This is a genomic window from Zhongshania aquimaris (assembly GCF_019312595.1).
In the GTDB taxonomy this organism is placed as follows: Bacteria; Pseudomonadota; Gammaproteobacteria; order Pseudomonadales; family Spongiibacteraceae; genus Spongiibacter; species Spongiibacter aquimaris.
The window spans coordinates 1,668,268-1,725,707 of sequence record NZ_JAHWDQ010000001.1; the positions used below are offsets into that span (position 1 = coordinate 1,668,268).

Below are 57,440 nucleotides of genomic sequence, written 5' to 3' on the forward strand. Positions count from 1 at the left end.
GGTCGAGATAGCGTCAAGATTACTGAAGCAAACGTGTGTGTATGTTTTGTATTGGCGAGAACGCAGCCCGCGACTATCCGATGGTGGCATCGATCCTGCTTAGGAGTGTATGCGTGGCAATTAAAGCACTGCTCCCGACGCCGCTAAGCGGTATTTCTAACTAGTTAGCTTTACCCAAGGCCAACTGGTTTGACCAAAACAACGTAATGAACCTATTAAAATGAATTTGCCCTTATGAACCCCCAGCAACGGGTATTCCGCATTCGCCGCAAATACAATCGCTGGGTAGCGAATGAAACACTGGAAGACTACGCGCTGCGCTTTACTGCCAAAAGTGCTCGGCGCTGGTCTTTGGCGCGGGTATCGAATACGGCGCTGGGCGCCATTTCGTTTCTCGCCCTCGAGGCGATTGGCGGCGCAATCACTCTGAGCTATGGGTTCAGCAACACCGTGGCGGCCGTAATCGCGGTTGGTATTATTATCTTTCTGACCGGCATTCCCATTTGCTATCACGCGGCGCGGCGCGGGGTAGACATAGATTTGCTCACCCGCGGAGCGGGCTTTGGCTATATTGGCTCTACCATTACTTCGCTCATTTACGCGTCGTTTACGTTTATTTTCTTCGCGCTGGAAGCCGCCATCATGGCGCTGGCCTTGGAACTTACATTAGATATACCGCTTAAATATGGTTACTTTATAAGCGCTATTGTTGTCATTCCGCTAGTTACCCACGGCATTACTCTTATCAGTCGTTTTCAGGTTTGGACCCAGCCACTGTGGGTGATACTGCAAGTACTGCCACTCGTATGTATCGTTTTTCAGTCTGAGGACGCCTTTCAAAATTGGGTGGCCTTTACGCCACCAGATGGTGACCCCAATTTTAATATTCTCGCCTTCGGTGCCGCCTCTGCGGTAATTTTTTCACTCATCGCGCAAATTGGAGAGCAGGTCGATTTTTTGCGCTTTTTACCCCATCAAGAAAAACCCAATAAGCGCTGGTGGCTCGCGCTGATAGCGTCGGGCCCGGGCTGGATTATAAGCGGCTCAATTAAAATTTTGATCGGATCGTTTTTAGCGGTACTCGCGCTAAGCCACGGCATATCCTTTAGCGAAGCCTCAGACCCCAATCGCATGTACCTAACCGCTTTTAGCTACCTAAGCAGCTCACCCCAGCTCACACTTTTTTTAGTCGGCGTTTTTGTTATTTTGTCGCAGCTTAAGATTAATGTCACAAACGCATATGCTGGCTCGATTGCCTGGTCTAATTTCTTCTCCCGCCTGACTCACAACCACCCCGGCCGAGTGGTGTGGCTGGTATTTAATGTCGCCATCGCGCTCATGTTAATGGAGCTTGGCATTTACCGCGTTCTAGAGGAAATTCTCACCGCCTACTCTATTATTGCTTTGGCGTGGGTTGGGTCACTTGTCGCCGATCTCGTAATTAATCGCCCACTCGGCCTGCGACCCACGGCGATGGAATTCAAACGCGCCCACCTCTACGACATCAACCCTGTCGGCGTAGGATCTATGATTATCTCTTCAACCTTAGGGTTTCTAGCCCACCTGGGGCAATTTGGAGAAACCGCACAGGCACTCGCGTCTTTTATTGCACTAGGCAGTACCTTCATCTGTGCTCCACTTATTTGCTGGCTCACAAAGGGCAAGTTCTATATCGCCAGAGAACCGGTACTGGCCAGCAGCAAAATTTCGCTGCGCTGCTGTATTTGTTACCATCATTTTGAAAGTGAAGACATGAGCCACTGCCCAGCGTACGCTGGCGCAATCTGCTCACTGTGCTGCTCGCTGGACAGTCGCTGCCATGATATGTGCAAAACAGACTCACGCATGGCAGAGCAACTAACTAGTGCATTGAGCTTTCTTATACCCAATGCATGGATTCGCTCACTCAATACTCGCACTGGCCACTTTATCGGTCTCTTTACCTTAATTAGCTTTATGATCGCCAGCGTATTAGCGCTGGTTTATGTACAAATCACCATCGATGAGGGCATGGAGCGAAGTTTAGCCGCTAGTGCGCTGAGTAATGTCTTTTTTATTCTGCTCATTGTGTCGGGAATTCTCGCGTGGATGTTTGCCTTAGTACACGATAGTAGGCGTGTTGCGCAGGAAGAGTCCCAGCGTCAAACCGAATTACTAGTTACTGAAATAGAAGCCCACAAACAAACCGATATGCAATTACAGCAAGCCAAGGAAATTGCAGAGTCTGCCAACCAAGCAAAAACCCGCTATCTCACCGGTATTAGTCATGAGCTGCGCTCACCGCTAAACGCCATATTGGGCTATGCACAATTATTAGAAAAAGATCCGAACATTCCCGAAAATAGACTTGATGCACTTAAAGTTATTAGACGCAGCAGCGAACATTTAGCTGACTTGATAGAAGGCTTACTCGACATTTCCCGCATCGAAGCGGGCCGACTCGAACTGTCAACGTCAGACGTGAACCTGGGCAATTTGCTAGATCAAATTATTAGTATGTTTCAAGTTCAGGCCCAGGCCAAAGGTATTGGCTTTAGCTTTGACCGCCTAACACCACTGCCCGAAACCGTCAAAACAGATGAAAAACGCCTGCGCCAGATTCTGATAAACCTTATTTCCAATGCCATCAAATATACGCCGGAAGGACGTGTTAATTTCACAGTGAGCTATCGCAACCAAGTCGCCGAGTTCCTGATAAACGATACCGGTATCGGCATTGCCGCCGACGATATAGAACGCGTCTTTAAGCCCTTTGAACGCGTTCGCAAACCCGGCTCACCACATATTGCCGGCACCGGTTTAGGACTCACAATTACTCGCCTGCTAACCGACATTATGGGTGGCGACATTGCCATACACAGCCAGGTCGGCGTGGGTAGTGAAGTTAAGGTGTCGCTTATGCTGAGCAGCACCGACCGCCTCGCTGTTTCCACACCCAACGAACGAAAAATCATCGGCTACGAGGGCGAAGAGCAGACCCTATTTATTGTCGACGACGAACCTACTCATCGCAGCCTGCTTAGCGACATGCTCAAGCCGCTGGGCTTTAACGTTATATCAGCACCTGACGGCAATACCTGTCTGGATATGCTGCGCTACTGCGATCCCCTACCAAAGATATTCCTATTAGATATCGCCATGCCAGGCATGAGTGGATGGGAGCTCGCTGCCGCTATTCGCGAGCGTATTCATCACGCCACGATTATTATGATCTCGGCAAACGCTGCCGAAGTGACACCAGAAAGTAGCGGCGTGCCACCCCACGATGCCTATTTATTCAAACCGATTCGAATTACGCAGGTACTCGATTACATCGCCAAACACGCCGGTATAGTCTGGCAGTACGAGTCCGAGGAACACCGAGCCGCATCGATTTCTGCTGCGGGTCAGCTAGTTAGTCTGAACGCACCACTCTCCGACGAACACCGCCGAGAACTTATTCAGCTAGCAAAAATAGGCTATGCCAAAGGCATCAAGCACTGCCTGGAAAATATTTCCAAACAAGGCAACGCCGATCCTACCACGCTAAACACCTTACAAGAGCTTGCCGCTGGATTTCAGTTTACTGCTCTAATTAACGCATTGGAAAACAGCACGTCATGAATACACCTCGCGGAAAAAAAGATGTCGTACTTATTGTTGACGACTCACCCGACACCCTGAGCATGCTTAACGACACCCTTGATCAAGCCGGCATTACCGTATTGGTTGCATTAGAAGGTGCTCAAGCACTCACCATAGCGGCCAATATTACGCCAGACGTTATTCTGATGGACGCCTTGATGCCGAATATGGACGGCTTTGAAGCCTGCCGGAGATTAAAAGAAAATCGGGATTTAGCTCATATCCCCGTGATTTTTATGACCGGACTTAGCGATACCGAAAGTATTGTTAAGGGCTTTGCCGCCGGCGGTGTCGACTACATTACCAAGCCGGTCAAGGGCGATGAGCTAATCGCCAGAATGCGCGCGCATTTGAACAACGCCCGCTTAACCTTAAGCGCAAGAGTAGCTTTAGATAGCGCCGGACAATTTCTATTTTCCGCCGCCTCCGATGGCAGCCTCTTATGGGCAACACCGCAAGCCTATCACCTACTTGAAGAGGCCGGTTTAGACAGCGACTGGCTAAACGAAAATCTACCGACACAATTACGTCAATTGCTGGCTCCGCATTTTAATAAAGAAAAAGGGCTATTGATTAAAGCGACAGATAAACCACTGGAAATACGCTATATAAGCCAAACCGGTAACGACGAATACCTGCTGCAACTCATTGATTTAGAGCGACCATCCGACGTTGATCGGCTGCGCTCCGCTCTGCCTATAACTGACCGCGAATCAGAGGTTTTACTGTGGATTGCCCACGGTAAAACCAATAGAGAAATCGGCACCATTCTGAGCATGAGCCCGCGGACTGCAAATAAACATTTAGAGCAAATTTTCCGCAAGCTGAACGTTGAAAACCGAACGGCGGCGGCGGTTATTGCACTGAAGCACTTGCAGACGTAAGGCTTAACATATCGGGCAACGATTCTCCTGCTAAGACGAAATAAAATCAGGCCACTGACCGCCCACGTAATCAATAAACGCAGCACTTAAACCCTCAGCCAGCAAATAGTCTCTGCTAACCGGTACGCGATTGGGGACAAATTCACTATTCGCGCTAAGCAGAGACGGATAATTGTGATGCAGCATTGCCGCCCTACCCATCAGCACAAAATCTAAACCGGCATCTAAACCAAATTTGATATCTGCTGGAGTATAAACTTTACCGGCCGCACCCAGGCGTATATCACCACGGTCTAGTTCGGTAAAATAAGACAGCAAACTACGACCCCGGAACGATTCATCGGCAGGCTCTTTATAAATATCCCATGCCGAAATATCGAGAAAATCAATTTCTTTCTTTTCAAATAACGTCTTTGCTGTTGCTACCGCTTCAGCTAATTCAATACCATGACGCTCGGGCGTTAAGCGAACACCAAGTAAAAATCCTGCACCGCAGCGCTTGCGAATGCCAGTGATTATATCGAACAGTACCTTTGAGCGATTTTGCAAAGAGCCGCCATACTCGTCGGTACGCTGATTAAATTCGGAACTTAAAAATTGGCAAATAATATAATTATGTGCGGCGTGTAATTCGACACCATCGAAGCCCGCGCTCTTTGCGCGCTCCGCACCCTGTATAAAATCTTCAATTAGACGTTTCACCTCACCGTGGCTTAAGCCTCTCGCCGCGAACTTTGCAGATGGCGTCGGCGCCACAGGTGCCAAGCCCGTCAATTCGCGCGGAGATCGCAAGCCCGCATGATGCAGCTGCACAACGGCAAGACTGCCATGCGATTTTATTTTCTTAGCCAATTCTTTTAGTCCAGGTAATTGGCTGTCACTAAAAATTCCCAACTGCCCCGGAAAGCCCTGACCATCTTTATTAATATGGGCGGCGGCTGTCATGGTTAATCCAAAGCCGCCCTTGGCACGCATTTCTAACCAGTTAATTTCATCATCCGACAGAGAGCCGTCGGCAAAACTTTGGGAGTTCGTGAGTGGTGATAAGAAAAATCTATTTGGCATCTCCTTACCACAGGGAAATCTCAGCGCTTGAAACATCGTGCTCATAAAAACCTACTCCATGCCAAAACGGCATTATATATTTTTAACATTTTAAAAATTAAAGATGCCACTCACTGTTCTCACGAACGACTACTCGCAAGCCGTCTAGCGCAGAGTACAAATCGGGACACGATTCCGTAGAGCGATAAACTAAATAGACCGGATGAGTAAACTCTGGGGAATCCGCTACTCGCTCTAGTTCGCCACTTCGTAAATGCGGCTCTACAACCCGCGTTCTAAAATAGCCATTCCCGCCACTGTGCAACATCACGCGCAACGCTAGCGGCCCCAAGTTAAAGGTAAGTGCCGCCTGCCTTGGCTGGGGAAGAACGGCGTCGTATTGCGCCTTAAACTCAGGACCCCAATCCACAAATAGATTGGGCGTGTTTTTTGTTGGTACTTGCACATGAACCAATTTTTCTTCTAACAACTGCTCAACCATAAATCCCGAAAAGTAATTTGGCCTATGCACAATCACCGCGTCGAGAAAGCCCTTTTCTAATTTAGTCAGCAGTGTTTTTGCATCCGATACGTCTGTATTAATCGCGATGCTAGGGCAGTACTCTTGCAGCCACGCCACCCAGTTAGTCAGCACTGGATTCCACAAACTTGTTTCAGCGCCTATGCGCAAACGCGATTCGCGACCACGTGGCAATTTCATTTCGGCCTTGGCGCACTCCCAGGTTTGCACCAAGGTCGTTGCATAGGCAACAAAGCGCTCGCCCTCGATTGTTAAACGCGCACCACTTCGATTGCGAACAAATAACTGGCAGGCCACTATTTCTTCTAGCGACTGCAACCTGGCAGTCACCGTTGTCTGACTTACATGCAGCCGCTCAGCTGCACCGCAAAAACTTCCCACACTCATCACCTCTAAAAAGGTGCGAGCTAACTCAATGTCCATCTGGCTCTCCATCGGTCAGGCTAGCTACGAACACGCACTAATTCCGATTTTCTGATATTAAGGATCATATATATTCATTATACGAATTTAAAGCAAGTCTTTACTATTGGCGCCCCAATATGAGGCTCACCATGGTGCATGTGCACAATAATCGCCCTAAAGCTGTAAAAATCGGATGCGCAATTTTATAAATGAGGTCGGCCAAATCATCGGCATTGAGCAAAACACCACCAGCCAGCTCGAAAAGCTGCTGTCTGGCTTAGGCGGTTTTTTCGGCATTGCACTGTGTTACCTAATCTCTAATATCTATCTAACAGGGCCAGCAACACTCTTCATCGTCGCCTCTGCAGGAGCTTCGGCAGTGCTTATATTCGCCGTTCCCAACGGCGCACTGTCGCAACCATGGCCCGTCATCGGCGGCCACCTTATATCCGCCAGCATTGGTGTGTACTGCCAGCAACATCTTGGCAACCCCCATTTTGCAGCCGCAGCCGCGGTAGGTTTAGCCATATTTGCCATGTACCATCTGCGCTGCCTGCACCCGCCGGGTGGCGCCACAGCACTTTTTGCAGTGGCGGGCGGCAATCACGTTATCGACTTAGGGTATAGCTATGTGGTATTCCCGGTGCTGCTAAATATCATCGCTCTGGTGAGCTGTGGCATATTATTTAATGCGCTATTTCAATGGCGTCGCTATCCCAGCCACTTATTTCGCCGCCATCAAACACCATCGACCACTGGCGCTAAGCCCTCGTTTCGACATATTAGTCCCGATATTGCGCAGGAGGATTTCGCCGCCGCGCTGCATCAAATGAATTCGTTTATTGATATCACGCCCGACGATTTAAGCGATTTATTTGAACTCGCATCGCGAAGCGCTCGGCGGCGGGCGCGAACACCTTTAAAAATTGAAGCCGGTCTTTATTACAGCAACGCTGAACGAGGAAGTGATTGGGCAGTAAGAAAAGTGCTGGCAATTGAAGGTCGGCGCATACAATTTCGCACCGCGGCCGGGAGTGACGACAGCACTGACAAAGCACACTATTGTTCACGACGCGCATTTAGACAATGGGCTCGCTGCAAAGTGATTATGTCTAGCGGTTTATGGGTGCCTTGTGGATCATCAAATGAGGGAAGTTAGTCTTCTGACCGAAAATGAAGCCAGACATCGCGGACATCAAATACCAAGGATATGCTGTTACAGGCGGCGAGCATGATCAGATACGCTTGGTAGCTACCCTCTGCGATGGGAATTTCTCTGATGACAAAATACAGCAATGGCATCCATAATATGTGCGCCAAACCCAACACTCGCTGATACCCAACCATACTGAACATCAACATCATCGCGGTCGCAGATATTAAAAATGTGGCAAATATAATCTTCGCGACATACTCGTCCCAAAACAGCAGGCTCGCTATATTTACTGCCAATAGCATGGCAACCCAAATGACCACCCACTTAGGCTGACGCGACAATTCAACAAAAAATAGTAGTGGATTCGTCATGATCTCGATTCTCATTGTTATTATTTAATGCGCTACACCAGTCAAAAAGACCAAGCCACACTCCGCTTGTTACAACGCCGCGCGCTTAAATCACAAACGAATGATGTTTATGGAGAGCGTATTGTTCTACTACTCAGTCTTTGAAAACAACAAATCCCACACCCCGTGACCTAAGCGCTCACCGCGTTTTTCAAATTTAGTAATGGGACGATACTCTGGTCGCGGCGAATATTCACGAGCACCCGCCATATTGCGATAGCCTTCGGCCTCAGCCATGACGTCCATCATATGCTCAGCGTAATTCTCCCAATCAGTCGCCAAGTGCAGCACGCCGCCGATGGTAAGCTTATTGCGCAAGGTCTGAACAAACTGCGGCTGAATTAGGCGGCGCTTGTGATGGCGAGCTTTGTGCCACGGGTCAGGAAAATAGATCTGAACGCGGCTTAAGCTATTGTCAGGTATACACTGCGCCAATACTTCCACCGCATCGTCTTCGTAAGTACGCACATTCGTCAGACCGGCCTCTTGCACCAGGTACATCAGGCGTCCCACACCGGGGGTGTGAACCTCTACGCCGATAAAATCATTTTCGGGGGCATTGGCAGCCATTTCAGCTAGGGAGTCTCCCATACCAAAACCAATCTCTAGCACCACCGGCGCTACGCGCCCAAATGTGTGCTCAAAACTTTGCATACCGCTACTGCGCTGCAGGCCTAATTCAGCCAGATTGATTTCATAGGCGCGGCGCTGGCCGTCAGTCATTCTACCGGTGCGAAGAACAAAACTCTTAATCTTGCGTCGGATGGGTGCGGCATTCTCAGTCATTACATTGCTTTCCACGCTGAATAGGCCAAACACGCCCAAGCCACTAAAAACATTAAGCCTCCGATTGGGGTAATTGCACCCAACCAGCGTGTGCCGGTTAATGCCAAGGCGTATAAGCTGCCGCTGAATACCAGCACGCCCACAAAGAACAGCACAGCCGATATTTTTAATGACGTATGCTGAACACCGATGTGCATTAGCACCCCAACAATTAATAGTGCGAAGCAGTGATAGAAATGGTACTGAACGGCGGTTTGATAAACCGCCATCATGTCCGCAGACAAACTCGCCTTTAATCCGTGGGCGCCAAAGGCACCCAAGCCAACCGCAAGAAATCCAAGAATCGCCGCTAGCAAAAGTGTTAGGGATGCCATATGTCTGCCCAGATTATCCATTAATGGCCGCTATTGTACGGATCTCCGCGGTCTTAAAAAAGCCGGCTGTCGAAGTGCACGGGAATTAAAGGCTTAAAAATGCAAAAGCCCCGCAGTGCGGGGCTTTAATTGCAACTTAAACAGAGTATTTAGAGCTAAGCTTCCATGGCTACGCGCAGCTTTTTCATCGCCGCTTGCTCTAGCTGGCGAATACGCTCAGCTGACACCCCATAGCGATCTGCCAAATCGTGCAAGGTCGCCTTATTGTCAGTTAACCAGCGGCTCTGCAGAATATCGCGGCTGCGCTCGTCGAGATCAGACAATGCCAAAGACAGGCTCTGGTGGTTGCTCTCTTCCAGATTGTCAGACTCCAGTAGTAAAGCAGGGTCTGCACTGTGATCTTCAAGATAGTGAACCGGTGCAACTGGACCGCGCTCGTCGTCAGTGTCAGCATCAAAACCCACATCAACGGAGCTCAAACGCCCTTCCATTCTACGTACTTCCGCTACATCGACGCCTAGATCCGCAGCAACAGAGTGCACTTCATCATTGCTCAACCAAGACAGCTCTTTCTTTGCGCTGCGTAAATTAAAGAACAATTTGCGCTGTGCCTTGGTGGTAGCGATTTTCACAATGCGCCAGTTGCGCAAAACGTACTCGTGAATCTCAGCTTTAATCCAGTGGACAGCAAATGACACCAAGCGGACGCCTTTTTCGGGGTCAAAACGCTTAACGGCCTTCATTAAACCGACATTGCCTTCTTGGATTAGGTCAGCTTGCGCCAAACCATAGCCTTTATAACTCTTGGCAATATGCACCACGAAGCGCAGGTGCGACATAACTAACTGGCGCGCAGCATCTACACTATCGTGGTAAAAAAGATCTTCCGCCAGCTCACGCTCACGCTCTGCGCTAAGCACAGGGATGCTGCCAACTGACTGAATATATGCAGAGAGATCACCACCCGGTACAAGCTGTTGTATCGGCTGTAAATGACTACTCATTGCACATCCTCCTAGAATTTGTTGATGAATCGCAGTTTTACACCGCTGCTTATTAGAGTACCAAACGCAGTAAAGTTCAAGTACCCAGCCCAAATGGCGCTAGCGCGGCTCAATTGCACGCAGTTCTCGCCCCACCACCAGCCACGCACCCAGCAGGCCTAACAGCGACGCAAATAACCACAGTAATATAGTATCTATAAAGCCTAAACCCAATAGGTGGAAGTCACTCTGGTAAGAAAGCGACAAATCGGCAATCGGCCCGCGCAGCCACAACAGCCCGCTTTGCACTAAAAGCCACGCCATCAATCCACCGCCTAAGCCATACCACAGGCCCGTATACAAAAAGGGCCTACGCACAAAGGCATTGGTGCCACCGACCAGCTTAACCACTAGAATTTCGTCGCGCCGCCCCTCAATCGCCAATTTAATGGTGTTGCCAATGATAAGGAGCACACCCACTGCCAGCATCGCAGCCAGCGCCAAGGTTAAACGTCGACCTAGCTCTGTGATGCGATTGAGGCGCTGCAGCCACTCCATATCGAGTTTAGCGAGGTCGACCTCAGCCAGCTGACTAAGCTCGGCCTGCAAGACCGTGACGGCATCGGCAGACACATTGGCTTCCCGCGGGGTTACTACGATCAAACCCGGTAGCGGATTGGTGTCGAGCTGATCGAGTACATCACCAAAGCCCGAGCTGGCGCGAAACTCATCCAAGGCACTGGCGGGAGAGACATATTCTGCCGAAAGCACTGCCTCGCGCTCCGCGATATTACGCCGCAAACCTTCGCCTTGCTCAGCGCTGACAGAGGGCTTTAAAAACAAAGAAATACGGGCAGCGCCTTCCCAGCCATCACTCACCGCATCAATATTATTCAACCCTATATACAAGCCCGCTGGTAATGCGAGGGCAATGGCAATTACCAGGGTCGTCATCAATGAGGTCGCAGGTCGCGCTACCAAGCGCCGCAGACTATCCAGCGCCACTTGCTGGTGATGGCTGCGGTAGCCCGCAAAGCGATCACCGATACTGGTTTTGTGCTTGCGCGCGCCCTTAACGTCCTTTTTACCCGGTGGCGCTGTTAGCTTGCCCAAACGACGCTTGTTCATTTTGTTCTGCTTATTCGGGGACATCACTATCTCCCCCTGCCGTCACCAACTGCCCATTGCGCAAGGTCAGTAGCCGATATGGCATGCGTGCTATCAGCCCCAAATCATGGGTGGCAATGAGCACCGTTACGCCGACCTGCTTGAACTGCTCAAACAAGTGCATAATTTCTGCTGACAATTGCGGATCGAGGTTACCAGTCGGTTCATCAGCAAGTAATAAGGCGGGCTTGTTCACCACAGCGCGGGCAATACCCACTCGCTGCTGCTCACCGCCAGAAAGCGTAATAGGGTTTTTGCGCTCTTTGTCCAGCAAGCCCACTTTATCTAAAGCTGCCCGAACACGGCGGCCTACATCGCGATGCCCATAACCGGCAATAATCAGCGGCAGGGCGACGTTGTCGTATACCGAGCGATCAAACAATAATTGGTGATTCTGAAATACCACCCCCACCTCGCGTCGCACCTCTGGAATACGACGCGCCGGCAAGCGTGATAAATTGCGGCCACCGACAATCACCTGACCCGAGCTCGCGCGCTCCATGACCATAATCAGCTTTAGCAAGGTGCTTTTACCGGCGCCACTGTGGCCGGTTAAAAACCGCATTTCGCCACGGGGAATATGAAAGCTCAGGTTAGTGAGCGCTTCATAACCGCCTTCGTAACGCTTGCAAACCTGATCAAATTCAATCATTGCTTTTGCTGCCACCCAAATAAGGCACCGACAAACTCATTAGCGCGGAAGGGCCGTAAATCTAAAATACCTTCGCCAACGCCGATGAAACGAATTGGAATTCCAAGCTGTTTGCTAATCGCAAAAACGATACCGCCCTTGGCCGTGCCATCCAGCTTGGTTAAGGTTAAACCGGTGACCCCAACCGCCTGCTGAAAATGCTTAGCCTGCGACAGTGCGTTTTGACCGGTACCGGCATCCAGTACCAACATCACTTCATGAGGCGCATCGGGGTCAAGCTTTTTAAGCACCCGAACGACCTTCTTCAATTCTTCCATCAGATTGTCTTTGTTGTGCAGGCGGCCGGCGGTGTCGGCAATTAAAATATCAACATCTCTTGCCTGTGCAGCCTGCAAGGCGTCAAACAATACCGATGCGCTATCCGCCCCAGTGTGCTGTGCAATCACAGGGACCTCATTGCGCTCGCCCCACACTTGAAGCTGCTCCACCGCTGCGGCACGAAAGGTATCGCCCGCCGCCAACATAACCGAGCGGCCGCCGGCCTGAAACTGCTTGGCCAACTTGCCGATGGTTGTGGTTTTACCCACGCCGTTAACACCCACCATCAAGATCACATAGGGCTTATCACTAATGGGGATGACTAGCTCTTCCTCAGCCGAGGCGAGCATAGCGCTCAACTCTTCTTGCAAAGCCACATACAGGGCTTCTGGATCATTCAATTCTTTGCGCGACACTCGGCTAGTCAGGCTAGCAATAATTTGCTGAGTTGCATCGACGCCAACATCCGCCATCAGCAAATGGGTTTCGATTTCTTCCAGCAGCTCATCATCAATTTCCTTGCGACCGAGAAACAAATTGGCCATGCCTTCGCCTAGCTGCGCGCCGGTCTTACTGAGGCCTTCGCGGAAGCGAACCAGCAAGGACGCCTGCTCTTCTGGCGACAATTCAAGGTGCTGCCACGGGGCGATCTCGGCATCGTCGATAAAGCCTTCAGCCGCCGCCAGTGCCGCCTGATCCTCTTCCGAGCCAATGAATGACTCTTTAAAACGGGCAAATAAGCCCTTCTTTTTTTGTTCCGATTCTAGTTCAGAGGGCGTGGCGTTATCTGTCATGCGGGTATTTAAATTCCGAGGTAAGGTTTACAGCAAAAATAAAAGCCTTATCCTACCATTTCTCTGAGTAACTGGCACCGGAATACCCATGCGCAAACCGCAAGGCCATCACAGTAAACAAGCACAAGGCATGCTGAGAATCATTGGCGGGCAGTGGCGCAGCAGAAAACTGCACTTTCAAGCGGCGGAAGGACTTCGCCCGACCAGTGATCGAATTCGCGAAACGCTCTTCAATTGGCTAGGCCCTCATCTCCACGGCGCAAACTGCCTCGACCTATTCGCTGGCTCCGGCGCACTAGGACTAGAGGCCCTGTCCCGCTACGCGGCCCACTGCGATTTTGTCGAAACCGACACCATCACTTGCCGGCAAATACATGAACACCTCGGCACCCTAAAATGCACGACAGCGTCCGTACACTGCCAAACCGCAGAGGCCTATCTTGCCAACACAGCGCTAAATCACCGTGTTATCTTTTTGGATCCACCATTTCATAAAGATTTACTGGCCCCGACCATCGCGGCCCTCGGGCGCAAAACTTTGCCAAATGACACCCTTATTTACATTGAGACCGCCACCGACGAGTCACTCCCCGCACTGCCGAGCAACTGGCGCATCGACAAAGACAAACAAGCTGGAAATGTGAGCTACCGCTTAATTTCTGTCCATGACTAAAGGCAATCTGGGCATAAACGCAGCGCGACAACACCATTAATAAAATTGAACGCCCGCAGGTTTTTCACTGCACGCAATTTTAAAACGTGGCCGATTGACCATTATGAACTGCGAATACGCCTAAACAGGTTCTCAAGAAAAATCACGAGTGCAAAAATCGGCAAGGTTCCCGGAATATAAAAGCCATAAACCACAAAAGCTTCTAGGCCCGTTTCTGGAACAATTAGGCGCCTGGCAATAAATAGCGCGTTGATAATCGGCCCAATAATATTGGCATAGCAACCCAACACCAAAAGCCAACGGGCCACCGTCATAGACCTCGCACCATGCTCAAACTTTAGCCATACACCGGCGATTGCAAGGACTAGCAAGCCGTTGAGAATGCCTTCCATATGCGCAAATCGCCAGGCGCCATATGCGCCGGAGCCAACGTCCGTCGTGGCCGCCGCATAGGAAAATCCTATACCCGATAGCAAGCCGAGAAATAAAATAACAATCCCGTGAAATGCCAGCCGCGTTTGCTGCGCACTTTGTTCGCAAGATTCAAGCATCGTCTTTCCTTTATTTTTATTATTTCTTTAATTTTCGCAGCAAATGAAAACCGGAATATCGCGATCAGTGCGAGCTTGGTATTCATCAAAATCAGGGTAGAGGCTTAATAGATGCGGCCACAATTCTCGTTTTTCGTCGTCGCTTGCCTGGCTGGCAACATACGAGCGCTGGTCACCACCAACCATAATGTCGATCTCTGGATTAGCCGCAATATTAAAATACCACTGCGGGTGCTTTTCCATCCCTCCCTGCGACGCCACCAACAACTTTTTGTCACCCCAGGGCAGATGTATGAGAGCAATCTCTCGCCGCTCACCACTCTTACGCCCAATCATCCCGACAATACAGATTGGGTAGCCACCCGGAAAATTCTTTAATAAGCGCCCATTGCTCTTTTTATAAACCCAGACATTGAATCGCGTGTAATGCTTCATCACCCGCTGAATAAGCCGCTGCCATTTCAGGGGAATCTCGTCGACGTCTTCGCGTCGGGTTTTCACGTAATCGAGTTTGCCAGACATATTATTATTCTCACTAGTAACAACTAAGTGATAGTACCGGAGTTCCGTGGCGTAGAGAGTCATCCATCTGGAGGGGAAGGCAAAAACCTGCCACAGCGCCAGACTCGACGCTGAGGCAACTTAAAACGCCGCATACCAATCTAACCGATCCAATTTGGCTTGCGGCGTAAATCTAGTGTGTGCGGGTATTCGCCTGGCGACTCTTCCGGCGGTGGCGCCATAGGCCGAGGTGGTTCAGGGAAAAACTCACGCACAGCATCAATATCCGGCCTTGGCGTATAGGGCCCCGGCGTATGCTGCACTGTACTGAAACGATTCCCCCTGCGAGACTCTGCCTCAAAGGCATTCACAGGGAAGGTTTCGTATGTTCGACCACCGGGATGTGAAACATGATAGCTACACCCGCCCACCGAGCGACCTGTCCAAGTGTCTATCAAATCAAATACCAGCGGTGTATGCACACCAATAGTTGGGTGCAGTGCCGACGGTGGCGCCCAGGCGCGATAGCGAACACCGGCAACGTACTCGCCGTGTCGCCCAGTGTTAGCCAAGGGCACGCGACGACCATTACAGGCCAGCACGTAGCGGCTATCTGTTAAACCCGTTAGCTTTACTTGCAAGCGCTCAACCGACGAATCCACATAGCGCGCTGTACCAAAGCTACCGATTTCCTCACCCAACACATTCCAAGGCTCCACCGCCCAACGCAGCTCGATTTCAATCTCGTCGAGTTTGACACGACCGTAGTGCGGAAAACGGAACTCTTCAAAAGGCAGCAGCCAATCCGCTTTAAAAGGATATCCTGCCCGCTCTAGATCGGCGACGACGTCCTTCATGTCCTGCCACAAATAGTGTGGCAACATAAATTTATCATGCAGAGCCGTGCCCCAGCGAACCAGCGGCTTCTTATAGGGTTCGTTCCAGAATCGGGCAACCAAGGTGCGGATCAAAAGTGCTTGAACCAATGACATTCGACTGTGAGGTGGCATTTCAAAACCACGAAACTCAAGTAAACCTAAACGCCCAGTCGCACTGCCCGGCGCATATAATTTATCAATACAAAATTCGGCACGATGGGTGTTACCAGTGATATCAATAAGCAAATTGCGCATCAACCTATCCACCAACCAAGGCTGATCTGCCAGACCATCGGGCATTTGCTGGAAGGCAATTTCCATCTCGTACATCATTTCGTCTCGACCTTCATCGGCACGCGGCGCCTGGCTGGTCGGACCGATAAAGGCACTGGAAAAGATATACGATAAGCTTGGATGATGCTGCCAAAACGTCACTAAGCTGCGCAGTAAATCAGGTCTCCGCAGAATCGGGCTATCACTCGGCGTTACTCCCCCCAAAGTAATATGGTTGCCACCACCGGTACCGGTATGACGGCCATCGAGCATGAATTTTTCCGCCGCGAGACGAGACTCCCGCGCCGCCGAATACAGTTCGGTGGTGTTGTCCACCAACTCCCTCCAGCTAGAGGTAGGATGCACGTTCACCTCAATAACCCCAGGATCCGGCGTGACAAGCAGCTTTTGTATCCGCGGATCACGGGGAGGCTCATAGCCCTCCAGAATGATGGGCACATTTTGTTCTTTAGCCGTTTCTTCAATCGCGGCCACTAACTCAACATAGTGCTCAAGACTATGTAGTGGCGGCATGAATATATGTATCTTTCCGCCTCTGGCCTCGATACACATCGCGGTGCGGATCAAAGGTTGAGCGTACTTTAACTTTTCTGCCACTGCTTTAGAGGCACTTTGCAAGCGCTGTGGCGTCGGGCTTCGGCTCTCATTGGGGAAGTGAATCTCTTGCCGCGCCTGCAACGGTCCACGCTCTTCAAATGGATCTCGATCCGGCTGCACTTCAGGTTCTTCTAGCTCAGGTAAATCTCCAAGCGGTAAACGTAAACCCATTGGCGAGTCACCCGGCGACAAAATAAGTCGCTCACGCTTTACGTTCCAAATGCTACTTGCCCACTCGCCAGCTACCGGCTCCCAAGCCAGCGGCAAAATATAACCTGTAGGATCTTTAAAACCTTGCTCTAATAAGCGAGCCAAGCGGCGACGGCCTAAATCGTCACTGATCTTGGCGGCGAGAATATCAATATTCTTGGGTATTTTTTGTTCCTGCAAAAGATAATGCAAAGCGTCTTCATAAGCCGGCTGCACGTAATCCAAGGCCAAACTTAATTTGTCAACCAAGCCCAGTGCAAACTGCTCAGACGTCGCCACATTGTGGCCATAATCCTTGTCTACCCGCGCCAAAAGTTCAGGGTTAGTCCACAGCGGCTCATCGTCTTTGCGCCAGAATAATCCGAGGGCCCAGCGCGGCACCTCTTCACCCGGATACCACTTCCCCTGCCCATAATGTAACAAGCCTTGCGGTGCGAAGTGATTGCGCAATTTTAAGAGCAAGGTTTTTGCCAGGCTTAGCTTTTCAGCACCGAGGGCATCAATATTCCACTGCGCTGACTCCATATCATCGATGGAGACAAAGGTGGGCTCACCACCCATCGTCAGGCGCACATCGTTTGCTACCAGGTCTTTATCTACCTGTTCACCAAGCAGCAAAATATCCGCCCACTGATCATCGCTGTATGGCTTAGTGACCCTCGGATCTTCATGCACGCGTTCAACGACGTTGGAGTAGTCAAACTCAACTTCACACTCGTCGGTGAAACCTTCAATTGGTGCAGCAGATACGGGATCAGGAGTACAAGCCAAGGGGATATGTCCCTCGCTGGCAAACAAGCCCGACGTTGGATCAAGACCTATCCAACCGGCGCCTGGAATATATACTTCGCACCACGCATGCAAATCGGTGAAGTCTTCCTCCGGACCACTAGGCCCATCGAGCGACTTTTCATCCGACGTTAGTTGCACTAAATACCCGGAGGCAAAGCGAGCAGCGATACCCAAATGCCTGAATAACTGTACTGCCAACCAAGCTGAATCTCGGCAGGAACCTTTCGCAAGCTCGAGTGTTTCCTCTGGCTCTTGCACACCGGGCTCAAAACGCAGGCAATATTCAATTTTCTTTTCGAGAACCTGATTCACCTCAACCAAAAAATCATTAACTGGGCGCTTTGTGGTCGAAATTGATTTCAATAGTTTATTGAATAACTTCCCCTGTTTTTCTTTAGCCAGGTACGGGGCTAACTCTTTTTTAAGTTGCTTTTTATAGTAAAACGGAAATTTTTCAGCGTATTCTTCAACAAAAAAATCAAATGGGTTTATAACCGTCATGTCGGCGAGGACTTCAACTTCGACAGAAAATTTATCTGTTTTTTCAGGAAACACCAACCGCGCGAGGTAATTGCCAAACGCATCTTGCTGCCAATTCAAGAAGTGTGTCTCGGGTACGATTTTCATACTATAGCTATGAATTGGCGTTCTGCTATGGGGGGCAGGACGCAAGCGTATTACATGCGGCGAAAGATTTACTAGACGATCAAAGCTGTAGTAGGTCTTGTGATGAATGGCCACTCGAATTGTCATTACTTCTCCTGCGGAAGCCGCATTTACGTCAACATCCGTTTATATTTCAAATACCATGTAAAAATTTCGAAGCCCACCTCCCGTAACGGAATATAGGGCAAGTTGGCATCATTCAAGTGTAAATGGCTTATTTTACAGACTCGCTACGTGTTACTTATGTAGAAGCCAAGCCCCAAATTTCAGCAATTCAATTTGAGAAATAAGCAGTTACTTCGTTGATAACTTACCTAGCATACATCGCGCCAACTAGGTCGTAAGGTGCTATAGAGAGCAATATACAGCAAGGTCGAGGTCGCGAAACCAGCACGCTCCGACCACATAAGCACAGTATGGCTTTTACTGTGAAAAATATACGTCTAACTTAATCGTAAAACTGGCTTCGGCATTCCATCCGTCTACTTTAGGAAAGAACACCTCAGGGCTAGCGGTAACGAATACCCAGTCTTCGTGTAGCTTATAACTATAACTACTTCCAAAAAAATACGCGGTCATTTGGGTTCGGAATTCCGTCGAAAAAACTGAGCCAACCCTATACTCCAAGGCCGACTTATCCGAAAGCCCCTGATTTAAAGATAGTACATGGACATTTTCAAAATAGTCATTCTGATCCTCAAACTCGAGCACTGTAAAATACCGCAAACCAAATCGCTCATTTATAGGTCTTATTACTTCAAATTCGCTGGTTTCACCCCAGCCTCGGTCGCTAAAGTACCAGACCTCCTGGGTGAACTCAGGGAGCCATTCCCCCCACGCCTCCATTGGGCGCCTTAGCCTATATCTGCCAAACGTCACCAACGGTGCGCGCAGCTTAATACCTACTCGCGCTGATCGCTTCCACTTATTCCATTCATCGTCAGGTGTTATCTCGATACCTGACACCGACTCTTTTCGACGAAATCGCTCGCCTGTTGAATTACTTCTCACCCGCTCTTCTAAAGAGTTTTCGGTGTATTCGTCACTACTGAAAAAGACTTTTGCCTTGCGCTGAGTATTAGGAAGATCAAATTTAGCCTTCACCCTGACATCTGTCTGCATCTCTCCGTGCTCTTCCCACGTTTCTCGCAGCTGGAGTTTCACATAGCTTTCGTTTTTATATTCCGGAGGGGAGTTTTCTTTACTGAAGTAGTAGTCAACACCCTCAGCAAAATCAATCCAGCGTTCAGACCAATTATCCCTAGTCGTTTCCGCTCGATTGAAGGTACGGCTAAAAAACCCAGCTTCAGGGTCATCCAAGTCCAGAGCGTCTTCAGCATGCAGCCCAGCAGCCAACGACAGCCCCAAGGTGGCCCACAACAATTTTTTAAACTTAGCCTTCTGATGACGCATACAACTTATTGCTCTGACAAAGAAAGGTGCTGTATTAAAACTATAGGAAGTGAAAACAGATTCGTCTATCTATCGAGCATAAAAAAGGCACCCTAAGGTGCCTTTTCGACGTACGCTGATGCTAAATTAGCCATCTTTTAGAGCTTCTTGGCGCTCAAGCTCTTTCGCCATGAACTCCATCCACTGCTTTGCGTAAGTCGCAGACTTTTCACTTTTTGCTGCTTCCTTAAACGCCTTACGAGCTCCTTCATATTCTTGAAGGTTAAAGCGAGCCATTCCAAGCACAAGGTACGCATTGTCAGGCCGTTTAATATCACCTTTTCTAAAAGCGTTCTCTATGGCTTTTTCAGCCTTATCGAACTCATCGTTATCAAGGTAGATATTACCCAAGCGCGACCACAACTCGCCCTTATCCGATTTCTCGGCGGCCTTTGCCATCTCTGGAATAGCCTTCTTCAATTCTTGCGCTTGGCGCCATGCATTACCAAGTAACTCAAGATTTTTAGAAGTCGCAGGGATGTCACCTTTCTTAATACCCTTATCAAGCACTTTAGCTGCTTTATATGGCACTTCCTGAGACAGGAAGAGATAGGCCATATTAATTAGCTCTTTATCATTTTCCAGAACACCTTCGGTGTAAGCGGTCTCCATTGCTGCAGTCGCTTTTTCGTCCATTTTCAGCTCGTTGTACATTGCAGACAACTGCAGCCAGTAGGCTTTTTTCTGGTAATGCTTGAGCGTTTCTTCAAGAATCGCCGTTACGCGCTTGATATCATTCTTTTCATAATATAAGTAGCGCTGTAAACCCCACCACTGCTCTTTAGGTATCTTTCCGCGGCTAGTGTAGTCATTGATAGCAACTTCAATGTACTTTAAGGCGCGGTCAAGATCTTTGAGCTGGTAGTAACCCTGAGATAAAAGCGCATACGCGCCAGCACCCGGATCTTCACCTAGAGCCTGCTTTGCCTTAAACCACTCTAACAGAGTGCTTACACCGCCCTTGTAATCCTCTTTAACAAAGTAAAGCTGAGCGATGGTGTATTTTGTATTTAGCTCCATCGCTTCCGGAATATCCGGCTGCTTTACCACGTTACGATATGCATCAAGCGCCAAATCATACTTTTCCTGAGTAAAGTAGATAAACGCATACATATTGTAGAGGTTAGCAAGCTCATAGCTATTCAGCGAGTTCCGCCCTTCTGTATCACGAAGGTCGTTGAGTAGCTTGACGGCTTCGTTATATTTTTTCGCGTCTGCCGCTTCTTGCGCTGCATTTAATTTTTCATAAATTTTAGCGCGGATAGCTGGCGTTCTACGTGTGCTCCGCTTGGGTTTATCTTTACTCTCAGCAGCGTGAGCAATGCCCACACTCTGTCCGCCAAGCATTGGCTGTAAGGATGAACTTACAATTGGCATGGCAAACACGGTAGCTACACCGAGAGCGATAGAACAACCCAGCTTGACCAACACTGGACGCAGCGATTTAGTGCTCGAGTGATAATCAGACATCATTTTTCCAACTCATAAGTGAACCGGTTTTGTATGCCCGGCACCTCGATAGGCTCGCCGTCGGACACACGCGGTTTGTACTTAAACTTCTCTGCGGCTTTCTCAGAAGCACGCTCGAAATAGCCCGCAGGCTGGCAATCAACCGCAACGATATCCCGAGTTGTACCAGCCTTTGTCACAGTGTATTCAACTGTGCAATAACCTGTCACACCACGACTTTGCGCGCGTCGCGGATAAATCGGAGCAACTTTTACGATCGGCAAATACTCACCATCGGAGGCAGAAAGTCCGCCGGCAGTATTAGTCAAATCAACAGATTGAGAAGGCGTCATATTGACAACATCCAAATTCGGATTGATGTCTTCCATCTCAGGTTGCTCCATATCCGGTGGCGGCTCGTCAGGCTCCTTCGGCTTATCGGGCTTGTTGTCTTTCATTGTTTCAATTTTGGTGTCAGGCATTTGTATATCGGCTAGCTTTGTACGCGGCTTTTCGTCCAGCGTTTTATCAGCCATCTCGATAAGGTACGGCATGAGGATGAACAGCGATGCCGTCACCACAAATGCCAATGCAGCACCTATAAGTAGTCGAATATTCATATTGATCAGCTGTCTTCAGTGGCCAATGAAACATCGTATACACCTGCCGACCGGCTGGCGTCGATAACCGCAGTAACCGTTTCAGTATTCGAGGCTTTATCAGCCTGAATAACTACGGCACCTTTAGGATTTTCTGCGTGCATACGCTCAACTACTGAGCGAACTGCGCGCTTATCAACCCGGCGCTTATCAATCCATATTTCATTGGTTGCTGTTACAGCAATCAGAATATTTACATTCTCTTTCTTAGTTGATGTTGACGCGTCAGGGCGGTTCACCTCGACACCAGCTTCCTTAATAAAGGACGCCGTTACAATAAAGAAGATCAACATGATAAACACAACGTCGAGCATCGGCGTCAAGTCTATTTCAGAGGGATTGTCCTCTGTTCCGCCTCTTTTATTCCTTCTCATGTTAGCTCTCTTAATGATCTGTTGTCAGATGGTCTTTCAAAAGTTCGCTTTCACGGTCCGCAATACTCTTTACATAAGTATTGATAAAGACACCAGACAAAGCGGCAACCATACCCGCCATAGTCGGGATTGTTGCTTTTGAAACACCGCCAGCCATCGACTTCGCATCGCCGCCACCGGTTACCGCCATGATGTTAAACACTTCAATCATACCGGTAACTGTACCCAGCAATCCCAACAATGGGCATAGAGCCACCATTGTTTGGATCATTGGCAAACTCGCGTTAATTTTAAGTGATACTTGAGATACCAACTTCTCGCGAATTTGCTTGGCATTCCAGGATTTGCGCTCTGCACGCTTCTCCCAAGTGCCAATAGCACCATTGACGTCTTTCGACAGGCTAAATTTGTAATACCAAAGTCTTTCTAGAGCGAGCGTCCACATCAGGAAAGTTAGGACGGCGATGGCCCAAAGTACGTCGCCGCCCGAATCCATGAATCTACGGATAATCTCGATCCATTCATTCAGTAGGTACATCGCTTAATTCCCCGCGTGACCTTCCGTGTGTTCGGCAATGATGCCCGTAGTTTGCTGATCAAGAACATGGATAATCTTCTTGGCACGACCACTAACAAAGGTGTGCAGCAGAACTGTTGGGATCGCAACCACCAGACCGAGTACTGTTGTTACCAGTGCACCAGAAATACCACCGGCCATTGCTTTCGGATCACCTGCACCGAAGATAGTAATAGCTTGGAAGGTAATAATCATACCGGTTACAGTACCGAGTAGACCAAGAAGAGGCGCTACCGCAGCAATGATCTTCAGCAAGTTGAGCGAGTTCTCCAAGCGCGGAGTCTCTTTCAGGATAGCTTCTGAAAGCTTCAGCTCAAGCGTCTCTGGATCCATAGTTGGATTATCTTCATGCACTTTCAACACACGACCAAGGCTGTTATTAGTATTTGCTTTGGTGGTTTTCAACTGGCTGGCAACCTTCATGTCTTCGATAGACAGAACTATCAAGCGCCAGATAGCAATCAACATCGCTAACACACCAACTGCCGTAATTACATAACCAACCACACCACCTTGATGCCAGCGCTCGGTAAGAGTCGGGCTATCAATCAATGCCGCTAGATAAGAACCACCTGTCGGACCTGTAGGGTCAACACCAAACGCGCTCATGCCCGAGGTAGATCCGGCAAGCTCTTCAGCCCAGGCCATATACGGACCGCTAGGCTGACGTGACAATACCGCAAGTGCACCCGTTTCTGAGATGTACTGTAAGTATTCACCGTCGGCATTAACCATATTGAAGGTACCAATACGTACCACTTCTTGTTCAGCGCTTTCTCCGCCAGCACTAGTTACCGACGTTTTGAATTTAACAACGCGACCAGACTCAGTCATTTCACGCTGTAATTCGAACCATACACGCTCGATCTCTTCAATGCTTGGCAGCTCTTCAGCACCAGCCATTTTATTAATCAAATCGTCAACGAACTGTTCACGCTTAGGGAACTGAACACTGATGATAGAAGATAGGAAGTTAGAACGAAGGTCGCCCGCGGTAGACGTCAAGTGACCGAACAGTTCAGTCAATGTACCTAGACGCTCTTTCAACTGACGTTGCTTTTCAACGATAACTGATTCGTTTTCTTCAAACGTTTTTTCTAGATCAGAAGAACGCTTTTCTTCGGCAGCCAAGGTACGCTTAGCTTCATCAAGTGTTTTCTGTTGATCGAAACGAGCAGCAGCAAAACGTTGCTCACGCTCCTTGTTTTCACGAGCGTCAGTGGCGTAGCCCTGCTTAACCATTTTCAACAATTCGTCGAGCGATTTAGCATCTTCAGCCATCGCCGGCATAGCTGCAACGGCAATCGCGCCGCTGAAAGCCAGCACAGCAGCTTTTAATAGATTACGTTTCATTATTTAGCAGCCTCCGGAGCCGGAATCGGGAGTTTCATGATATCGATCGACGCTTGTTTGCGAGCGATACGCAGGCCTTTCTGAATAGCACCACGGTAATCGCCTGAATCCAGCTCAACCCATGCACGCTTGTCTTGATCCCAAGCACCTGATTGCTCGCCGTCAGTTGTTTGATACATCAAACCAATACGGCCAATACGCAGGAAGTTAACTTCGCGGTCTGAACCGTTTACAGAAGCAACACCTTTGTAGCTATCAATTTTACGACCGTATTCGTTTTCGATTTTGTAGGCTTCGAGAACTTGACGGAATTTCTCAGCGATTGTGATATCAGAGCGATCCATATTGGTGCGCAAGAATTCAACACGCTCTTCACGCTCTTCTTTATGGAATGGCACGTCTAGAGAGACAAATTGCTCAAGACCGTCAATCATGCGGATCAACAAAGGGGTGATTTGGCGCTGAATGATAGTCGCCTCATCAACAGACTTGCCCAGACCGGCAATACGCTTAAGCTGACCGGCGATCTGCTTTTCAAGACGGGCATTGTAAACGCGGAGACCGTCTACTTGCTTCATCACTGTTTTGTAGTCTTGCAGTAAATCACCCGTCTCAGCTGCTAGGCGATCAATTTTAACTTGTGACTGCTTTGCTGCTGAAGTTCTCTTGATACCAACATCAAGAACGGTACTTACTGGAATTAAGGGCTTAACTGGCGCCGCGGCAGGTTCTTGCCCAGCAGTCTTATCAGCTGAATAGGCCGGCGATCCCGCCAGCATACCTACAGCCACACTGACCGCCAGCGCGATTGTTTTCAATCGTTGCGTTTTCATGGGAATTGCTTTTCCTATTTGGGACGTTTAGTGAAAGCAGAGCTTATTATCTTCTGTCAGCCGTACGGCCAGTCGTAAGACCGTGCTTTCATACAGCGGGGCTTATTTTAATCATGTGCAAACGTAAGAATCAACGACAAAACTAAATGTTTCGTAATATAAAATTTCTTGCCTATTTTATGTGTTGAAGAGTTACGTTTTCGTGAAGAGCGGTAACATTACCCGCTAACTAAGTAACGCTCAATAAGTGAAAATTGCAATCCGGAGCAAAACAAGCATGTACTGTGACCGTTTAAATATAACTTATTTATTCAAATTCTTTGCAATGTCAGAAAGCAATGAGCCGGCTTGCCATCTTCCGTTACTGGGTAACACTCGCGAACGACCTCCACCCACTGATTTAGTTCAATTTCTGGAAACCAAGCATCCCCTTCCGGACTGACATCAACCTCAGTTACATACATTCTGGCGACCTCCGGCAAGGCCTGCCGATAGATGGCCTCACCACCAATAATAAACACCTCGTCAAGCCCAGCTAACTCGGCTTCGCGGCGCGCAAGCGCTAATGCGCCCGCCAAATCCGCGACCACTGCGGCACCATCTGCGACATAACCCTGCTGACGACTAACCACAATATTTGAGCGCCCAGGCAGAGGCCGACCTATCGACTCCCACGTCTTGCGCCCCATCACAATAGGCTTTGCCATCGTTGTGGCCTTAAAATGCTTTAAATCCGCCGGCAAATGCCATGGCAGCTGATTATTTACCCCAATTACGCGGTTTTTTGCCATGGCGACAATAAGTGAAACAGTAACCACTACTCGTCCTCTTCTTATATCGCTATCGGGGCTTTTATGGCGGGATGAGGATCGTAAGCCTCAAACTCAAAATCTTCTGCCGTATAATCGAAAATTGATGCAGGACGCCGTTTGATGACGAGCTGCGGCAGTGGCCGAGGCTCGCGGCGCAACTGCTCTTCCACAATATCGTCAGTGAGGTGATTCTGATACAAGTGGCAGTCACCGAAAGTGTGCACAAAATCGCCCACCCCAAGGTCGCACTGCTGAGCAATCATATGGGTCAGCAGTGCGTAACTGGCAATGTTAAACGGTACCCCCAAAAACAAATCTGCACTGCGCTGGTAGAGCTGGCAAGACAAGCGCCCATTGGCCACGTAAAACTGAAACAAGGTATGGCAGGGTGGTAATGCGGCTTTCCCGCGCCGAGCATTCTCCTGCGGGCTAAGCGACTCATCCGGAAGATCGGCAGGATTCCACGCATTGACCAACAGACGGCGAGAGTCGGGTTTACGACGAATCATATCCACCACTTCGCTAATTTGATCGATAGTTGAGCCATCCGGACATACCCAACTGCGCCACTGCTTGCCATAAATGGGGCCAAGATCGCCGTTTTCTAACGCCCACTCATTCCATATACTGACACCGCGCTCTTGCAGCCAGTTGTTATCGCAACTGCCTGCAAGGAACCAAATTAGCTCATTAATAATACTGCGCAAATGCACTTTCTTGGTGGTCAACAGTGGAAAACCCTGCTGTAAGTCAAACCGGAGCTGTCGACCAAACACCGATCGCGTACCCACCCCGGTGCGATCACCCTTGTCAGTGCCGTTATCACGCACATCGCGCAATAAATCCAAGTACTGCTGCATACTATCTCCCACCTTTCACGGTTGAGCGCGTGTAAGTCCAAATCAGCAGACCGCCACCAATTGCAATCATAGGCAGCGACAACTCCTGCCCACGCGTCATCCAACCAAGCATATCAAAACCAATATGGCTATCCGGCTCACGAACAAACTCCACTAGAAAGCGGAAGCTTCCATAGCACAGCAAAAATAAAGACCCAGCAGCATAGGGGGGCCTCTGCTTGCGGGTAAACAAAAATATAATCAAAAACAACACGACGCCTTCGAGCATAAATTGATAGAGCTGCGACGGATGCCTTGGCAGCTGCATCGGATCACGCGGAAACAACATGCCCCAGGGTTGATCCGTAGGACGCCCCCACAACTCTTGACCAATAAAATTCCCCAGGCGCCCCAAACCGAGACCTATTGGCGCCAACGGCGCTATAAAATCCCAAAGCGACGCAACCGGTACCTGGATTCGACGGGCATACAACGCCACCGCCACAACCACACCTAGCAAGCCACCGTGAAAAGCCATTCCCCCTTCCCACACGCGGAACAACCAGAGAGGGTCTTGTAAAAACTGCGGGAAATTGTAAAACAGCACGTAGCCAAACCGGCCGCCAACGATGACACCCACCGCGCCGTAAAAAATCAGATCTTCAACTTGAGACTCATTCACCGGACTCCAAGCCTGCTTTGTTCGACTTTTGGCGATATACCACGCCGCGGCAAAACCCGCCAAATACATTAGCCCATACCAATGTATCGCCAACGGGCCAATCTCTACCGCCACAGGATCAAAACCCGGATGTATCAACATGCCTTATAGCGCTCCCAAAATGAACTGACCACCAACAAATAATAAAAACAGCGCGAAACACTGCTTCAAACGTCGCGCCGAAAGTCGTTGCGCCAATATCGCCCCTAGCTTAGCAAAGGGCGCACTCAACAACACAATACCGATAAAAGCCGGCAAATAGACAAACCCAAAACTGTAGGCAGGCAAATCTTGATGACCAAAACCGGCCACCATATTACTTGCCGACCCCACTAAAGCAATAGGCAGGCCGCAAGCGGCGGAGGTTGCCACCGCCGCTTGCATGCGCACATTGCACCACGTCAAATACGGCACAGTTAAGGCGCCTCCGCCAATACCAAACAGCGCAGAAACGTAGCCTACACCACTCCCAACTGCAGCCAAACCCAAGGCTTTAGGAAGCTGGCGCGATGCCGCCGGCACCGCACCCAAGCCCATGTAAGCGGCAATAATAAGACTAAATACGCCGAAGGCTAACTTTAACGCCGCACCAGAAAGTGTTGCCGCGGTAGCCACACCAAACACCACACCAACCGCGATACCTGGAGCCAAACTTCGCCAGCACAGCCAATCAACATTGCCCAGCTTATGGTGGGCCCGCACCGAACTAATCGACGTCACCACAATCGTTGCGAGCGAGGTGCCCACCGCCAACTGCATTGACACCTCTGGCGCCACCGACAATAGACCAAAACAGAAAACCAATGCGGGAACAATAACCAAGCCACCGCCAACACCGAACAAGCCAGCTGCCAAGCCCGCAAACGCGCCAACGGTCAAATAAACCAATAAAATCATGCCGCCGAAGTCTCGTGCAAAGCTGCTATTATGACGGCCAAACCCTACAAAAAACAGCGAATGAAGCAATGTGCCTGATATTATTAAGCTGGCAAAACGACCCCGAGCACCCACTGATTGTCGCAGCCAACCGAGACGAATTCTTCCAGCGCCCGACCCTCGCCGCCAACTTTTGGCCTGAGCACCCTGAAATATTAGCGGGTCGAGATTTAGAATTCGGCGGCAGCTGGTTGGGCATCAGCCGTCTAGGTCGATTTGCAGCGGTGACTAACCTGCGCGAAGTTGTCGCCAGCGGCGACCGCAGCCGCGGAGATTTAGTAAAAGATTTTCTATTGAGCACACAAAGCAGTAGTCAATTTGCCGAGCAACTAGAGTCTGAGAAAAGCCATTACCGCCCCTTTAATTTCGTCGCCAGCGACGGCAATTCATTTTGCTATATCAATAATGTCGAGGCGGGCTGGCAAACATTAGCCCCGGGAATTTACGCCATTGGCAATATTCCGCGCAGCGATGAAAATGCGAAAACCATAAAAGGTCGCGAGGACATGAGCGAATTGATGGCAGAGCACGTCAGCCCTCAAAAACTACTTAACTTACTGCAAGATAAGACACCAACCATCGTTAGCGACGACGAGATACACAAGGCATTGTCCAGTCGCTTTGTTAGTTTTGACGGCTATGGCACCCGCTCAAGTAGCATTGTAATCGCAAGCGACGATGGCTGCTGGGATGTTTGGGAAAAACAATATGCGATAAACGCCTCACAACAAGAAACGCTTCAACACTTTAACTTTACGACGCGCCCGAATAGCTGAAGCTACGCGCCCACCGGCTGCAATAGGCGCTCCATACCAATGTCAATCATCGCCCTGCGCAGCAATGCTTTTACTTCGTCAGCAGTATCGACCTGCATAGCTGCGCTCAACAACCCCTCAAGGTCATCAAATCGGCAACTTCGGATTACCGCCTTCACCCTGAGCAAACTATTATCATTCATAGACAGCATGTCGTAGCCCATCGCCATCAACAGCAGAACCGCCGCAGGATCACCTGCCAGCTCACCGCAAATACCCACCGGCTTACCTTCCGCATGCGCCGCATCCACCACCTGCTGCAGGCTATTTAACACCGCGGGGTGATAGGCATGATACAAATCTGCGACCCGGGTATTATTACGATCCACCGCCAATAGATATTGGGTTAAATCGTTCGAACCCACTGACAAGAAATCAACCCGCCGCGCCAATTGACGCGCCTGATAGACGGCGGCCGGAACCTCAACCATGACACCTATAGGCGGCAAAGTGATATCCCAGCCATCTTCAACCAGCTCGTCGTAGGCTCGCCGCACAAGCTCTAAAGCTTCATCCACCTCCTGCACATTACTAATCATCGGCAACATAATGCGCAGATTATTCAGCCCTTCACTGGCCTTGAGCATCGCCCTAACTTGCACCAAAAATATCTCGGGATGATCCAAGGTAACGCGTATGCCGCGCCAGCCTAAAAACGGGTTTTCTTCTTCGATGGGGAAATACGGCAAGGCCTTATCACCACCGATATCGAGGGTACGCATGGTAACGGGCAGCGGCGCAAAGGCGATTAATTGCTCGCGATAGATTGCCCGCTGCTCTTCCTCACTGGGAAAACGTTCGCGCAGTAAAAATGGAATTTCAGTTCGATACAAGCCAACGCCTTCTGCGCCGCGATCCAATGAACGCGCCACATCCGCCATCAAACCTGTATTCACCCACAGCGGCATACGATGACCGTCCAGGGTTTCACTTTGCAGGTCGCGTAATGCTTCTAGGCCTTGAGTGAGAACCTGATCCTCTTCCGACACCGAGCGAAAATGCTCGTAAACCTCGGCGGATGGGTTGTAGTGCACATACCCAGAGTAGCCATCAACAATCAGATTGGCATTTTCAATTTGGGTATATGGCAAATCAGCGGCACCCATTACCGTGGGTATACCCATTGCTCTCGCCAAAATAGCGACGTGAGAATTGCTAGAGCCACGCACCGACACCATGCCGACCAGTTTTTCTCGCGGTACCTCTCCCAACATCGAAGCGGTTAACTCTTCGCCGACTAAAATGGTTTTATCTGGATACTCTGCTGGCTCAACATCGCTGGTCTGCAGATACGCCAACACCCGCCGCCCCAAATCCTTGATGTCGGTGGCGCGCTCCTTGAAGTAGGCGTCCTCCATCATCTCAAAGGTGCGGATATGACTAGACATGACTTGGCTTAGAGCGCCCTGCGCCCACTCGCCTTCATTGATCTTTTTAACGACCTCAGCAGCCCAGGTACCGTCATCAATAATGCGTAAATACACATCAAACAGGGCGTGCTCATCAGCGGGTAACTGGGTAAGTAATTTTTCGCTCAGCGCGTGAATATCTGTTCGCACTGCCTGCAAAGCGGCCTGAAATGCCTGTAACTCAAGCTGTGGGTCATCGCTCTGCCGTCTCGGCACCGAGTGCAGCTCTGCTATTGGCGCAACGATCACTGCGCGCCCAATGGCTATCCCGGTTGCACCGGCGATACCTTTAAACGACGCCGTTGCGCCGACGGCATTCTGAGAGGTAGTAATCGAGCCGGTCGCGCGAGCGTGGGCGATAACACCCGCCAACTGCGCCGACATAGTCACTAAAAACGCCTCTTCATTTTCATCGAAGCGACGGCTGTCTTTCTGCTGGACAACCAAAACGCCCATCACCGAGCGCTGGTGAATAATGGGGGCACCCAAAAAGGAGTGATACTGCTCTTCGCCAATGCCGGGCAAATATAGGAAATTCGGGTGCTTTTCCGCGTGATCCAAATTAATAGGCTCTTCGCGACGGGCAACTTGCCCCACCAAACCCTCATCGGGACCAAGGCTGATTTTACCAATGAGATCCGGATTTAAACCTTGGTTTGCCATAAAAATCAGGCGCCCAGAGTCAGGGTCTCGCAAATATACCGTGCATACCTCAGTGCCCATGACTTCGGCGATGCGACTTACAATAATGTCCAAGGCTGACTGCAAATTACCGGCAGCATTTACCGCCTGAACAATACTGCGCAGCGCCTCTAGCATCATAGTAATTCACCAGTCGTGGCATCTTTCACCAGGCGAGCATGTCGAGGGGCCAGTTCTTTCATGGCGCGCCGATAAACTTCTCGCTTAAACGCAACCACCTGACCCAGAGGATACCAGTAACTCACCCACTGCCAATGATCGAATTCAGCCTTGTCACCGCAATTAAAACTGACTTTGGTGTCAGCGGCCTTCATTTGCAGCAAAAACCATTTTTGCTTCTGACCAATACACAGCGGCTTATTGTCGCGCCGAATTAAGCGCTGGGGAAGTCGATAGCGAAGCCAACCACGCGTGCAGGCAAGTAGACTTACGTCATCCTCACGCAAACCAACTTCCTCGTACAACTCCCGATACAAGGCTGCCTCTGGCGATTCGCCCTCGTGAATACCGCCCTGCGGAAATTGCCACGCACTTTGACCAACACGGCGCGCCCACAACACCTGACCCTGCTCATTTGCAAGCACGATGCCAACGTTGGGACGAAATCCATCCGAGTCAATCACTACATCACCTATTGTTTTGATTTTATTTCCATTTTCTATTGTTCCACAAATTCCCGACCCTGGGAATTCACTCTATCAACAACACGATAGAAAGATGAAAATGCCATCGCCAAACGCTATGCTATGCCGCCTTGGCAAGCCGTCTTTTTGGAGATTTACATGGCCCTGGCAATTTTCGATCTCGACAACACCTTACTCGCCGGCGATAGCGACCATGCCTGGGGCGAGTTTTTAGTAGCCAAAGGTATTGTCGACAGCGGCGAGTTTAAAGCCCAAAACGACAAGTTTTATCAACAATACCAGCAAGGCGGGCTCGATATAGACGCCTATTTGCGTTTTGCCCTAAGCCCGCTAAGTAAATACGACAGTCGAGAGCTGGCCGCGATGCACGCCAATTTTATGGCTGAATACATTGCGCCTCTCAGGCTGCCAAAGGCAGATGCGCTACTCCAGAAACACCGCGATGCCGGTGACTTTGTTATGATTATTACCGCCACCAATAGTTTCGTCACCAGACCCATTGCCGAAGCCTTAGGTGTAACCACGCTGCTAGCCAGCGAAGGCGAAATTTTTAATGAGCGCTACACCGGCGAACCCAGCGGTATACCCTGCTTCCAAAACGGCAAGGTGATCCGCCTGCAACATTGGCTTTCGGAAACCGGCCACTCACTCAGCGGCAGCTACTTTTACAGTGACTCCCACAACGATTTACCACTATTAAAATCAGTTGATCACCCCGTCGCCGTTGACCCTGACGATACGCTGCGCGCAGCAGCGTTAGCAGCTGGATGGCCGGTTATCAGCCTTAGAAATTAATTTCGCCCACAAAAAAGCCCGGTCAATGCCGGGCTTTTCGCGCAAGATTAAAACTACTCCTCACACTGATCGTCGTAAGCCTCTGCATCAAGCAGGTTATCTAGCTCACTCAAATCAGAGGGCTGCATACGGAAAAACCAACCGTCGCTGTAGGGATATTCATTGACCGTTTCAGGGCTTTCATCCAAAGCGTCGTTCACTTCGATGATTTCACCAGACACTGGCGCGTAAATATCCGATGCCGCCTTGACGGACTCGACCACCGCCGCCTCATCACCCTGCGAATACTCCGCACCTACTTCTGGCAATTCAATAAACACCACGTCACCAAGGGCGTTCTGAGCGTGGTAACTAATTCCTACAGTAATCGTGCCGTCTGACTCAAGGCGCGCCCACTCGTGGCTGCTAGCATATTTTAATTCGCTGGGGGTATTGCTCATTTAATGGCCGTCCTCTGCTGACGATTCGTTAGATTTGCGCATTTTAACGCCGCGCTCGACAAATACAAAGTGCTCAATGACGACTGCGACTGATACTGATTACTACTGGGATTAATCCAGCCGCTACCAAGGCCAATGCAGGCAGTGCAGCAAGCTGCCACTGCCCCTCTGCCGTCATCTCGTAAATTCGTACCGCTAGCGTGTCCCATCCGTAGGGACGAAGCAATAAAGTCGCGGGCATCTCTTTCATCACATCCACAAACACCAGGACCATCGCCGTCAGTAAACCGGGCCTCAGCATTGGCAAATAAATGCGCCACACGAGCTCACCGCCGTGAGCACCCAAAGTGCGAGCCACCTCAGGTAAGCTGGGACGAATACGCTCTAAAGACGATTCCAAGGGACCGCTGGCAACGGCTAAAAAGCGAATCCAGTAAGCAGCCAACAGGGTTGCGATAGACCCCACTAGCACCGGCACCGGTGACATGCCTAACCAGCGCTGAACAGGGATAAAAACCTGGTTATCCATAAACGTAAACGACAGCATGATACCCACCGCCAAGACTGAGCCCGGCAGGGCGTACCCCAGCTGCGCCACGCTAAAAAAACCGCCGCGCTTAAATTGGCGACGATTAAAAGCCAGCACTAGCGCCAAAAATACCGTGATCGCTGCAGCGAGACCAGCCAATAACACTGTGTGTTGCAGCAATTCAAAAAACCGCTGATTAAGTTGCGCGACGCCTTCGTCGACCGCCCATACCAGCAATTGCAAAACCGGCAACACAAACGCAAGCGCTAACACCACACTACAGCATATGGTCATTGCCCAAGCTTTTACCGGCTTCACGGCAAAACGGTAGCGATGCTGCAAGCGTCCGCCCTGCACAAACCGGCGGCCACCGCGGGAGCGACGTTCGGCAAACAAGGTTAACGCCACAAACAACAGCAGTATCGAGGCTAGCTGTGCGGCGGCTTGAATATTAAAAAAACCAAACCACGACTTGTAAATGGCGGTGGTAAAGGTGTCGTAATTAAATACCGCGACGGTGCCAAAATCCGCCAAGGTCTCCATCATCGCCAAGCTCACGCCCGCCACAATGGCCGGCCTCGCCATCGGCAGCGCTACGCGATAAAACGCCTGCCAAGGATTGCAACCCAGTACCCGCGCCGCCTCGGTGGTATCGCTGCTCTGCGAAAGAAAGGCACTTCGCGCCAGCATGTAAACGTAGGGATACAAAACTAAAGAGAAAACAATAACGACAGTCAGTGCATTGCGCACATCCATGCTGCCGTATTGCTGACCAAACTGCAGCCGCAAAAAGCTCTGCAGCGGCCCACCAAAATCAAAGACGCCAAGAATAACAAACGCCATCACATAGGCCGGCACCGCCAAGGGCAACATTAGCAGCCATTCGAACCACGCACGACCGGGAAATTCGCACATCACCGTCAACCATGCCAAGCCTATACCCAACACGCTGACCAGTATTGCCACGCCCACCAACAGCACCAAGGTGTTGAATAATAAGCTGGCCAACTGAGTGGCAATTAAATGCTGCCAGACCTCAGTTTGCGCCGAGCCCCAACTCATCACCACGACCAAGATCGGCGCCATCACTGCAAGCACAGCGGCAACACCAATTAATCGCAATAACCATAGACCAGCGGCCGATCGACGCGGTGCGCCACCGGCCTCTGACAAAGCAAACTCTTGGGATTCGAACAATGGCCGTGGCGTATCGAGCACTCAGCGATATCCCGCGCGATCCATCAATTTAATGGCGTCGCTCTGCAGGCGACCCGCCTCGCTCAAAGGCATCGTATCGGCGCGAAAACTTCCCCACTGATCGATAAGCTCAGAAGGTGCGGTTTTATCGTTAACCGGATATTCCTGATTTAAGTGCGCAAAATCATACTGCGCCGAAGGCCCAGACAACCACTCCAGTAATCGCAAGGCATTTTCTTTATGCTTGCTCGCCTTGGTGATTCCCGCCCCGGAAACATTCACATGTACGCCTCTCGCTGCAACACCCTCTCCGCCCTGATTAGCCCAGAACAAACCTATCGGCAACTCGGGGTTTTCAACTAGCATTCGGGCGAGATAATAGGTATTCACCAAGCCAACATCACACTGACCGGCCTCGATCGCCTCGACCACTTTTACATCGTTTGAGAACGGTGACACGGCCAAGTTATTTACCCACGCGCCGACAATTTGCTCGGCCTTTTCTTCACCGAAGGCCGAAATCATACTGGCAACAAGCGACTGGTTATACACTTTCTTAGACGTACGCAGGCACAAACGCCCACTCCATTTTTCATCGGCAAGATCTTCGTAGCCCGCCAGCTCTTCCGGCTTAACGCGGTCAGTTGCATAAACAATGGTGCGGGCGCGAATGGACACACCAAACCAGCGTCCCTGCTCGTCACGTAGGGCAGGCGGAATATTTGCCGACAGTGTTTCAGACTGAACCGCGTGCAAAATCCCCATATTGGCAGCGTGCCAAAGATTTCCCGCATCAACCGTGATTAACATATCGGCGGGCGAGTTCTCACCCTCTGCTTTTAAACGTGCCAATAACGGCCCCGCCTCATCGGTTACATAGCGGATGCTAATGCCCGTTTCTTTAGTAAAATCGTCAAAAATAGGCTTTATAAGCTGCTCGATACGCGAACTATAAACAACCAATTCCGGCCCCTTTTCGGCAGGCGGCTCACTTTTACCGCAGGCGACCAACACCAAGGTCGCCAAAAAGATCAGCGCGATTTTATGCATCATCCTAGCCTCTCACAGGAAATTTGGGCGTAGATGATAATTATTATCATTAAACATCTCAATGTATTCCACGATTTATTACTAGTAAATGCCGCCTAAGATCCAAATCAATCAAGGCGTCACTGAGTGTTGGTGCAATAGCTTAAGAAAAGCCTTACGGCTTGTCAGACAAACCCATCGCCTTTGCGATGATTTGTCTTTTAAGAGGCAGGGCCATATCCAGCCAGCGCATACCGGTGTTTCTCAGCAATCGCAAAGGCATGGCAGGGGTTTCAAACAAGTGCTGAAAGCCTTCCATCAAGGCCATCATTGCCAAATTACCGCCCTTGCGCCGGCGCTGATAGCGGCTTAACACCGCATTATCTGCCAGTGACAAGCCACGCTCACAGGCGCGCCGACACTCTTCGGCGAAGACCATCGCGTCTTGAAAGCCAAGATTAATGCCCTGGCCGGCTAGAGGATGAATGGTGTGCGCGGCGTCGCCGAGTAAGACCACCCCGTCGCTGACATAGTCCGCCGCATGACGCTGCCTGAGCGGAAAACTAAAACGGCGACTACTCGCCACCACCGCTCCCAATCGATGTTCAAATTTGGCGGCCAGCTCGCGGCAAAAATCATCGTCATCAAGCTGCATCAACTGTGCTGCAATCTCAGGTTTTACCGACCACACAATGGAGCAGTAACGCTGTTCACCAGCGGCATCAGGCAGGGGCAAAAATGCCAGCGGCCCCTCAGGTAAAAATCGCTGCCAAGCGGTCTTACAATGCGGCTGCGCGGTTTCAACCGTCGCCACAATTGCATGGTGATGGTAATCCCACTCGCGGGTAACAAAGCCAGCCCAATCGCGAATCTTAGAATTGGCGCCATCGGCGGCAACCACCACAGGACTGCGAATAAGTTTGCCACCCGCCAGACTCAAATTTACGAGGCCTGGCTGTCTGTCCATGGTTTCGACAGGAGCGCCGAAGTAGCACTTCACACGCCCGTTTTCGCGCAGATTATTAATAAGAGAGGCATTGATTAAGCGGTTTTCAACGATATGACCGAGGGCGGGGCGCCTAACCTCACTGGCCGCAAAATGGATGCGGCCAGTGCCTTCTCCATCCCACACTTCCATGTCAGTGTATGCACAGGCCCGCCGACTAACAATATCGGACCACGCGCCAAGCTCGTCTAAAAAGCCGCGCGAGGCCTCGGTAAGCGCGCTGACTCTGGCGTCAAAATCAAAAACACTGTCTTCAATTTTCGGCCAGCCTTCGCGCACCGGCTGCGCCTCAAGCAGTGCTACTTTTATCGGCAAATCAGCCACCGCCAGCGCCAGCGCGGCACCCGCCATGCCCGCCCCCACAATCACTAAATCAAAATCAGCAATATTCTCTGCCAACATCCGCATTACTCCGCTGCGGCACCGGGCAAAATGCCCGCTGCTCTGGCTACAAAACGTGATTTTGCCGGCGGGGTGACATCCAGCATAGAAAGACCGAGATTTCTAAACAGACTGAGCATCGGCTTACGATTACTGAAAATGCCGGTGAGCTGATCGGAGAAGGTCGTGGTCACCAACTGGTCGCCACGCTGACTATTGATATATTTCTGCAATAATTTTAAATCGCCGAGATTCTCGCCGCGACTGTGCGCAGTCGCCACCAAGCGACTCAGGCACGCCACATCGCGCAGCGCTAAATTAAAGCCCTGCCCAGCCACCGGATGCAGTGAATGGGCAGCGTTACCCAGCACCGCTACTTGGCCACGAACCTGCTCATCGGCTTGCATTAGGCGCAGCGGAAAGGCATTGCGCTGGCCGACTTTGCGCAAGCGGCCTAAGCGATAGCCAAAGTTGCGCTGCAGCTCTGCTAAAAACTCCTCGTCCGACCACATTGCAACTTCATCAGCCATGGCTTCGGGGAAGGTCCACACCAATGCAGAGCGGGACATACCAGACTCATCGGCTAACAGCGGTAACAAGGCCAGCGGCCCGCGCTCGGTAAAACGCTCGTAGGCACAGCCTTTGTGGGGCTTTTCCGTCGCGACATTCGCGATCACCGCGACCTGGTGATAATCGTCAACACTTGCGCCAATACCAAGCTGAGTGCGCAAGCCAGAATCAGCGCCGTCGGCAATGGCAACCAACTGGGTCGTGACTTCTCGCAGTGAATCACCCTCACGCACACTCAAAGTCGCATAGGACTTCGACACCACCACAGACTCTACCGAGGCCGGTGACAGAAATTCCACCGCCGTGTTCTGGCGCAATTGATTGAGCAAAACATTGCCAAGCCAGGCATTTTCAACAACGTAACCTAAGGCACGCCAACCCTGGCTTTCTGCGCTCATTAACACGCTACCAAAATGGCCGCGGTCAGACACATGAACCTGTGAAATGGCACAAATATGTTCCGTAAGCAGAGGCCACACTGCCAGCTCTTCATAAATTTGCGCGCTGCCAAAAGACAAGGCCGTAGAGCGCGCATCAAAGCTGGGCCGATAAGCGGGCTTACCCTCGCCGTGTGGCGGCAGCGGGAAATTCTCTACCACCAAAACGCGCAGCCCCGCCTGACTATATTTATCTAGACACAGAGCCAAGCTAGCGCCGACCATGCCGCCGCCAGCGATCACCACGTCGTAATCAGACCGAGGCAAGACGCGCCTCCGCCATCAAGGCTTCTATCTCTTCCGCTTCTTTGGGCACGTATGCCGTCAAAATTTCACAGCCAGATTTGTTTACCACCACATCGTCTTCAATACGAATGCCAATACCGCGCCACTTCGCATCAACGTCTTTATTATCGAACGCCACATAGATCCCTGGCTCGATAGTAAGCACCATACCCTCTTCAAGCACCCGCCACTCACCGCCCACTTTGTAGTCACCGACATCGTGAACATCCATGCCAAGCCAATGACCGGCTCTGTGCATATAGAACGGACGGTAGGCTTCCGCAGCAATAAGTGCATCAACATCACCGCTGAGTAGGCCCAACTTCACGAGCCCCGCCGTGATCACCCGCACGGTTTCGTCGTGGGGCTGATTCCAGTGGTTGCCAGGCTTCACAGCGGCAATGGCCGCTTTTTGCGCATCTAATACCACCTCGTATAAGGCCCGCTGCTCGGGGCTAAAACGGCCATTCGCGGGAAACGTACGGGTGATATCAGCGGCGTAATAATTCAGCTCGCAGCCGGCGTCGATCAACACTAGATCGCCGTCGCGAACTTCGCAGCTATTCTCAACATAATGCAATATGCAGCCATTTTTGCCGGCGCCAACAATCGTGCTATAGGCTGGAAACCGAGCGCCATTACGACCAAATTCATGCAGAATTTCAGCTTCTAATTGATATTCAAATACACCGGGTCGGCACAAGCGCATTGCGCGGCGATGGGCCTCTGCTGAAATTTCGCCGGCGCGACGCATCACTTTTAATTCCGCCGCCGACTTATATAAACGCAGATCGTGTAAATGATGATCTAGGTCCAAAAACTCCCCTGGCGGCTGGGCGCCAGTGCGCACCTTGGAGCGAATCACGTTCACCCACTGCATCACCTGTTGATCGAACTCAGTGTGCCGCCCCATGGCGTAGTACACACGCTGACGCCCCTCCAGCAGGCCGGGAAGAATGTCGTCAATATCCGCAATAGGGAAGGCGTCATCGGCGCCGTAGTGAGAACAGGCCCCCTCTGGGCCAGCGCGATAGCCGGTCCACAGCTCCATAGCCGGATCGCGGTCTTGGCAAAACAGTACGCACTCACCAGTAGCACGGCCAGGCAGCAAGACCAAAACTGCATCGGGCTCGTCAAAGCCCGTTAGATAATAAAAGTCACTATCCTGACGAAAAGCGTATTCAGAATCCCGATTTCGGGTCACCATTTTGGCAGAGGGCACCACAGCAATACTGCCTGGCTCCATCAGTGCCATTAATTTTTTACGGCGGCGAGCAAATTCCTGCTTACTAATCGTCATTCTTTTTTCATTACCCTTCACTAGTGGGGGGAATATTGGAGGAAACGCTGTATCAAATGCTACAAAAGCTTATCACAGGCGCGCTTAGACTGAGCGCTGCATTGACCTGCATTAAGTCAAATCAGTGCAAGCGCGGTGTATTGTCGTCATCGGCGGGCGCCTCGCCGCCATTACACTCAAGAAAGATCGTCATCGCCGCCACTCGCACATACTCACAGACCGCAAAATAATCTTGCTCCCCGTCTTCATCAGTTTGCTCATCAGCCGATACTTGGGCGATTGCGGCAATATCGCTAATCGCCTCGGTCAGATCAGCCGAATAGGTTTTTTGCTTATCCACACTCTGCTGCTTGCCTGCCATCGCAAACCCCGTCAGATAGCCTTGGCACCACTGCCCCAAACTCGCGATACGCTGATCCAAATCGAACTCATCGTCCGGCAACAATAAATCTAAGCTCATCTCGCCAGACTCCATGCTGTCCAGCGCAGCGGTATACACCCTATATAAGGCGTCACTTTGCTCGGGATCGGGATTTTCACAATCCAGCAAATCGATACAGTGCTTAAGCCACGCATCCGCGCTAATACGTCCGCCCACCGAGACGAACCCCGCTGCATAGCCGTGCAGTTCAGCCGGCGGCTGCAGCGCCCCCAAACTCAAAAATAAATTAGCAAGATCGTCGTGTTCTAAGCTGGCGGTCATGTCGTTAAATCCATCAATACATCAGTAGCCGGCAATGGTAGCGCTGCAGCGCGATAAAATCGAATATCAATGCACTTATCAAACTAGCACTTTTGCAAGGCCTAGCGCTTGCCACCCATGTTTGCGTGCCGGCTAGATACGACAGTGTCACCACCCATCTGTAAAGTGCCATGACGGAGCGGCCTCACTTAATTACGTTGACCCACCCATCAAGGCCAATCTACTATTATCCAATATCTTTCTATAAACGGACGCAATCTCAAGATGGATCAGCGACAGTTGCAACTTTTGGAACGAAAAGTAGATGAAATTGTCCAGTTGTGCGAGCAACTCGACAAAGAAAATCGTGCATTAAAAGCAGACGCATTGCACTGGCGTACTGAGCGCGAACAACTGATCGAAAAAACTGATATCGCCCGCGCGAAAGTTGAGTCCATGATTCAGCGTCTGCGCGCACTGGAGAAAGAGTCGTGAGCACCAACACCATCACCTTAAAAATACTCGATAAAGAATATCAGGTGGCGTGCCCACCAGAAGAGCAAGCCGCATTGATGCAGGCTGGCCAGTTTCTAGACCAAAAAATGCGCGGTATCCGCACCTCGGGCAAAGTTATTGGTTTAGAGCGCATTGCCGTGATGGCCGCATTAAACATTAGCTACGAAATGCTGCAAGCCAAACAAAATGCCACCCCCACAGAAGAAGAAAACCAAACCGTTAACCGCATTAGCGACAAAGTTGAACAAACATTGCAGCGCTGCCGGCAGCTTGATATCAGCTAGTGTAAACAAGCACATCCCCTTATAGGTCTACCCTGTTATTAGCCAAAGCCAAGCGGTATACTTAGCTACACCCTGGGATATTAGCTAGGCTGCTTAGACCCCTGAGCCGATGCTTTTCCCCCCGGAGGGCTCTAGCCGAGATTGGTGTGCATGTCCGCTTGTCGGAAAGCCTAAAAATCTCGCGGAGAACTCCACCTTGAACCGCTGGGTTCAAGGGCCACGTAGCCGGCGGTATCTTGGGGCCTTTTTTTACACCTCCCGCACACCCCTTAAATCATCACAATTTATTGTGTCGACGCTATACTGTTCAAGATGAACGCCACCCTAAAATCCAAATTGCGACGCGAACTTCGCGCTAGACGCCAAAGTCTCAGCGAAGATCAGCAAACCATCGCCGCTAAGCAGTTAACGCAACGCCTTATTCGGCTGGCCGCGTTCCGCCATGCTCGCCATGTCGCTGCCTATATCGCCAGCGATGGTGAAATCTCACCGGCACCGCTTTTACGTTTCGCCAAACTAAATGCAAAGCACTGCTATCTACCTAAAATATCTCGGTCGGCAACAAGTAATAGCATGACGTTTTACCCCTACCACCACCGCCAAGCACTCGGCCCAAATCGATATGGTATTGGCGAGCCTGCGGGCTTACGCCGGCAGCCCCGAGTGCCGCGCAAACTCGATATTGTGCTTTTGCCTTTAACGGGCTTCGACAAACATGGCCGACGTCTCGGCATGGGCGGTGGATATTACGACCGCGCTTTTGCCTTTAAACGAACATATAAAGTGCGAAAACCCATCATGATTGGTCTCGCTCATCAATGCCAAGAAGTTAACTCACTGCCGACTGATCACTGGGATATCCCACTAGATTTTATTGTGACGGATCGGCAAGTTATAAAAGTGAAAAAGCGGTGAGTGCCGCTCTAATATTTTAACAATCACTATGGAAGCTTTGCGTTCAGATTCTGTGGTATCTCGTCATACCCGACCCCGATCGGGTATTCAGCTGAGCTGAGTAGCGTATGCCTTTGTTTAGGTAGCTGATCCTCGACTAGCTTTTTCAAGACATATCCGAGTCAAATGCGTTACTCGTTCAGGCGCCCATTCCTAAACAATTTCAGGTGCCATCGTTTTCTCAATATTTCGTAAAATATCACGCCACGAAACCATGCCAACAATATACTCGCCATCCCTAACAATCGGTATGCAAGATATTTTATTTTTATTGAAAATATGTATAGCATCACGGACCGATGACTCTTCATCTGATGTTATAGCTTGTCGAGTCATAATTTGGTGAACTTTTTTATTAAGTGTCGCCATATCCTTACTTGTAGCCGCCATGGTGCCTATATTCGGACTAATCGACTTGAGCAAATCTCTATCCGAAACAATGCCACACAATTTCCCGTCACAAATGACTGCAAGGTGATGGAAATTCGTTTTATCAAACAACTCCTTTACCACTCTTAAATTGTCATCCAATTCCACTGTGACAACTTTCTTACTCATTATGTCTTTTATTTTCATAGTAAATCCACGCCCCAATACAAGAAGGTGCACTACTCCGAACATGTATAGTTATGGCTAATTCCGTGACTAAATATAATTTAGTCACTATTCCAACCAAAAAATATAACTTAAAGCCTCTGCTAATTGCATAAATATTTATGCGGGGATGACTCAATTAAATTAGTAGCCTTACTGATCTTCAGAAAAACGTGCGCCCTCAGCATCTATTTGTAGAGATGGCGCATCATCTGTGGAATGCTTTTCCGACAGGCGGATACGCAAGGCAAGATTTGTATGGGAATCCGCGTTGTGAAGCGCCGTTTCTAAAGTAATCCTGCCAGACTCATACAAATTGAATAACATCTGATCGAAAGTGTGCATCCCAGATTCATTACCTTTGCCCATAGCATCTCGAATTTCATCCACACGACCATGTTGAATTAAATCGGATATATGTGATGAGAGAAGTAATAACTCTGTACAGAGTGCTCGATCACCGTCTATCGAAGGCACTAATCGCTGAGCAACAACCCCTTTTAAATTAAGTGACAGATCCAGAAGGAGTTGTTTATGAGCCTGTTCCGGGAAAAAATTTAGAATACGCTCAATCGCTTGGTTCGCATTATTCGCATGCATGGTTGCCAAGCATAAGTGCCCAGTTTCAGCGTAAGCTATTGCGTGCTTCGCCGTTTCAACATTGCGAATTTCTCCGATCATAATGACATCGGGGGCTTCTCGCATTGCGTTGACCAATGCGTCGTCAAAGGTTTTTGTATCGATCCCAACTTCGCGCTGATCCACAAGCGATCTCTTGTGCGGAAAAAGAAATTCGATTGGATCTTCAATAGTCAAAATATGGCCATCTACATGCTCAGAGCGGTGTCCGATCATTGCGGCAAGAGTGGTACTTTTTCCTGAGCCCGCGGCGCCAACAACTAACACTAAACCGCGTTTAAGCATAACCAAGTCACCGCATGGCTTGGGCAAACCGAGCTGAGTAAATGAGGGGATTTTGGATTTTATTAGGCGGGCAACAAGGGCAACTTCACCGCGCTGATAGTAGACGTTTACCCTAAAGCGAGCCAACCCAGATACTGAAACAGAAAGATTTGCCTCAAAGGTTTCCTCAAAATCAGAGGTTTGACGATCTGTCATTATCTCATAAGCCATTTGCTTAACTTCACCAGGCTCAAGAATTCCAGTCTTAACGGGATGGGTAACACCGTTGATTTTAACGTGAGGGGGAGCGCCGCAACTTAGAAATAAGTCCGACGCCTCCTTCTTAACCATCAATGCAAATAGCTCATGTATATCTTGCATATATGACCTCAAATACGTAAGCCTTCAAAGGCCTTTTCTTGATCATACTCGCCCACCTAAGCGCCAACCATAGGGGAATCACGTATAGGAGAGTAGCAACAATCGACGCTTAGAATTTAATAAGGGCATCTTTGTATTCGATTTCGAAAAAGCTGCCTATTTCACAATTTCCTTTATTTTACTGTTCTAAAAACATGGAGAATTCGTGGATTTATACTATACCTGTATAGATAACAGTAATTGGCGATAAGTGTCATGGCAGACAAGAAGAGGCTTAAGCGGCCGAAGTCAGGGAAGCTAGACGCCGATGATTTATACGCGATTATAAATACATCGAAGGATCTCCATTGGATTCTTGACGAAGATGGGCTCGTCAGATTTGTCAATTCAACCTCCGCGATGGGGTTCGAATCCGACGAAGTTATCAATATGTCCTTCTTTGCATACCTACACCCAGATGATGTTGATTCTGCACATAATTATATTGCGGAGCTTCGAGTCGGCCATAAGCCATTTCTCGACTGCAACTGGCGAATGCGCTCAAAAAATGAGGGCTGGGTTGCTATGGAAGTCTGGGGAGCGGCGCTGCCTAAAACAAGTAATATGATGGGGTCAGTGTTACATATGACCGATGTTTCACTTCGTTCTAACATCGCTGAAAATTCAAATTTAACGAAACAAGCTCGAAATCTTCTAGAGATAGCAAACTTTCTTCCTGATGTGTTTTGGATTACAGAGTTAAAAACCAATACTGTTCAATATATTAGCCCCGGCTACGAGCGGGTGTGGGGCAAGTCCTGCGCAAGCGTTTATGAGGACGCGGATTCTTTTTTGTATTCAATTCATCGCGACGATATATCGCGGGTGATCCAAGCCCGAAACAATCGACTCCAGCACGAAAGCTATGAAGTGGAATTTCGAATTATTCGTCCCGACGGTGAAGTTAGGCATATTTGGGCTCATGGTCATACGCAAGTAAATTGCGCCACAAATGAGACTGATCGGTTTATTGGGATCGCAACAGACATTACCGAAAGAAAGCAAAATGAATTAAATTTGCGCCTTTTTAGAAAACAAATAGACGGCGCTAACGATATTATGATTTTGCTAAATGCGGCGACGTTAGAAGTAATTAACATAAACGACCGAGGCTTAAGCACCCTCGGCTATACCGTAGAAGAGATATTGAACACGCCGCTTAATCGTATAACCGCCTCCAACCGCGACGCCTTGCTTTTAAAATTAAACAATCGTGACATGGGAGCGCCCTCGATCAGGTACGAAGACGAGCTTATTTGTCGCGACGGATCAACGTTCCCCGTCGAGATTAACGTAAATATAGTGTCGACTGATTTAGAATATCTATATGCGTCAATACGTGACATTTCCGATAAAAAGCGTCTTGCGGATAGCATGCGCTCAACTGTCTACGCTCTGGCAAGTGCGCTGGAATCAAGGGATTCGTATACGTCTGGACATCAGCAACGAGTATGCCTACTTGCTGTAGCAATAGCTGAGCTATTGGGTTTATCACCCGAGGTCATTCAAGGCCTGGAATTGGCAGCAACGGTTCATGACATCGGGAAAATAGCCGTTCCGTCTCAAATACTTTCAAAACCAGGTCGATTACTGCCACCGGAGTTCGAGTTAATCAAACTGCACGCGCAGACCGGTTACGAGATCCTAAGTAAAGTCGATTTCCCTTGGCCCATCGCCAAGATAGTTCAGCAACATCATGAACGATGTGATGGGTCGGGTTATCCATTAGGCCTTTGCAAAGACGAGATATTGATTGAGGCCAGGATTATTGCCGTCGCAGATGTGATTGAGGCAATGACCTCTCACCGCCCATATCGACCGGCTCTCGGCATCAATGCCGCTTTAGATGAAATTAAACGAGGCCGCGGAAAAATTTACGATGAAACTGTGGTAGACACCGCACTATCACTGCACTCCCTTAATAAGTTAATACCTTTGATAACCTGCTAGCTCAAAGAAAATTGTAGACACGCAATTTAATTAACAGCGGTTCACACCGCAAAGCCCACAAAGTTTTCGAACACACGCGCCAAGCAGTCTTGGCCAGTCAAGTCGCAGAGCGCCAGCCTACTATCTCAAACATGCAGCAAAATACTTCTCGACTTAAATGCGTTTAAGGAAAGCGTAAATACGCTTTCCATTTCTGCTAGCGAACTTGAGAGATCCTCCACTTTCGAGTGATACCTTATCGGAGCACCAATGAATCGCAAGTCGACAAGCAAGAACATATCCACTAATTACAGCGCCCCCGTGAAATACTTACCTCCAAAAAAATAGCCCTCACAAGGAGAGCCATTTTTTCAACACATTGGATAAGCTGCAACGCCTACACCAAACTCCAGCTAACTCAAAAACAATTGATACGCCGGATTGTCGCTTTCTTCATGATAGGGATAGGCCAGCTTATCTAAGAACGATTCTATTTCTGAACGCTCTTTCTTGTCCGCCTGCAAACCCACCAACACTCGACCATAAGCCGCGCCGTGGTTGCGGTAGTGGAATAGTGAAATATTCCAGCGATTGCCTAGCTTGGTCAAAAAATTCATTAAGGCGCCGGGGCGCTCAGGAAATTCAAATCGGTATAGCAGTTCATTGTTTACCGCTGCTGGCCGGTGTCCACCGACCATATGGCGAATATGCAGTTTCGCCATTTCGTTTTCGGTAAAGTCGGCCACGGGGTATTCCATTTTCTGTAGCGTTTCGACTAATTCCTGCCGATCACCGCCACCAGCTGCCACCGAGATGCCCACAAAGATTTGCGCATCGCGGTCATCCCCAAAGCGGTAGTTAAACTCGGTGATATTGCGTTTACCCAAGGCACCACAGAACTTTTTAAAGCTGCCGGGACGCTCAGGAATAGTGACGCTTAAAATTGCTTCGCGCTGCTCGCCAATTTCAGTGCGCTCGGCGATATAACGCAGGCGATCAAAATTGGTGTTGGCGCCGCTGTCTATGGCCAGTAATGTTTGGTCGCTGCAGTCATTTTGCTCCGCGTATTTTTTCAAGCCCGCCAAAGCCAATGCACCAGCTGGCTCTGCAATCGAGCGGGTATCGTCAAAAATATCTTTAATCGCCGCGCAGATTTCATCGGTGCTTGCTGTTATTACGCCATCAATGGTTTTACGCAAAACACGGAAAGTCTCTTTACCAATTTGCGCAACGGCAACGCCGTCAGCAAACAAGCCGACTTCTGGCAGAATAGCGCGCCGGCCTTTTTCCATTGCTAATTTAAGGCAGGCTGCGTCTTCTGGCTCTACCGCAATTACTTTGACTTCGGGGCGAACATATTTGATATAGGCCGCCACGCCCGCCGCTAAACCACCGCCGCCAACCGGCACAAACACCGCGTCGAGTGGGCCGGTAACTTGGCGGAGGATTTCCATGCCCACGGTGCCCTGACCCGCAATCACTTCTGGATCGTCGTAGGGATGAACGTAGACCATGCCTTTTTCTTCTACTAACTTCTTAGCGAAGCTTGATGCCTCATCGTAGGTGTCGCCATGCAACACAACTTTGCCACCGCGCGCACGCACCGCATCGACTTTAATTTGCGGGGTGGTTCTTGGCATAACAATAGTGGCTTTTACGCCGAGCTTTAGTGCAGAAAGCGCAAGACCCTGAGCATGGTTACCGGCTGAGGCGGCGACCACGCCTTTGCTGCGCTCCTCCTCAGTCAGGCTCATCATTTTGTTGTAGGCGCCGCGCAGCTTAAATGAAAAGACCGGCTGCAAATCCTCACGCTTTAACAAAATCTCATTGCCCAAGCGTTTGCTCAGCAGGGGCATATGATCAACCGGCGATTCGATAGCAACATCGTAAACGCGGGCTTTGAGGATTTTTTTGATGTAACTCTGTGGCATAACTCTGTGCGGCCTCCATTGCTACGCTAACAACAGCGCAAAAATTCAAGCTGGCAAGTCTACCGCGTCTACAGCCAAAGCGCAGCAAGACCGCTAAAACTAGGCCATATCGGCTAGGATAACCAGCTCTTCAGGGCACTCTCCCTGCTCAAAATCGGTTTTGTGCACCCTCGCCCTCATTTAAGACCAGCAAAGCCAAATCCCCACTGTTCGCGAGCCGCTTAAATTCGCCAAACAACACATCGCAGCTTTTATAATGTGAGCTCATATCTCGCTCCCAAGCCATACAAACCAACTATCCAGGGTGGCACAGCGCCCAAGACAATAATCACTGGCAATTGCACCTCGCAATTGGACTCTACGAATTTTATACTGGCTCGCAAATCCCGCCCACAGCGTGCAACAGCAAAGGCCGACAATGACACAAGATGAGCTAAAACTTGCGGTAGCCCAAGCCGCAATCGACCACATCAAGCCCGCCATCCTCGACGGCGAAATTATTGGTATTGGCACCGGTTCCACCGCCAACTTCTTTATCGACCTTTTAGCCGAATTTAAAGACGACATAAAAGGGACAGTCGCCAGCTCGGAAGCCTCTGCCCAGCGTTTACGGAAGCACGGTATCGACGTGCTCGAGCTGAATTCCACCGGCACTATCGCGGTCTACGTTGACGGCGCTGACGAGGCCAATGATCGCCTGGAGTTAATTAAAGGCGGCGGCGCTGCCCTCACCCGTGAAAAAATTGTCGCGGCAGCCAGCAAGGAATTTGTGTGTATTGCCGACGGCAGCAAATTGGTTGATCAACTCGGCGCGTTTCCGCTACCCGTAGAAGTCATCCCCATGGCCCGCAGTTACGTGGCGCGGGAACTGGTTAAACTCGGCGGCAATCCGGTTTACCGAGAGGGCGTAGTCACCGACAACGGCAACATTATTCTCGACGTCTACGACTTTATGATCAGCACGCCGCGCAAAACCGAAGAGGCGATTAACAATATAACCGGCGTGGTCACCAATGGGCTGTTTGCCTGTCGGCCAGCAGATGTATTGTTATTAGGAACGGCGGAAGGGGTGAAAACGCTGAAGGCCTGATGGCTAAATGCTTGACGGGAGACGGGAGAGGCAAAACCAGTAGACTCAGCGTTTTCCGTCTCCCGTCACGCGTCTCCCGCTATAGCACTACCGTTTCAATTCGCAAAAAATCCCCTAGCTCAGCGACTAGCTGGTCTCCCGAACTCAAGGGACCAACGCCCGCCGGTGTTCCCGTTAAGACCACATCACCGGGCACTAAGGTGAAGCTGTGACTTATTTCGCTCAGCAAGTTTTCGACGCTGAATAACATATCACCGCAGCTACCTTGCTGCTGCACGCCGCCGTTGCGCGTTAAGCGCAACGTGAGGGAGGCGAAGTCCAAGTTTTGATCGAAAGCCACAAATTCAGATAAAGGACTGGCACCGTCAAAGGCCTTTGCGCGCTCCCACGGATGGCCTTTTCTCTTTAGCTCGTCTTGCAGTTCGCGCAGGGTTAAATCCAAGGCGAGGCCAATGCCGGCAATGGCGGCCCGACACTGATCTGGCGCCGCCTTAGTCAAAGGTTGACCAATCAACAGCGCCATTTCCAATTCATGATGGCAGGCACCAAGGCCTTCCGGCAGCGCCACGGGCTCGGCCATGGCCACCATCGCAGTCGCCGGTTTAATAAATAGTAGCGGCGAGTTAGGCACGGGATTGCCCAACTCCTTGGCGTGTTCGGCGTAATTCCTACCCACGCAGACCACCTTGCCCGGCATATGCGAGTATTCACTGCCTGCCTTTATACGATGACGATACATTGCTGGACTCCGTCTTACTAAACCGAGGTCTTTTAATCGAAAATTTTGCCGGGGTTCATAAGCCCCTTAGGATCAAAAACCTGCTTCACCTGACGCATTAAGGCAATTTCGGCTTCTGAACGGGAATACGGCAAATACGCTTTTTTCAGCAAACCGACGCCGTGCTCAGCCGATACGCTGCCGCCATACTTGGCGACAATCTCAAACACGCCGGTGCTGACTTTGCCGCATTTTTCAAAAAACTCATCCTTATCCATATCGTCGGGCTTAAGGATATTCAAATGCAAATTACCGTCACCAATATGGCCGAACCAAATAATTTCAAAATCGGGGTATTGGGCGTCCACCAAAGTTTCAACGGCTTCTAAGAAATCAGGCACCCGCGAAATGATGGTGGAAATATCATTTTTATAAGGCGTCCATTTAGAAATGGTTTCCGAGATATCTTCCCGCAGGCGCCACAGGTTTTTAAGCTGCTCCAAACTTTGACTCATTACCCCGTCTGTCACCCAACCCTCTTCAACACAGGCCTCGAACAGTGCCATCGCCTGCGCCTCAACTTCGTCATTCAGACACTCAAACTCTAACAGCGCATAATAGGGGCAAGTCGATTCAAAGGGGCGCGGCACATTGCTGTGGGCAACCACCTTTTGTAGTGCTTGTTCAGAGAAAAATTCAAAGGCGGTCAGATCCATCTCGGCCTGAAAGCGATTAAACAAATTCATAATACCGCTAAAATCTTCTACCCCAAGAACAAAGGCCGTGAGATTTTTGGGTGCGCGGGTGAGCTGCATGGTTGCTTCAACAATCATGCCCAAGGTGCCCTCGGCGCCAATAAATAGCTGACGTAAATCGTAGCCCGCATTATTTTTGAGTAGACCGCGATTCAACTCCAGCATATCGCCATTGCCCGTCACCACTTTTAAACCGGCCACCCAATCGCGGGTCATGCCGTAGCGAATTACTTTTATACCACCCGCATTGGTGGCGATATTCCCCCCAATTTGCGAGGAACCCGCCGAGGCAAAATCGACGGGGTAAAATAAGCCACGCTCCTCTGCGAAATCTTGCAGCTGCTCGGTAATGACTCCCGCCTGACATACCACTGTGCGGTCGATGGGGTCAAAATCGCTGATATGACTCATATAGTCAAAAGACACCACAACCTCACCGTTGGCCGCGACCGCGCCACCACTTAAGCCAGTGCGGCCGCCGGAAGGCACGATGGCAAATTCTAAATTATTGGCCAGCTTAACCACTGCCTGAACCTCGGCTGCGGTGCGCGGAAATACCACCGCCAGGGGCGCCGGAGTGTGGGCTTTTGTCCAATCTCGACCATGGCTAAACAGAATTTCTGCGTCGCTGCGTACTTTGTCGCTGCCGACGATGGCCTGTAGCTCACTAATAATAGTTTCGGAAGACGGAATGGGGCTCGCCGACATGGTAAAAATGCCTCTCTGAATCGCGCTTAGAAAAGGCAGATATGATACCATACTGCGCTTTCACTGTACCTCAGAGTGGGGCGAGCAATCTCATGGCAAAAACATCCCTCGACAAAGCCAAAATCAAATTTCTGTTATTGGAAGGGCTTCACCAGTCCTCTGTCGATGCGCTTCACGCGGCTGGCTATACCAATATTGATTACTATCAGAAGGCCCTGCCCGACGAAGAGCTAAAGCAAAAAATTGCCGACGCCCATTTTGTTGGTATTCGCTCGCGCACCCAGCTCACACCAGAGGTCTTGGACGAAGCCAAAAAGCTCATCGCCATCGGCTGCTTCTGCATCGGTACCAACCAGGTTAATTTGCAAGCCGCTACCGAGCGCGGCATTGCGGTATTTAATGCGCCCTTCTCAAACACCCGTTCAGTAGCTGAACTGGTTATTGCCGAAGCCATACTATTAATGCGCGGCTTAGCCGAGAAAAACGCCGCAGCGCACCGCGGTGAATGGATGAAAACCGCCGTTGGCTCCTATGAGATTCGCGGCAAACGCCTTGGCATTATCGGCTACGGCTCTATCGGCATGCAGTTGTCTGTCATTGCTGAAAGCTTGGGCATGGAAGTGTGCTTCACCGACGTGGTCAATAAGCTGCCACTCGGCAATGCCAGCCAAGTTAGCCTCGGCGAGCTGCTGGCGACTGCCGACGTTGTCAGCCTGCACGTGCCCGAAACGGCCTCTACCCAAATGATGATCGGCGCCAATGAATTAGCCCAAATGAAAACCGGCGCTATTTTAATTAATGCGGCGCGCGGCACTGTGGTAGATATCGACGCACTGGTCAACGTGTTGCGCGACAACAAACTGGCCGGCGCGGCGATCGACGTCTTCCCAGAAGAGCCCCGCAGCAATAACGATGAGTTCATTTCACCGCTACGCGAATTCGACAATGTGTTTTTAACACCCCACGTTGGCGGCTCAACGGTAGAAGCCCAGCTTAACATCGGCATGGAAGTCGCCGACAAGCTGGTGAAATACTCAGACAACGGCACCACCACCTCGTCTGTCAACTTCCCGGAAGTGGCACTGCCTGCGCATCCCGGTAAGCACCGTATTCTGCACATTCACCACAATGTGCCCGGCATACTCAGCTCCATTAACCAAATTTTTTCCGACAACAACATCAATATTTGCAGCCAATACCTGCAAACCAGTGAGAAAGTCGGCTATGTGGTGATGGATATCGACGAAGGCTCAAGCGAGTTCGCTGTCGAAAAACTACTAGACGTAAAAGGCACTATTCGCTGCCGCGTACTGTTCTAAATTCATCAAGGAAGCACTGTCGACTATGGCTGATATACTCTCACCCGAACTAGCCGCACTCATAGACAAGCGCGCACTAGTCGGCATCAGCTATTTCGACATCAACGGCGATGCCCTTCAGCAAAGAATGCTGGCGGGCACCGTTGTTAGAGTCACTGCAAAAGACGGCATCACCCTGCGCCAACACAATGAGGAAGAATTTACCCTGCCCTCCTCAATGGCGCCGTGGTTTCACGCCCCTGCTGGCAACTACAAAACCGACAGCAACGAAGCGATAAGCAATCCCGATTATTTAGTTACCTGGGATGTGCACCGCTGCCAGGACATGGACAAACCCGAAGGCGAACACCAGTGGTGGGAATGGGTGGCGAATACAACGCCACCGTCGGTGGGTTAAGCTACGGAAGACGCTTGACGGGAGATGGGAGATGGGAGATGGGAGATGGGAGATGCTTAAAGGCATTCGCTTCGCTTATTAGAAAACCCGCTTTTGCGTTTACCGTCCCCCGTCAAGCATTCAGCCTCTACAAGTAATCATCACAGGCTTGCCACAGCTGCTCACGGAATCGCTCTCCCTCTTTTGCGAGATGATGTCTCGCGCCCGGTACGTGCACGATCTTCGCATTGGGGAACTTAACCTGGATGCGCGGCAGGTTGTAACGCCACTCGACGGTTTCGTCTTGATCGCCCTGCAAAATCATCAACGAGCTGGACACCGGTTTTTGTCGATGGAACCATGTCTGCCATTTTTTAAGTGCGCCCACCCAGCTCAGCGGTAAAAACCGAGCTTGCAGTGGGTCGCGCTCTCGCAAAAATTCTAAGAATAATTGATCGTCGGAATTGTCGGCAAATTTGCGCGGCAGACTATGTATAAAATATTTTAATAGGCTATGCGCAGGTTTTCCCCACCACCAATCGCAGGGTTTTAACAAGGGAGCCAACAGCACCACACGTTCAAAGTCCGCGTCGCCACCACTGAGCAAATGTGACATAAGTACCGCGCAGCCTGTGCTTTGCGCTAAACCAACACGCCGTGCCGGCAAACCAAAATCTACAACTACTTTAAAGGCATCGCTCAGCACTTGCCGGTAGCGCATAAAATCGTCGATGGCTGCGCGCTCACCGGTCGACAAACCATGACCAGGTAAATCGTAAGCTACAACGGAATAACCATGCTTTAGGAAATAATTAATAACGTTATCAAACAAGCCAACGTGGTCATAGTAACCATGATAAACAAACGCTGTGCTATGGGCGTTAGGTAACTTAAATATCTGCATGGCAATACGTTCACCTGCGCTGTCAAATGCGCCAAAAAGATGAACGAGCCCGGGGTAGCTATCTTCAAAATTTATATTGTAATAGCGGCTATAGTCGGGCGCCCAAGAAACGTCGGCGATATAACTGGTAGCCGAAATATCTGGTATAGATGGCAGGGCGAGCGGATCAAAATTCGGCGACCAATTAATCAATAGAAACTACTCCGAAAAATTTATTATTTCCTTTGTACAATCCGCGATCACCATTGCAAATTCAGCGATGACTCTCGGCCATTTAAAGGATGGCTATGCGAGGCCAGCGACTTGCGCACCCATTGCCGCTTTGACTAGTTCGCGACTCTGCTCATCAGGCAAACACATAACAGATTGACCATCCGAAGCCAAATGAGCGAGACTGACTTCAACAATATCCTCGGCCGTCCACCAGAGCTCTTCGGGCACCTTGCTGGAATCAAGATCGGCTAGCGCATCTCGATCACCAAAGTCAGTGCGCGTGTAGCTAGGACACAAACACTGCACGCGAATACCATCGCCCTTCACCTCTTGCTGTAACGCTTGGGAGAACATATTCAAAAACGTTTTTGTCGCAGCGTATACCGCCGAATTTTTCACCGGAAAGAAGCTTCCCATTGATGACACGTTAATAACGACGCCGCGCCCATTTTCTTTCATGTATGGCAGGGCCGCGCGACATAGTGCCAAGGTCGCATTGCAGTGCAAATTAACCATGGCCATTTCGATATCTAAATCAGACTCTGCAAATTTTCCATAGCTCGCAAAACCAGCATTGTTAATTAATATCGTTACGGGGCCTTTCTGGCGAATAGCCTCCATGACCCGAGTTACGCCTTCGGTCGTGGTCAAGTCCAAGGCGAAGCTGGTAATACTAAGATCTGGCTGCTCTAGCTCGGCAACCACCGCCGCCAATTTATCTACATCTCTGCCGACCAAAATTAAACCCTTACAGCGCGACGCCAATTGCAAAGCAAATGCCCGCCCAATACCCGCCGAGGCACCTGTAATTAATGCGATTTCTGTTCGCGAATGCGCGCTCATTCCCTGTCCTTTTTTCATTATCATTAAATCAGTGCGCCATAGTACCCCAGCTCTGAATCACTGCAAAACCGCAACACGCCCTTGTTGCAAGGTATTACTAAACACAGATGGCATTTGTCGCTAAGCGCCCCCTGCGCTAAGCTCGATATATTACTTTGAAGCCAAGCAGAGAAATCTATGTCCAATGTCGCGCCGCACAAACTTTCATCGGTCTTTGCTACTGACCTGCCTATTGTGCAAGCACCCATGGCGGGCATACAAGGTAGCAGACTCGCCATTGCGGTATCGAACTCGGGTGGCTTAGGCTCGCTGCCCTGCGCGATGCTCAGCGAGGAGAAAATAGAAGCTGAACTCACTCTAATCAAGAGTCAAACTAACAAACCCTTCAACCTCAATTTTTTTTGCCACACACCTCCGCAGGCTAACCCAACAGCCGAAGCGACATGGCGGCAATTACTCAGCCCCTACTATGATGAATTTGGCTTAGCGGTAAAAGACATAAAAGACGGGCCGGCGCGAAACCCCTTCACCAGCGCGACCGCCGATTTAGTAGAAAAATTTGCCCCACCGGTCATCAGCTTTCATTTTGGATTACCCGACGCCAAACTGGTTGACCGCATTAAATCCTGGGGCAGCAAAATACTCGCCAGCGCGACCACCGTCGACGAAGCCCTGTGGCTGGAAGCGCATGGCGCCGATGCCATTATTGCCCAGGGACTTGAAGCGGGTGGGCATAGAGGCATGTTTTTATCTGACAATATTGACGAACAAATATCGCTGAAAGACTTGCTGAGCGCCATCACTCCCCTGCTACACATCCCTGTCGTGGCGGCAGGGGGCATCGGCTGCGCGGCGGACATTGCAGCGGCTATGTCGCTCGGCGCCTCCGGCGTGCAAATCGGCACTGCTTTTTTACTGTGCCCAGAGGCGGATACCAGCTCCGTTCACCGCCACGCACTGCGCAATCAACATAGCGCCGAAACCGCCTTAACCAATGTTTTTTCTGGGCGTCCCGCCCGCAGTATTATCAACCGTATAATCGATGAAATAGGCCCAATCAATCCACTCGCGCCGACATTCCCCTTAGCCGGCACCGCAATCGGCCCGCTGCGCAGTCACGCAGAGTCACTGGCGAGCGGCGATTTTTCTCCTCTCTGGGCGGGCACGAACAATAAACACTGCCGAGACATTCCCGCCGCACAGCTGTTAGCGGAGCTGGCAACTGGTCTAGCTCAACGCAATTAAATAACGAGTCAGCCTGCAAACAGAATGGGAAACCGCAAATGAAAAAGCTCATGATTTATTTTAGCGCCGGCAGCATTGGCGCGCTGGCGAATAGCCTCTTGCTGTGGTGGGTAGGCTACTACGGCTTCACCTCTCGCTTTGGTATTGCGATTGCGCCACATCTCAGCCCCGAATGGCTCTACCCGCGTATAGTGTGGGGCGGCTTATGGGGACTGCTATTTATATTGCCTATGCTGCAATCTCGACTGTGGCTCAAAGGCCTGATCATCAGCCTTGCCCCAACTGCCGTGCAGCTTTTGCTGATTTTCCCCCAAGCAGGCAAAGGCATCGGCGGTACAGAACTGGGCATGCTCACGCCGATTCTCGTGCTACTCGTTAACGGTCTTTGGGGAGTCACCGCAGCACTTAGTATTCGATTTTGTCGCTAAACACCTTGTGATTCGCTTTTGCTTGGCTAAGCTAATTGAATATCAAAATCGACTTCGCACTTAACGATCGTAAACTACCCACTTAAACATGAAAAAGGACTAAGCAATGCTTGAAGAATTTAAGAAATTTGCCATGCGCGGCAATGTAGTAGATATGGCTGTGGGCATCATCATTGGCGCTGCATTCACAACTATTGTCAAAAGCCTGGTAGCCGACATCATTATGCCGCCGATTGGGATTTTGATGGGCGGGGTCGATTTTGCTGAGCTATTTATAACCATAAAGGAGGGTAGCGAAGTCGCCGCGCCCTACGCCACCCTCGCCGCAGCCAAAGCCGCTGGCGCAGTCACGATTAACTACGGGATTTTCGTCAACGCAGTCATCAGTTTTATTATCGTCGCGTTTGCCGTATTTATGCTGGTAAGAGCCATGAACAATATGAAAAGCAAGGAAGAGGAAGCCGCGCCAGCAGAGCCAAGCACCAAGGAGTGTCCACATTGCATAAGCGCCATTGCCATTAAAGCGACGCGCTGTCCAAACTGCACCTCTGAACTGGGCTAGAATTTTGATCGCCGTCGTCAGCGTTTAGCCCGCTGATGACTCCCATTATTTTGATGCGCTTAATTTTTTCCAGCCATCTTGACCGAGCAGGGCAATCAGGCGCTTTTTATTCACATTCAATACTTCTTTTTTTGCAACCGCAATCAAAGCGTCGCGCGCATCCGGTTTAACGCCAGCCAAAACATAGAGGTGACGCTGAGGACTCACCGTCTTCTCCAAGAT

Annotated in this window: 56 protein-coding genes and 1 other RNA gene (1 of these 57 running past the window's edge); 17 read left to right on the forward strand and 40 right to left on the reverse strand. The window is 50.2% G+C overall.

Translation table 11 applies throughout. The features are described from left to right. Positions 1-234 precede the first annotated feature (234 nt). Positions 235-3,603 (forward strand): hybrid sensor histidine kinase/response regulator, encoded by a 3,369-nt coding sequence (locus KXJ70_RS07540; protein ID WP_219042803.1) that lies wholly within the window; start codon positions 235-237, stop codon positions 3,601-3,603. After that, on the forward strand, positions 3,600-4,508 hold the full coding sequence (locus KXJ70_RS07545; protein WP_219042804.1) for a response regulator transcription factor: 909 nt from the start codon (positions 3,600-3,602) through the stop codon (positions 4,506-4,508). Before KXJ70_RS07540 ends, KXJ70_RS07545 begins: the two co-directional genes overlap by 4 nt. Positions 4,509-4,538: 30 nt before the next feature. Here the strand turns inward: KXJ70_RS07545 and KXJ70_RS07550 are convergent, their stop codons facing one another. Both KXJ70_RS07550 and KXJ70_RS07555 read right to left on the reverse strand, forming a co-directional pair. Continuing rightward, entirely contained in the window at positions 4,539-5,618 is a 1,080-nt protein-coding gene (locus tag KXJ70_RS07550) for an NADH:flavin oxidoreductase (RefSeq protein WP_219042805.1), read from the reverse strand. Positions 5,619-5,670: 52 nt separating this feature from the next. After that, a complete protein-coding gene (locus KXJ70_RS07555) occupies positions 5,671-6,516 on the reverse strand; it encodes a LysR family transcriptional regulator (protein ID WP_219042806.1) in 846 nt (281 codons plus the stop codon). 175 nt (positions 6,517-6,691) lie between these two features. Between KXJ70_RS07555 and KXJ70_RS07560 the strand changes: the two genes are divergently transcribed. Beyond that, the gene (locus tag KXJ70_RS07560) at positions 6,692-7,657 is read left to right on the forward strand and encodes an HPP family protein (RefSeq protein ID WP_219042807.1); all 966 of its coding nucleotides are present in this window, start codon (positions 6,692-6,694) and stop codon (positions 7,655-7,657) included. On the opposite strand, the gene KXJ70_RS07565 is transcribed toward KXJ70_RS07560, so the two are convergent. The 7 genes from KXJ70_RS07565 to ftsY form a co-directional block, all read right to left on the reverse strand. Further along, entirely contained in the window at positions 7,654-8,025 is a 372-nt protein-coding gene (locus KXJ70_RS07565) for a hypothetical protein (RefSeq protein ID WP_219042808.1), read from the reverse strand. The genes KXJ70_RS07560 and KXJ70_RS07565 overlap by 4 nt on opposite strands. Before the next feature lie 129 nt (positions 8,026-8,154). Next, on the reverse strand, positions 8,155-8,850 hold the full coding sequence (trmB, locus tag KXJ70_RS07570) for a tRNA (guanosine(46)-N7)-methyltransferase TrmB (RefSeq protein WP_219042809.1): 696 nt from the start codon (positions 8,848-8,850) through the stop codon (positions 8,155-8,157). Continuing rightward, positions 8,850-9,224: a DUF423 domain-containing protein gene (locus KXJ70_RS07575; RefSeq protein WP_219042810.1), complete on the reverse strand. Its 375-nt coding sequence runs from the start codon at positions 9,222-9,224 to the stop codon at positions 8,850-8,852. Before KXJ70_RS07575 ends, trmB begins: the two co-directional genes overlap by 1 nt. A 155-nt stretch (positions 9,225-9,379) precedes the next feature. Continuing rightward, entirely contained in the window at positions 9,380-10,228 is an 849-nt protein-coding gene (gene rpoH / locus KXJ70_RS07580; protein ID WP_219042811.1) for an RNA polymerase sigma factor RpoH, read from the reverse strand. A gap of 99 nt (positions 10,229-10,327) precedes the next feature. Further along, positions 10,328-11,359 (reverse strand): permease-like cell division protein FtsX, encoded by a 1,032-nt coding sequence (gene ftsX / locus KXJ70_RS07585; RefSeq protein WP_219042812.1) that lies wholly within the window; start codon positions 11,357-11,359, stop codon positions 10,328-10,330. Continuing rightward, entirely contained in the window at positions 11,346-12,026 is a 681-nt protein-coding gene (ftsE, locus tag KXJ70_RS07590; protein WP_219042813.1) for a cell division ATP-binding protein FtsE, read from the reverse strand. The genes ftsX and ftsE overlap by 14 nt, the downstream gene beginning before the upstream one ends. Beyond that, positions 12,023-13,138, reverse strand: coding sequence for a signal recognition particle-docking protein FtsY (ftsY, locus tag KXJ70_RS07595; RefSeq protein WP_219042814.1), 1,116 nt, complete (start codon positions 13,136-13,138; stop codon positions 12,023-12,025). The genes ftsE and ftsY overlap by 4 nt, the downstream gene beginning before the upstream one ends. A gap of 88 nt (positions 13,139-13,226) precedes the next feature. Here ftsY and rsmD point away from each other — a divergent pair, with 88 nt between their 5' ends. Next, entirely contained in the window at positions 13,227-13,811 is a 585-nt protein-coding gene (gene rsmD / locus KXJ70_RS07600) for a 16S rRNA (guanine(966)-N(2))-methyltransferase RsmD (RefSeq protein WP_219042815.1), read from the forward strand. A gap of 101 nt (positions 13,812-13,912) precedes the next feature. Here rsmD and KXJ70_RS07605 read toward each other — a convergent pair whose 3' ends face one another. From KXJ70_RS07605 to KXJ70_RS07670, 14 genes are all read right to left on the reverse strand, one after another. Next, a complete protein-coding gene (locus KXJ70_RS07605; RefSeq protein WP_219042816.1) occupies positions 13,913-14,362 on the reverse strand; it encodes a styrene oxide isomerase in 450 nt (149 codons plus the stop codon). Between the two features lie 27 nt (positions 14,363-14,389). Further along, the gene (locus KXJ70_RS07610; protein ID WP_219042817.1) at positions 14,390-14,884 is read right to left on the reverse strand and encodes a nitroreductase family deazaflavin-dependent oxidoreductase; all 495 of its coding nucleotides are present in this window, start codon (positions 14,882-14,884) and stop codon (positions 14,390-14,392) included. A 140-nt stretch (positions 14,885-15,024) separates the two neighbouring features. Further along, positions 15,025-18,387, reverse strand: coding sequence for a transglutaminase family protein (locus KXJ70_RS07615; RefSeq protein ID WP_219042818.1), 3,363 nt, complete (start codon positions 18,385-18,387; stop codon positions 15,025-15,027). Positions 18,388-18,723: 336 nt separating this feature from the next. Continuing rightward, positions 18,724-19,713 (reverse strand): hypothetical protein, encoded by a 990-nt coding sequence (locus KXJ70_RS07620; RefSeq protein ID WP_219042819.1) that lies wholly within the window; start codon positions 19,711-19,713, stop codon positions 18,724-18,726. 126 nt (positions 19,714-19,839) lie between these two features. Then, a complete protein-coding gene (locus KXJ70_RS07625) occupies positions 19,840-21,225 on the reverse strand; it encodes a tetratricopeptide repeat protein (protein ID WP_255558216.1) in 1,386 nt (461 codons plus the stop codon). Then, a complete protein-coding gene (locus KXJ70_RS07630) occupies positions 21,222-21,821 on the reverse strand; it encodes an energy transducer TonB (protein ID WP_219042820.1) in 600 nt (199 codons plus the stop codon). The genes KXJ70_RS07625 and KXJ70_RS07630 overlap by 4 nt, the downstream gene beginning before the upstream one ends. Before the next feature lie 5 nt (positions 21,822-21,826). Beyond that, the gene (locus KXJ70_RS07635; RefSeq protein WP_219042821.1) at positions 21,827-22,234 is read right to left on the reverse strand and encodes an ExbD/TolR family protein; all 408 of its coding nucleotides are present in this window, start codon (positions 22,232-22,234) and stop codon (positions 21,827-21,829) included. 10 nt (positions 22,235-22,244) lie between these two features. Beyond that, entirely contained in the window at positions 22,245-22,772 is a 528-nt protein-coding gene (locus tag KXJ70_RS07640) for a MotA/TolQ/ExbB proton channel family protein (protein WP_219042822.1), read from the reverse strand. A gap of 3 nt (positions 22,773-22,775) precedes the next feature. After that, complete coding sequence (locus tag KXJ70_RS07645) at positions 22,776-24,164, reverse strand: MotA/TolQ/ExbB proton channel family protein (RefSeq protein WP_219042823.1); 1,389 nt, start codon at positions 24,162-24,164, stop codon at positions 22,776-22,778. After that, positions 24,164-24,997, reverse strand: coding sequence for a DUF3450 domain-containing protein (locus KXJ70_RS07650; RefSeq protein WP_219042824.1), 834 nt, complete (start codon positions 24,995-24,997; stop codon positions 24,164-24,166). The genes KXJ70_RS07645 and KXJ70_RS07650 overlap by 1 nt, the downstream gene beginning before the upstream one ends. A gap of 311 nt (positions 24,998-25,308) precedes the next feature. Next, positions 25,309-25,815 (reverse strand): dihydrofolate reductase, encoded by a 507-nt coding sequence (locus tag KXJ70_RS07655; protein ID WP_369409754.1) that lies wholly within the window; start codon positions 25,813-25,815, stop codon positions 25,309-25,311. A gap of 14 nt (positions 25,816-25,829) precedes the next feature. After that, positions 25,830-26,669 carry a thymidylate synthase gene (locus KXJ70_RS07660; RefSeq protein WP_219042825.1) on the reverse strand — a complete coding sequence of 280 codons (840 nt, stop codon included), beginning with the start codon at positions 26,667-26,669 and terminating at the stop codon, positions 25,830-25,832. A gap of 1 nt (position 26,670) precedes the next feature. Next, positions 26,671-27,471 carry a prolipoprotein diacylglyceryl transferase gene (gene lgt / locus KXJ70_RS07665; RefSeq protein ID WP_219042826.1) on the reverse strand — a complete coding sequence of 267 codons (801 nt, stop codon included), beginning with the start codon at positions 27,469-27,471 and terminating at the stop codon, positions 26,671-26,673. A gap of 3 nt (positions 27,472-27,474) precedes the next feature. Further along, a complete protein-coding gene (locus KXJ70_RS07670; RefSeq protein ID WP_219042827.1) occupies positions 27,475-28,266 on the reverse strand; it encodes a sulfite exporter TauE/SafE family protein in 792 nt (263 codons plus the stop codon). 68 nt (positions 28,267-28,334) lie between these two features. Between KXJ70_RS07670 and KXJ70_RS07675 the strand changes: the two genes are divergently transcribed. After that, positions 28,335-29,081 carry an NRDE family protein gene (locus KXJ70_RS07675; protein WP_219042828.1) on the forward strand — a complete coding sequence of 249 codons (747 nt, stop codon included), beginning with the start codon at positions 28,335-28,337 and terminating at the stop codon, positions 29,079-29,081. A 2-nt stretch (positions 29,082-29,083) separates the two neighbouring features. Here KXJ70_RS07675 and ptsP read toward each other — a convergent pair whose 3' ends face one another. Beyond that, positions 29,084-31,348, reverse strand: coding sequence for a phosphoenolpyruvate--protein phosphotransferase (gene ptsP / locus KXJ70_RS07680; RefSeq protein ID WP_219043123.1), 2,265 nt, complete (start codon positions 31,346-31,348; stop codon positions 29,084-29,086). Further along, positions 31,348-31,854 (reverse strand): RNA pyrophosphohydrolase, encoded by a 507-nt coding sequence (rppH, locus tag KXJ70_RS07685; protein WP_219042829.1) that lies wholly within the window; start codon positions 31,852-31,854, stop codon positions 31,348-31,350. The genes ptsP and rppH overlap by 1 nt, the downstream gene beginning before the upstream one ends. A 159-nt stretch (positions 31,855-32,013) precedes the next feature. Here rppH and KXJ70_RS07690 point away from each other — a divergent pair, with 159 nt between their 5' ends. Continuing rightward, entirely contained in the window at positions 32,014-32,670 is a 657-nt protein-coding gene (locus KXJ70_RS07690) for a histidinol-phosphatase (RefSeq protein ID WP_219042830.1), read from the forward strand. 53 nt (positions 32,671-32,723) lie between these two features. Here the strand turns inward: KXJ70_RS07690 and gcvH are convergent, their stop codons facing one another. From gcvH to KXJ70_RS07725, 7 genes are all read right to left on the reverse strand, one after another. Further along, the gene (gene gcvH, locus KXJ70_RS07695; protein ID WP_219042831.1) at positions 32,724-33,110 is read right to left on the reverse strand and encodes a glycine cleavage system protein GcvH; all 387 of its coding nucleotides are present in this window, start codon (positions 33,108-33,110) and stop codon (positions 32,724-32,726) included. Positions 33,111-33,183: 73 nt separating this feature from the next. Next, complete coding sequence (locus tag KXJ70_RS07700; RefSeq protein ID WP_369409755.1) at positions 33,184-34,857, reverse strand: ABC transporter permease; 1,674 nt, start codon at positions 34,855-34,857, stop codon at positions 33,184-33,186. Then, positions 34,858-35,889, reverse strand: coding sequence for an extracellular solute-binding protein (locus tag KXJ70_RS07705; RefSeq protein ID WP_255558217.1), 1,032 nt, complete (start codon positions 35,887-35,889; stop codon positions 34,858-34,860). It abuts the gene before it with no gap. Between the two features lie 151 nt (positions 35,890-36,040). Next, on the reverse strand, positions 36,041-37,273 hold the full coding sequence (locus KXJ70_RS07710; RefSeq protein WP_219042832.1) for an FAD-dependent monooxygenase: 1,233 nt from the start codon (positions 37,271-37,273) through the stop codon (positions 36,041-36,043). Between the two features lie 5 nt (positions 37,274-37,278). Beyond that, positions 37,279-38,526, reverse strand: coding sequence for a 2-octaprenyl-6-methoxyphenyl hydroxylase (gene ubiH, locus KXJ70_RS07715; protein ID WP_219042833.1), 1,248 nt, complete (start codon positions 38,524-38,526; stop codon positions 37,279-37,281). Continuing rightward, positions 38,513-39,844, reverse strand: coding sequence for a Xaa-Pro aminopeptidase (gene pepP, locus KXJ70_RS07720; RefSeq protein ID WP_219042834.1), 1,332 nt, complete (start codon positions 39,842-39,844; stop codon positions 38,513-38,515). The genes ubiH and pepP overlap by 14 nt, the downstream gene beginning before the upstream one ends. Positions 39,845-39,965: 121 nt before the next feature. Next, positions 39,966-40,547, reverse strand: a complete 582-nt coding sequence (locus KXJ70_RS07725; protein ID WP_219042835.1) for a UPF0149 family protein — start codon at positions 40,545-40,547, stop codon at positions 39,966-39,968. A 264-nt stretch (positions 40,548-40,811) separates the two neighbouring features. On the opposite strand from KXJ70_RS07725, the gene KXJ70_RS07730 reads away from it, so the two are divergent. The 4 genes from KXJ70_RS07730 (at position 40,812) to KXJ70_RS07745 (ending at position 42,241) form a co-directional block, all read left to right on the forward strand. Further along, positions 40,812-41,021: a TIGR02449 family protein gene (locus KXJ70_RS07730; protein ID WP_219042836.1), complete on the forward strand. Its 210-nt coding sequence runs from the start codon at positions 40,812-40,814 to the stop codon at positions 41,019-41,021. Then, positions 41,018-41,326, forward strand: coding sequence for a cell division protein ZapA (locus KXJ70_RS07735; RefSeq protein WP_219042837.1), 309 nt, complete (start codon positions 41,018-41,020; stop codon positions 41,324-41,326). The genes KXJ70_RS07730 and KXJ70_RS07735 overlap by 4 nt, the downstream gene beginning before the upstream one ends. A 66-nt stretch (positions 41,327-41,392) precedes the next feature. Beyond that, positions 41,393-41,573: non-coding RNA, 6S RNA (gene ssrS / locus KXJ70_RS07740), on the forward strand. Positions 41,574-41,638: 65 nt separating this feature from the next. Next, on the forward strand, positions 41,639-42,241 hold the full coding sequence (locus KXJ70_RS07745; RefSeq protein WP_219042838.1) for a 5-formyltetrahydrofolate cyclo-ligase: 603 nt from the start codon (positions 41,639-41,641) through the stop codon (positions 42,239-42,241). Between the two features lie 192 nt (positions 42,242-42,433). On the opposite strand, the gene KXJ70_RS07750 is transcribed toward KXJ70_RS07745, so the two are convergent. Beyond that, the gene (locus KXJ70_RS07750) at positions 42,434-42,856 is read right to left on the reverse strand and encodes a CBS domain-containing protein (protein WP_219042839.1); all 423 of its coding nucleotides are present in this window, start codon (positions 42,854-42,856) and stop codon (positions 42,434-42,436) included. Positions 42,857-43,027: 171 nt separating this feature from the next. Next, positions 43,028-44,158: a PilT/PilU family type 4a pilus ATPase gene (locus tag KXJ70_RS07755; protein WP_219042840.1), complete on the reverse strand. Its 1,131-nt coding sequence runs from the start codon at positions 44,156-44,158 to the stop codon at positions 43,028-43,030. Between the two features lie 255 nt (positions 44,159-44,413). Between KXJ70_RS07755 and KXJ70_RS07760 the strand changes: the two genes are divergently transcribed. Then, positions 44,414-46,147, forward strand: a complete 1,734-nt coding sequence (locus tag KXJ70_RS07760; protein ID WP_219042841.1) for an HD domain-containing phosphohydrolase — start codon at positions 44,414-44,416, stop codon at positions 46,145-46,147. A 392-nt stretch (positions 46,148-46,539) separates the two neighbouring features. On the opposite strand, the gene ilvA is transcribed toward KXJ70_RS07760, so the two are convergent. Further along, entirely contained in the window at positions 46,540-48,057 is a 1,518-nt protein-coding gene (gene ilvA / locus KXJ70_RS07765; RefSeq protein WP_219042842.1) for a threonine ammonia-lyase, biosynthetic, read from the reverse strand. 418 nt (positions 48,058-48,475) lie between these two features. Here ilvA and rpiA point away from each other — a divergent pair, with 418 nt between their 5' ends. Beyond that, positions 48,476-49,147, forward strand: coding sequence for a ribose-5-phosphate isomerase RpiA (rpiA, locus tag KXJ70_RS07770; RefSeq protein WP_219042843.1), 672 nt, complete (start codon positions 48,476-48,478; stop codon positions 49,145-49,147). Positions 49,148-49,226: 79 nt separating this feature from the next. On the opposite strand, the gene KXJ70_RS07775 is transcribed toward rpiA, so the two are convergent. After that, complete coding sequence (locus KXJ70_RS07775; RefSeq protein WP_219042844.1) at positions 49,227-49,886, reverse strand: fumarylacetoacetate hydrolase family protein; 660 nt, start codon at positions 49,884-49,886, stop codon at positions 49,227-49,229. Positions 49,887-49,918: 32 nt separating this feature from the next. Then, positions 49,919-51,328: a D-2-hydroxyglutarate dehydrogenase gene (locus KXJ70_RS07780; protein WP_219042845.1), complete on the reverse strand. Its 1,410-nt coding sequence runs from the start codon at positions 51,326-51,328 to the stop codon at positions 49,919-49,921. Between the two features lie 92 nt (positions 51,329-51,420). On the opposite strand from KXJ70_RS07780, the gene serA reads away from it, so the two are divergent. Continuing rightward, on the forward strand, positions 51,421-52,647 hold the full coding sequence (serA, locus tag KXJ70_RS07785; RefSeq protein ID WP_219042846.1) for a phosphoglycerate dehydrogenase: 1,227 nt from the start codon (positions 51,421-51,423) through the stop codon (positions 52,645-52,647). A gap of 25 nt (positions 52,648-52,672) precedes the next feature. After that, positions 52,673-53,044, forward strand: coding sequence for a hypothetical protein (locus KXJ70_RS07790; protein WP_219042847.1), 372 nt, complete (start codon positions 52,673-52,675; stop codon positions 53,042-53,044). Between the two features lie 127 nt (positions 53,045-53,171). Here the strand turns inward: KXJ70_RS07790 and KXJ70_RS07795 are convergent, their stop codons facing one another. Both KXJ70_RS07795 and KXJ70_RS07800 read right to left on the reverse strand, forming a co-directional pair. Then, positions 53,172-54,119, reverse strand: a complete 948-nt coding sequence (locus tag KXJ70_RS07795) for an alpha/beta hydrolase (RefSeq protein ID WP_219042848.1) — start codon at positions 54,117-54,119, stop codon at positions 53,172-53,174. A 93-nt stretch (positions 54,120-54,212) separates the two neighbouring features. Continuing rightward, positions 54,213-54,983: an SDR family NAD(P)-dependent oxidoreductase gene (locus tag KXJ70_RS07800; protein ID WP_219042849.1), complete on the reverse strand. Its 771-nt coding sequence runs from the start codon at positions 54,981-54,983 to the stop codon at positions 54,213-54,215. A 177-nt stretch (positions 54,984-55,160) separates the two neighbouring features. Between KXJ70_RS07800 and KXJ70_RS07805 the strand changes: the two genes are divergently transcribed. The 3 genes from KXJ70_RS07805 (at position 55,161) to mscL (ending at position 57,218) form a co-directional block, all read left to right on the forward strand. Beyond that, positions 55,161-56,228, forward strand: a complete 1,068-nt coding sequence (locus KXJ70_RS07805) for an NAD(P)H-dependent flavin oxidoreductase (RefSeq protein WP_219042850.1) — start codon at positions 55,161-55,163, stop codon at positions 56,226-56,228. 38 nt (positions 56,229-56,266) lie between these two features. Further along, positions 56,267-56,656 carry a hypothetical protein gene (locus KXJ70_RS07810; protein WP_219042851.1) on the forward strand — a complete coding sequence of 130 codons (390 nt, stop codon included), beginning with the start codon at positions 56,267-56,269 and terminating at the stop codon, positions 56,654-56,656. A 106-nt stretch (positions 56,657-56,762) separates the two neighbouring features. Continuing rightward, complete coding sequence (gene mscL, locus KXJ70_RS07815; RefSeq protein WP_219042852.1) at positions 56,763-57,218, forward strand: large-conductance mechanosensitive channel protein MscL; 456 nt, start codon at positions 56,763-56,765, stop codon at positions 57,216-57,218. Positions 57,219-57,263: 45 nt separating this feature from the next. Here mscL and KXJ70_RS07820 read toward each other — a convergent pair whose 3' ends face one another. Further along, positions 57,264-57,440: the end of a hypothetical protein gene (locus tag KXJ70_RS07820; protein ID WP_219042853.1), read on the reverse strand. 345 nt of this gene lie beyond the right edge of the window; the window shows 177 of its 522 coding nt (coding positions 346-522); its start codon lies off the right edge, out of view; it ends in the stop codon at positions 57,264-57,266.

What these genes read in the sequence shown, in the direction of transcription:
- KXJ70_RS07540 (WP_219042803.1), top strand. Translation starts at nt 235, where the DNA reads ATGAACCCCCAGCAACGGGTATTCCGCATTCGCCGCAAATACAATCGC.
- KXJ70_RS07545 (WP_219042804.1), top strand. Translation starts at nt 3,600, where the DNA reads ATGAATACACCTCGCGGAAAAAAAGATGTCGTACTTATTGTTGACGAC.
- KXJ70_RS07550 (WP_219042805.1), bottom strand. Translation starts at nt 5,618, where the DNA reads ATGAGCACGATGTTTCAAGCGCTGAGATTTCCCTGTGGTAAGGAGATG.
- KXJ70_RS07555 (WP_219042806.1), bottom strand. Translation starts at nt 6,516, where the DNA reads ATGGACATTGAGTTAGCTCGCACCTTTTTAGAGGTGATGAGTGTGGGA.
- KXJ70_RS07560 (WP_219042807.1), top strand. Translation starts at nt 6,692, where the DNA reads ATGCGCAATTTTATAAATGAGGTCGGCCAAATCATCGGCATTGAGCAA.
- KXJ70_RS07565 (WP_219042808.1), bottom strand. Translation starts at nt 8,025, where the DNA reads ATGACGAATCCACTACTATTTTTTGTTGAATTGTCGCGTCAGCCTAAG.
- trmB (WP_219042809.1), bottom strand. Translation starts at nt 8,850, where the DNA reads ATGACTGAGAATGCCGCACCCATCCGACGCAAGATTAAGAGTTTTGTT.
- KXJ70_RS07575 (WP_219042810.1), bottom strand. Translation starts at nt 9,224, where the DNA reads ATGGCATCCCTAACACTTTTGCTAGCGGCGATTCTTGGATTTCTTGCG.
- rpoH (WP_219042811.1), bottom strand. Translation starts at nt 10,228, where the DNA reads ATGAGTAGTCATTTACAGCCGATACAACAGCTTGTACCGGGTGGTGAT.
- ftsX (WP_219042812.1), bottom strand. Translation starts at nt 11,359, where the DNA reads ATGTCCCCGAATAAGCAGAACAAAATGAACAAGCGTCGTTTGGGCAAG.
- ftsE (WP_219042813.1), bottom strand. Translation starts at nt 12,026, where the DNA reads ATGATTGAATTTGATCAGGTTTGCAAGCGTTACGAAGGCGGTTATGAA.
- ftsY (WP_219042814.1), bottom strand. Translation starts at nt 13,138, where the DNA reads ATGACAGATAACGCCACGCCCTCTGAACTAGAATCGGAACAAAAAAAG.
- rsmD (WP_219042815.1), top strand. Translation starts at nt 13,227, where the DNA reads ATGCGCAAACCGCAAGGCCATCACAGTAAACAAGCACAAGGCATGCTG.
- KXJ70_RS07605 (WP_219042816.1), bottom strand. Translation starts at nt 14,362, where the DNA reads ATGCTTGAATCTTGCGAACAAAGTGCGCAGCAAACGCGGCTGGCATTT.
- KXJ70_RS07610 (WP_219042817.1), bottom strand. Translation starts at nt 14,884, where the DNA reads ATGTCTGGCAAACTCGATTACGTGAAAACCCGACGCGAAGACGTCGAC.
- KXJ70_RS07615 (WP_219042818.1), bottom strand. Translation starts at nt 18,387, where the DNA reads ATGACAATTCGAGTGGCCATTCATCACAAGACCTACTACAGCTTTGAT.
- KXJ70_RS07620 (WP_219042819.1), bottom strand. Translation starts at nt 19,713, where the DNA reads ATGCGTCATCAGAAGGCTAAGTTTAAAAAATTGTTGTGGGCCACCTTG.
- KXJ70_RS07625 (WP_255558216.1), bottom strand. Translation starts at nt 21,225, where the DNA reads ATGATGTCTGATTATCACTCGAGCACTAAATCGCTGCGTCCAGTGTTG.
- KXJ70_RS07630 (WP_219042820.1), bottom strand. Translation starts at nt 21,821, where the DNA reads ATGAATATTCGACTACTTATAGGTGCTGCATTGGCATTTGTGGTGACG.
- KXJ70_RS07635 (WP_219042821.1), bottom strand. Translation starts at nt 22,234, where the DNA reads ATGAGAAGGAATAAAAGAGGCGGAACAGAGGACAATCCCTCTGAAATA.
- KXJ70_RS07640 (WP_219042822.1), bottom strand. Translation starts at nt 22,772, where the DNA reads ATGTACCTACTGAATGAATGGATCGAGATTATCCGTAGATTCATGGAT.
- KXJ70_RS07645 (WP_219042823.1), bottom strand. Translation starts at nt 24,164, where the DNA reads ATGAAACGTAATCTATTAAAAGCTGCTGTGCTGGCTTTCAGCGGCGCG.
- KXJ70_RS07650 (WP_219042824.1), bottom strand. Translation starts at nt 24,997, where the DNA reads ATGAAAACGCAACGATTGAAAACAATCGCGCTGGCGGTCAGTGTGGCT.
- KXJ70_RS07660 (WP_219042825.1), bottom strand. Translation starts at nt 26,669, where the DNA reads ATGCAGCAGTACTTGGATTTATTGCGCGATGTGCGTGATAACGGCACT.
- lgt (WP_219042826.1), bottom strand. Translation starts at nt 27,471, where the DNA reads ATGTTGATACATCCGGGTTTTGATCCTGTGGCGGTAGAGATTGGCCCG.
- KXJ70_RS07670 (WP_219042827.1), bottom strand. Translation starts at nt 28,266, where the DNA reads ATGATTTTATTGGTTTATTTGACCGTTGGCGCGTTTGCGGGCTTGGCA.
- KXJ70_RS07675 (WP_219042828.1), top strand. Translation starts at nt 28,335, where the DNA reads ATGTGCCTGATATTATTAAGCTGGCAAAACGACCCCGAGCACCCACTG.
- ptsP (WP_219043123.1), bottom strand. Translation starts at nt 31,348, where the DNA reads ATGCTAGAGGCGCTGCGCAGTATTGTTCAGGCGGTAAATGCTGCCGGT.
- KXJ70_RS07690 (WP_219042830.1), top strand. Translation starts at nt 32,014, where the DNA reads ATGGCCCTGGCAATTTTCGATCTCGACAACACCTTACTCGCCGGCGAT.
- gcvH (WP_219042831.1), bottom strand. Translation starts at nt 33,110, where the DNA reads ATGAGCAATACCCCCAGCGAATTAAAATATGCTAGCAGCCACGAGTGG.
- KXJ70_RS07705 (WP_255558217.1), bottom strand. Translation starts at nt 35,889, where the DNA reads ATGATGCATAAAATCGCGCTGATCTTTTTGGCGACCTTGGTGTTGGTC.
- KXJ70_RS07710 (WP_219042832.1), bottom strand. Translation starts at nt 37,273, where the DNA reads ATGTTGGCAGAGAATATTGCTGATTTTGATTTAGTGATTGTGGGGGCG.
- pepP (WP_219042834.1), bottom strand. Translation starts at nt 39,844, where the DNA reads ATGACGATTAGTAAGCAGGAATTTGCTCGCCGCCGTAAAAAATTAATG.
- KXJ70_RS07725 (WP_219042835.1), bottom strand. Translation starts at nt 40,547, where the DNA reads ATGACCGCCAGCTTAGAACACGACGATCTTGCTAATTTATTTTTGAGT.
- KXJ70_RS07730 (WP_219042836.1), top strand. Translation starts at nt 40,812, where the DNA reads ATGGATCAGCGACAGTTGCAACTTTTGGAACGAAAAGTAGATGAAATT.
- KXJ70_RS07745 (WP_219042838.1), top strand. Translation starts at nt 41,639, where the DNA reads ATGAACGCCACCCTAAAATCCAAATTGCGACGCGAACTTCGCGCTAGA.
- KXJ70_RS07750 (WP_219042839.1), bottom strand. Translation starts at nt 42,856, where the DNA reads ATGAAAATAAAAGACATAATGAGTAAGAAAGTTGTCACAGTGGAATTG.
- KXJ70_RS07755 (WP_219042840.1), bottom strand. Translation starts at nt 44,158, where the DNA reads ATGCAAGATATACATGAGCTATTTGCATTGATGGTTAAGAAGGAGGCG.
- KXJ70_RS07760 (WP_219042841.1), top strand. Translation starts at nt 44,414, where the DNA reads ATGGCAGACAAGAAGAGGCTTAAGCGGCCGAAGTCAGGGAAGCTAGAC.
- ilvA (WP_219042842.1), bottom strand. Translation starts at nt 48,057, where the DNA reads ATGCCACAGAGTTACATCAAAAAAATCCTCAAAGCCCGCGTTTACGAT.
- rpiA (WP_219042843.1), top strand. Translation starts at nt 48,476, where the DNA reads ATGACACAAGATGAGCTAAAACTTGCGGTAGCCCAAGCCGCAATCGAC.
- KXJ70_RS07775 (WP_219042844.1), bottom strand. Translation starts at nt 49,886, where the DNA reads ATGTATCGTCATCGTATAAAGGCAGGCAGTGAATACTCGCATATGCCG.
- KXJ70_RS07780 (WP_219042845.1), bottom strand. Translation starts at nt 51,328, where the DNA reads ATGTCGGCGAGCCCCATTCCGTCTTCCGAAACTATTATTAGTGAGCTA.
- serA (WP_219042846.1), top strand. Translation starts at nt 51,421, where the DNA reads ATGGCAAAAACATCCCTCGACAAAGCCAAAATCAAATTTCTGTTATTG.
- KXJ70_RS07790 (WP_219042847.1), top strand. Translation starts at nt 52,673, where the DNA reads ATGGCTGATATACTCTCACCCGAACTAGCCGCACTCATAGACAAGCGC.
- KXJ70_RS07800 (WP_219042849.1), bottom strand. Translation starts at nt 54,983, where the DNA reads ATGAGCGCGCATTCGCGAACAGAAATCGCATTAATTACAGGTGCCTCG.
- KXJ70_RS07805 (WP_219042850.1), top strand. Translation starts at nt 55,161, where the DNA reads ATGTCCAATGTCGCGCCGCACAAACTTTCATCGGTCTTTGCTACTGAC.
- KXJ70_RS07810 (WP_219042851.1), top strand. Translation starts at nt 56,267, where the DNA reads ATGAAAAAGCTCATGATTTATTTTAGCGCCGGCAGCATTGGCGCGCTG.
- mscL (WP_219042852.1), top strand. Translation starts at nt 56,763, where the DNA reads ATGCTTGAAGAATTTAAGAAATTTGCCATGCGCGGCAATGTAGTAGAT.